Below are 57,671 nucleotides of genomic sequence, written 5' to 3' on the forward strand. Positions count from 1 at the left end.
ATCTTCGTCCTTTTTTTGGTAAAAAAAGGTATCCAATAATTGCAGATCATAATTATCAGGACTAAATATCTGCTCTGTACTTCCTACGAACAAAACACCGTTATTCGTTAAAGCTCTACTAAAATTACGATAAATCATTTCTTTCGCCTGGTCGGTAAAATAGATCAGTACGTTTCTACAAATAATTAAATCTACATTTGCTGGATACCTATCTGCTAATAAATTATGTTTTTCAAAAGTAATCGAATTTTTTAATTCATCTTTTACATAGTACAAGCCGTGTTCTTGCGTGAAATATTTATTTACAAGCCCTGATGGTAATTCTTTAAGTGCTTGTTCTTGATATACAGCTTGTTTTGCTTTTCCTAATACAGCATTGTCGATATCAGTAGCAATGATTCGATAGTTTATACTTGGAAAGTACTCCTTAAGCATGATGGCAACACTATATGGTTCTTCTCCTGTTGAACAAGCAGCACTCCAAATCGTGAGGGAATTCCTTTCCAAAAGCTGAGGAATAATGGAGGTTTTTAATACCTCCCACCTCTTTGGATTTCGATAGAACTCCGAAACATTAATCGTTATACGATCTAGTAGTTCCTCTAATAGATGTTCATCATTTCGCATCGCCGTAAAGTATTTTGAAAAGCTCGAATATCCTCGTTTATTTCTTAATGAGGTTAGCCTTCTCTTCATTTGTGTTTCTTTATATAAATTCAAGTCAATGCCTGCCATGTTTTTTACGTTGGCAATAAACTCCTTATAGTCTTGTTCCACCTTCTCCCGCCTCTTTCACCTAATTAAGAATCATATAATAAAACCTCCGTCTGTAACGGAGGTAATGGTGTGTCATTAGTATACCCAGTCACTATCCTGTTTTGTATAGGAAGTAAGCTCTTTCTTTTCAAAAAATAGTCCGAGTTCTCGTTCTGCACTTTCCGGAGAATCTGAACCGTGAATGACATTTTTACCTACTGTCATACCATAGTCACCACGAATCGTTCCAGGAGCTGCGTCCACAGGATTGGTTTTACCCATCATCTCACGAGCGATTGCGATTACATTTTCACCTTCCCAAGCCATGGCAAAGACTGGGCCGGAAGTAATGAAATCTACTAATTCTCCAAAAAATGGCCGCTCTTTGTGTTCACCATAATGTTGTTCAGCCAACTCATTTGGTATAACCATTAATTTTGCACCCACTAATTTAAACCCTTTTGATTCAAAGCGATTTACAATTTCTCCAACTAAATTACGTTGAACACCATCCGGTTTAACCATTAAAAATGTTTTTTCCATGCTACACACCTCATCAATTATGTATTTTGTATTTGTCTAACCGATAAAATTCTATCAAAATTATGTAAAAATTACAACGGGACAAGGTGATTATGATCGTCGCTTCCCAATATATTTTCCAATATCCATCAACGTATTTTTTGATCTGCTATTCGGAAGCTCGCTAAGTTTTTGCAAGGCTTTATTTAAATAACGGTTGCTTAATGCATAAGACTCCTCAATTGCATCTGAATTTCGGACATCTTGAACAATTTCTTGAATCTTTTCCTCATTAATCGCCTCTGAATGATTAAATAAATGCTCTATTTTTTCATGAAATGTTTTATTTTTCATCGCTAAAAACACTGGTAATGTTAGATTTCCTTGTAAAAGATCATTTCCAGCTGGTTTCCCTAGTTGTTTTGGTGATGCTGTAAAATCAAGAATATCATCAATGATTTGATAAGACATCCCAATATTATAACCATATTGATAGAGGCGATGTGCATCTCTCTCATTAACACCTGAAGCTATCGCTCCCATTTTACAGCTGGTAGCAATTAATAATGCCGTTTTCCTTTTAATCCTCCGTAAATAATTACGTAAGTCTTGATTCAAGTTAAACTTGTCTCGAATTTGTTCTATTTCTCCCCTGCACACCTCTACAATTGTCTTGGATAAAAGTTGGTGAATTTTTGGATCCCGTAGCATGGTTATCTCTTCTAGTGCTCGAGCTAGAATATAATCTCCCGTGTACATGGCAACACGATTACCATATAGCTGTCTAATCGTTGGTTTTCCACGACGAATTTCTGCATCATCAATAACATCATCATGGACTAACGTTGCCATATGAATGAGTTCTAAAGAAACTGCTACTGTCTTCAATTTTGTTAGATCATACGTACCTACTTGACCTGATAGTAAGACAAATACGGGGCGTATTCGTTTACCACCAGCTTTAAGCAATTCTGTTGATGCTTCGCGCAACACGGAGTGATCTGCTTGTATGACTTGATTTATGGTTGCTTCTATATCTTCTAAATCTTTTCTTAAATATCCATAAGCTTTAGCTAATTTCATGTATGTCACCTTTTTTACTTATTCAACAGTTATCATTTGAAAGCCATATGCATTGCCGCTACACCACCAGTATAACTTTTAACCTGTACTTCAGAAAATCCCGCAGCTAAGAACATTTGCTTTAATTTTTTCTTTCCAGGAAATTCCTTGGCAGACTCTTGTAGCCATGCATACTCCTTATAGCTTTTTGCAAATAGCTTACCAATCAATGGCATCATATAACTAAAATAAAAATAATATAATTGCCGATAAATAGGTATGGATGGTTGGGAGGTTTCTAAACATACTGCCATACCGCCAGGCTTTAATACACGATACATTTCTTGTAAGACAGTCATGTAATTCTCCACATTTCGAAGTCCAAAGCCAATGGTCACATATTCAAAAGAATTGTCTTCAAATGGTAAGTCCATTGCATTTCCTTGCATAAAACGCAGCTGACTTATTTGTGCTTGCTGTTTCTTCTCCTCGGCAACAGACAACATATTCTTACTAAAATCAAGTCCTAAAACTTCTCCAGTAGGACCAGTTTCTTGAGCAATAGCTAAGGACCAATCTCCCGTTCCACAACAAATGTCTAGAGCTTTAGATCCAGCTTCTACATTCATTCGCTTCATGACATCTTTTCGCCATGCTTTGTGACGTTGAAATGAAATAATCGAATTCATGGAATCATATTTGGAATAAACTTTTTCGAAAACGTGATGGACACGCTCTTCTTTTGATTGCTCTGACATACCTTTACCCCTTTTCCGCAATAGATGTCTTCGTATGAAACACCTCAGTCAATTGTTTTCTGATATGCACAGCTAGTTGCTGGTTACTTGTAAGATTTTTTACTTTCTGGTTAACATGACATATTTTCTTTTGCAAATACTTATCTAAATAACTTATAAGCAATGTTGAATCACTGTCACCATTAGCCCAATTTTTAATTAAAGAAGAAGACTTCCCGTTTTTTAACCGTTTTATATCTTCAACAATATTTCCTACAATTAACCAATCTTCCGCAAGTTGTTCCACTGTAGGAACCTGTAAATACGCTGCAATACGCACAATAAGTAAGGCGTCTATCCGTTTCGTTAATTTCATATATTCTTCGAACGATAAAGCTTCTTGGTAATATAGATCCATTTTATATTCATTGATTTCCTTAATTGCTGTTGCTAATTGATGGATTAAATCAAAATCATCGATTTCGGCTAAGAGCAAATAGTATAGTCCACTATAATAATCGCCAGCTAAAACACGTAATTGCTTTTGCAGTTTCACAGCTGGACTTTCATCCTGTTCTGTTATACTTGGAACAAGATCATGTGTATCTAAAGCTACTTGAACAAGCATTGTCGTTACAATATATCTTTCCTTCTGGTATTCGGATAGTGATGTAGCATTTATGATTTCGTTCAATAACCTTAATTTTTCTTCGTCGATGACGGGCTTGTTTATATATGTTTCTAAAAATGTGTGCTGTAACTCATCTTCTATGCGTGCTTTGAGTTTGTTTACGTCTAATCCAGATGTATTCAAAGAAATCACCTTAGCCCTTTCATCCATTCTCATCATGCTTTAGCTATTATAGCATAATTTATGTAGCATCGTTAATCAAGCATTCTGTTATAAAACGAACTATTCATTTTCAATTTGACCATGGCTTGTTTGAATTATTGCTTTACCGCGAACTTTTACAGCAGACGTATGTTCTGTAAATTGCGCAATCATTACCTCCCCTTTATCTAGCTTTTCAGAATGATGGAATCTTGTATCTGTACCACGTGTTAAACCAATCACATTAACACCGTCTTCTAATGCTTTTATTACAAAAAAATCTGATGTCACACTCGTTTTATCCATTATGCGTCCTCCTTAGTAATCTCTTAATAAATAATGAATTATATATGGGACAATGTCAATCAAGCAATTATCACTAAATAGACAAGAAAAAAAGGATACGCTAATGCGCATCCTTCGCCCTATGTAAAATATTATTTTACGCTATCTTTTAGGGCTTTTCCTGGTTTAAATGCAGGAACTTTACTTGCTGGAATTTCGATCTCTTCTCCTGTTTGAGGATTACGACCTTTACGAGCTGAACGCTCACGTACTTCAAAGTTACCAAATCCGATTAACTGTACTTTTTCACCTTTTTGTAGTGAATCCATGACAGAATCGAAAACTGCATCAACCGCTTTAGTTGCATCCTTTTTAGAAAGTTCGCTTTTTTCAGCTACAGCATTCACTAAGTCTGTTTTGTTCATGACATTCACCTCCTCCCATTAATCATCAATCGACATTGGAACAAAAATGAAACTATCATCATTTGTTCACCATTTTGCCAGTTTTTATACTTCATGTCACATGTTTCTTTAGTGACAAGGCTTATATTAACCGAGTTTGCAGCAAAATTCAACAGTTAGCACCCAATTTTTACTTATTTCTTTATGATTTAACTAGATTTTACAGTAAAATTGGTAATTAATACCAAAAAAATTAAAACTGTTCTATTCATTGCCAGCAATACATTTCGGCTTTAATAAAGATATACGACACCTAATAGAAATATCCTGCTGTTGGAAAAAATTTTTTTTAGAAATTGACGATTTTGCTAGAATAACTAATAACTAAGTGAAATAGAAGGTAGCATAAATTAGTCTATTTAAGTGAGATAATTATACCATCTGATGTAGCTTTGCTATTCTCATTAATCCAACCTATGAGGCAAAGAACACAAGCGCCAGATTAGAAACTTAGCGACTGGAGCGAGTCAACGGAGAAAAAGGAATCACGGTGTGCTTGCGGAGCCGATGATGAGATTCGTGAAGTCGCATCGTTTCTGGGCGCTGGAGCTGGAAACGGCTCAACATGCCCATATCTATCCATAGGTTCCAATTTCATAATTTCCTAGACAAATAAAAAAGCAGCCTTTGATCAGCTGCTACAGTATAATCGCTATAAGTCCACCTGAACCTTCGTTAATTATCCGTTCAAGTGTATCTTTTAATTTATATCTTGCATTTTCTGGCATTAGTGCTATTTTTGCTTGAATACCTTCCCTTACAATAGAGCTTAATGACCTTCCAAAAATATCTGATTCCCAAATGGATAAAGGGTCCTCCTCGAAATCCTGCATTAAATATCGAACGAGCTCTTCGCTTTGTTTCTCGGTCCCAATGATTGGGGAGAATTCCGATTCTACTTCTACTTTTATCATATGAATGGAGGGCGCTACTGCCTTTAGTCGCACTCCAAATCTAGACCCTTGTCTTATTATTTCCGGCTCATCCAGAATCATGTCTTCTAATGCAGGTGCAGCTATGCCATATCCAGTTTGCTTGACCATTTGTAAAGCTCCTGAAACCTGATCATATTCACGTTTGGCATGAGCGAAATCCTGCATCAGCTGCAAGAGGTGATCTTTTCCTCTAATTTCTTCACCAACAATTTCTTTTAATACTTCATCATACAAATGATCAGGAGCATGTAAGTCAATCTCTGCTACCCCTTCTCCCATTTCCATTCCAGCCAGACGAGCCTGATCAATATATTCGAATTCAGAAAATTCTCCAACAATATGATCTACATCTCGTAATCGTTTGATATTTTTAACTGTGTCTTGAATGGCGTCTTGATAATTTCTTCTTAACCAATGATCTTCATTAAGAACCATTACCCAGCTAGGTAAGTTAACATTAACTTCTAGGACCGGAAATTCATAAAGCGCCTCACGTAAAACATTGTTAACATCATGCTCTGTCATTGATTCAATACTCATAGAAAGTACAGGAATATCATATTTATCCGATAGCTCTTGCCGTAACAGCTCTGTCTCCTGACTACTTGGTCTTTGAGAATTTACAACCATGATGAACGGTTTTCCAACTTCCTTTAACTCATCAACTACTCTAGCTTCTGCATCAACATAATCATTTCGTTCTATTTCTCCAAATGATCCATCGGAGGTTACAACTACACCGATTGTTGAGTGCTCCTGAATAACCTTACGCGTGCCAATCTCCGCCGCATCATGAAAAGGAATAGGTTCTTCATACCAAGGTGTATGAATCATTCTCGGACCGTTCTCGTCCTCAAATCCTTTCGCTCCTTCAACCGCATATCCGACACAATCGACTAGGCGCACATTGACATCAAGCCCCTCATCCACATTGACTGATACTGCTTGATTGGGAACAAATTTTGGTTCTGTTGTCATGATGGTTTTCCCAGCTGCACTCTGCGGTAATTCATCATGCGCCCGAGCCCTTTCACTCTCTTCTTCAATGTTAGGCAGGACTACCAACTCCATAAATTTCTTAATAAAGGTGGATTTTCCTGTACGGACTGCTCCTACAATTCCAAGATAAATATCTCCATTCGTCCGTTTCGAAATATCTTTAAAAATATCAACTCTTTCCAAAAGATCCCCTCCCGATCTCCGTTCTTTTTCATTACGAACAAACTACGAATAATTGACATTACAAGTCTATGATGTTGTCCTATCAAAATATGCCTTAAATATGTGCAAAAGATTAAAAAACATAAACGTTCAACCTGTTCGTAAAAGAAAAGACAAATAAACCCTTGAAACAATATATGTTACAAGGGTTTTAATATGATATATTTTTATTTATTTTCAAGTTGAAATACTGGTTCACCATTTTTTATTGTATAAGGGAACGAATATACAGGTACAAACGGCGTGTTATCAGCTAGTATATACCTTATATCATCACCAGGTTTAAAACCATGCTCATACTTATTTAATGCATTATTTAAGTCTATTCGATAGTCAACATAGAGATTACCCTCTACATCCATGATGATTGGTATATGCTGATTAGAATATGGACTAACAACCGTTGGCGACTTATCTAAACCTAGTTTTTCATAATCAATAGAATACACGCCTTCTTCGATTTCTTCACCAAACGGCGGATAAATATGTTCATTTCGGTATATATCTAACTTAACATTTATACTTCGTATTGCTTCAGTAACTTGTAAATCAATTAACTTCACACGTGGGTTATTATCAGGTGTAATTAGTGTATACTGATATATCCCACCATTTTCATACGCATTACCAGGAATTTCAGTTAAAATATTTTCTTCCTTTAGCTTTGAAAAATCAACTAAGTATTTTTCGAAAATTGGTGTATCACTACCCTTTGTTCTTATTGGAACCAATCCCTGTGTCTTCTCCTTAAACTGATCGACCGCTGATTGAACCGTTTCCAATTGATCTTGATTTGGTGCTTGATTTTTGGATAGCTGATTCTGCGGGTATAAACACCCAGTAAGTAGGATGGTAACTACTAACACGATTAACATCTTTCCATATGTATACTTCACTATAAAGCCTCCTTGCCTTACACTGTAGGACCGCTAAAAACAATGTAAAAGATAATTAAGCCACCGGTAATTAATGATAAATAGGCAAAAATTGCAACTATTCCGGCCAAAACACCTTTTAGCTTATATCGAGATAACAGAATAAGACCAATTGCTACTAGCAGTAATACCATACCTGCAAATGAAATATACATTTTTAGCATTGATTCCGACATGACACCACTCCTATACAAACAAACTGAACAATATCATTGCAACACGTATTATAACACAAAGACATATACACTCGTCCAAAAAATACGTATTCAAAATATTTCGTCGATGCTACAGACATTTTCATTTGTACCATAAAAATCCGAGATGAAGGGGGCTTACTCCATCTCGGTTTGACTAAATAATTATCCACAGCAACTCTATCCATGAATGCTTGTGCGATTTATTTTATGCGAGTATACGGCTGAATGTATCCTCACTTGCCCAAGTACGCTTATTTTTTAAATAATTGGTTTAACGAATTCATATCCATTGGTACATCATTTTTGACAATAGACTGTACAATTTTATCTTCTTTTTCCTTTGATATAGGCTTATTAGCTAATTTACTTAAATGACGAACTAGCTTTCTAACTGTTTTCTCGTCTTTAAAATTAGCATGTTTAACCGAATCAGCAACTTTGTATACGTCATCAGGATTAATATTTGCCTTTTGCTGTATTTTGTCAAAAAGACCTTTTTGGAAATTATTCACGTACTCGCCTCCCTGCTAAGTTAACTCAACACATTATATGCAGGAAGGAGTTTACGTGTTATCAGGAATACCTCTCCATTAATAATTTAGCTAGATCGTCCATTTCCTCTCTTTTCGTTCGATTCATAAGCTGCTCTACAATGTCCTTCGGATCCTTCTCTTCAAATAAAACTTGATAAATTCCCTTCGTAATTGGCATCTCTACCTGTTGTTCTTCAGCAAATTGATATGCAGCTTTCACCGTACGAACTCCTTCAACTACCATGCCCATCTGTTCAAGCACATCATCTAATTTATGTCCTTTACCTAACAGGTTGCCTGCTCGCCAATTACGGCTATGAACACTAGTACAGGTAACAATTAAATCGCCAACCCCTGGTAATCCTAAAAAGCTTAACGGATTTGCTCCTAGTGAGGTCCCCAATCTCGCAATTTCTGCTAACCCTCTTGTAATTAATGCTGCCTTCGCGTTATCTCCATAGCCTAAACCATCAGAAATACCTGCACCAAGTGCAATAATATTTTTTAGAGCACCACCTAATTCAATCCCTAAAATATCTGGGCTGGTATAGACGCGAAATGATTCATTAATAAACAAATCTTGCGCAACCTTAGCATTATCCATCTGAACTGAAGAAACTGTAACAGTTGTTGGTTGACGTAAAGCAACCTCCTCAGCGTGGCTAGGGCCAGATAATACAACAATATCTTCTTCCTTATAATTTTCTAGCTCCTCAGCAATCATTTGTGATACACGTTTTAACGTCACCGGCTCAATTCCCTTTGACGCATGGATGATTGTTACATCATGATTAAGCACATCATTCAATGACTTACAAACTTCTCGAATTGCCTTGGTTGGTACTACTATAACAACCGCTGTAACGCCATCTATTGCTTCAGTTAATATATCATATGCCTTAATATTGCTTGGAATTTCAACATCTAAATATTTGTCATTTCTTCTTGTTTCATTGATTATAGCAGCTTGGTCTTTTCGATGCGTCCATAAGTTTACCTCATATCCATTATCAGCTAATACAATACTTAAAGCTGTTCCCCAGCTTCCAGCTCCCAATACAGCAATCTTCGTCACAAAATTCTCCTCCTCTATTGTCTTCTTCTCGCAAATAACTTAATTGGTGTTCCAACAAATCCAAATGCTTCTCTAATTTTATTTTCTAGAAATCGTTCATATGAGAAATGCATGAGTTCTGGATCATTCACAAATACAACAAAGCTAGGTGGTTTTACAGCCACCTGTGTAGTATATAAAACTTTTAATCGTTTCCCTTTTAAAGTTGGTGTAGGATTCATTGCAATTGCGTCCATAATCACATCGTTTAGCACATTTGTCGGGATCCGCTTCGCGTGATTCTCACTAGCCAATTTAATCGCAGGAATAAGCGTATGTAGACGTTTTTTTGTCATTGCGGATAAAAATACAATTGGTGCGTAATCCAAATATTGAAAATGAGCCCGTACGTTTGCTTCAAATTCTTTCATGGATTTTTCGTTTGCCTCAACCGTGTCCCATTTATTAACAACAATTACGATAGCACGTCCCGCCTCATGAGCATAGCCGGCAATTTTTTTGTCCTGTTCTCTGATCCCTGTTTCAGCATCAATTAAAACCAATACAACATCAGATCTTTCAATGGCTTTCAATGCCCGCAAAACACTGTACTTTTCTGTAGTTTCATAAACTTTCCCACGTTTTCGCATACCGGCAGTGTCAATAATTACAAAGTCTTGGTCATCCTTATGGAGCTTCGTATCAATGGCATCTCTCGTCGTACCTTCTATCTCACTAACAATAACCCTTTCTTCATTTACTAACGCGTTTACTAATGACGATTTTCCAACATTTGGTCTTCCAATCAAACTAAAATATATTGTGTCCTCGTCCTCATCGTTATCTTCCCTTTCAGGAAAGTAGTCAACAACTGCATCTAATAAATCACCTAATCCCAGACCATGTGAACCAGAGATAGGATAAGGCTCGCCAAATCCAAGCGAATAGTATTCATAAATTGATTCACGCATCTCAGGGTTATCAATTTTATTTACCGCAAGTACAACTGGTTTATTTGATTTATATAATAATTTAGCTACCTCTTCATCTGCACCAGTTATACCTTCTCGTCCATTTACAAGAAATATAATGACGTCTGCTTCATCAATTGCAATTTCAGCTTGCTGACGCATCTGAACAAGTAGCGGTTCATCTCCCATTTCAATACCACCGGTATCAATGATGTTAAAGGTAGTTGCTAACCATTCAACTTGTGCATAAATTCGATCTCTTGTTACTCCAGGAATATCTTCTACGATGGATATCCTTTCGCCAACTAATCTATTAAAAATAGTTGATTTTCCAACATTTGGTCTTCCTACAATTGCTACAACAGATTTCCTCATGAAAGGAACATCCTTTCTCTTTACGTTCAATTTTAATGTTATACCATTTTTTATTGTCCAAATAAGCGATATTGTCGTATCGATAATTATATATTGCAATCATTGAAATGTTATTTCTATATTTATCGTCACTGCTCTATGACCTTTGAACAATTTCTATAATAGCAAAAGTAGTACATATTAACAATGTAATTCAAAATCGTTAATGCCTGACGATAATAAATAACTCTTCACTTAGCTCATGGGCAATTCCATCGGTGATTGCTTCTAGATTAGCAGCTGTATCCTCAGCTTCCTTTCTATTCTTACAGATGAAAATAGGAGCACCACCATCAATAGCTGATCTATTCGTAGTAATAACAGCCAAAATCGCCTTTTCAATTTGCATTTATGAATTTCCTCCCTTTTTCACCGAACCTGATTCTGAAGGCATGCGAATTGCATTCTCTAATACTGGTACTGCTCCAATGACCTTAATTGCCTTATCAACCTCACGAATTTGTGGCAAAATGAATATGCCTATTCGACCATCATCTAAATCCCTTTTAATCAAAGGTGTAAGTGCTGGTGTACCGGAATCACGGAAAACGCCAAGGGTTACAGATACATCATGTAATATTGCTTGTCGTTGCCCTAGATTTGCAATTGTCGTAATGACATTCATATTCTTAGGGGTTAAAACAAACCCCATACCATACTTCAATATTTCTTCCTGTCTTTCTGGAAGCCCGATATTCATAATATAAATGTTATCGACATAGAGACCGGCCCCTTCAAAATGGAGTTGATGATGTTTTATGTCGACAATATCCTTTATCGTCGATCCACTCATTAATATTCTGCTTATTATTAAACAAGCAATTGCTGCAATCATTGCATAGTACACGTTCCATACAAGAAAAACAAGTGTGCTTATAAAGGAAGTGATAATAACTAAATAATTTCTACTTTCGAATGATATAGCTATCCCTTCAATATATGTTTTTCCTCTTGGTACTAATTCAAAACTATCTACTTCGGTTAAGGTATTCCGCTCCATATTTCTTACTTCTCTAAACTGGGTTGCTGCAACAGTCAAAAATGTAACTGCAGTAAATTCCAACTCCATGATTGCCGGAATAGCTACCGACCCTAATGCAGCTGCAATAAAGCCCAATGATACATGAATTACCTTTCCATGAAGATATGTAGGGTATTGACGATAATCGGTACGTAGCATTAGTATTCTTGCTACAGTTCCTATGATGACACCAAATAGAATTGGTAACGTATATTCATTCATTCTGACACCTCATGCATGCTTTGATTTATCCCGCATATAACTGGCAGTAATTACCCCTACTTCAAGCAATAGAGTGAAACCAATATTGGTAAAAGGGGATTGAACTGTGAGTAAATGTCCGATGGGTTTAAGGGCCTCTAGGTCATACCCTTGTGGTACTAACAATCAATGGGGATAAACAAAACCCTCACTGATTGAAGTTTTACTTTATGACGAAATAATTTACTTCTTCCTTTTTGTAGTATGTCTAAAATTGTTTTTATTACTATGACAAATAGGAGAATATCAAAAAATTGAATGTCGCCAATTTTTTCTAGAAAACCATATGTGGGATAAAATAATAAGCCGCTGTGCACAATTACCGCTTGCCATTAGCATCATAGCTATTTTCAAATAGTGGTATAGAACAAAAGAGCAAGCGTCCGATTAGAATCGTATCGACTGGAGCGAGCCAACGGATATAAAAGAATCACGATGAGCTTGCGGCCGATGATGACCTAGATTAGGGCGATTCGTGAAGTCGTATCGTTTCTATTTCCTAGACTACAAAAAAGGTTCTTTCTAAATTAAAGAAAGAACCTTTTTAAACAGCATCTCTATTTATTTGTATTTATTTAATTTATCACCAATAAAGTCTCCTAGTTGAAATCCAGACTGATCTTCATCCTTTTCATATTGCTTATATTCTTTTGCTTCTTGCTCTTGCTCAAGTTCTCTTATACTTAAAGAAATACGCTCTTCTTTTTCATTAACATCGAGTACTTTTACTTTCACGTTCTGACCAACTTCTAATACTTCCTGTGGTGTTCCGATATGACGGGTAGCAATTTGCGAAATGTGAACAAGCCCTTCTACACCAGATTCTATCTCTACAAATGCTCCAAAATTAACTAATCTTTTAACAACGCCTTCTACAATAGCTCCTCTTGAAATACGTTCCTCAATACCTGACCACGGACCTGGAAGTACCTTTTTACGAGATAGTGAAATACGTTCGCTATCTCTATCAACAGATAATACTTCTACTTTAATTTTATCTCCTTCTTTCACCACTTCCGAAGCATGATCAACATGCTCATGGGCAAGTTGAGATATATGAACAAGACCATCAACGCCACCAATATCAACAAATACACCAAAATTAGTTAAACGCTGTACCGTACCCTCGATTACTTGTCCAGATTCCAGTGATTGAAGTAATGATTTTTTCTTCTCTTCTAGCTCTGCTTCCTCGACAGCGCGATGAGATAAAATAACTCGATTTTGCTCTCGAACTAGATCAACAATTTTTACAGTAAGGGTCTTATCTTTATAATCACTAAAGTCTTCTACGTAGTGTGTTTCGACTAGGGAAGCAGGTATAAATCCACGTAACCCTACGTCTACAACTAAACCACCATTAACAATTTCTTTTACCTCTGTTTCAAAAACTTCATTATTTTCATATTTTTGTTGTAAGTCTTCCCATGCTTTATCTGCATCAATTGCTTTTTTAGATAAAATTACATCCTCTTCATCTATTTTTTTAACCTTTAGTGTTAGCGTGTCTCCTTCAGTTACAACATCGCTAGCTTTTTCAATATGAAGATTAGATAGTTCCCCAATTGGCAATATCCCTTCGGCTTTGTATCCGATATCAACAAGAACCTGTTTTTCATCTACTTTAACAACCGTTCCTGTTAGTGTATCTCCTACATTAACATTTGATACTTCATTTTTTGCTTCACTCATATCCATAGCCCTCCTAAATACAATTCGAAACTGAATAACTTATCTTTATTTTTGTTATTCACGTTTCCGTCATTCACCCTAAAACTAATAGAATAATACCAAAAAAAATCCCTTTTTTATAACTTCTAATAATTATAATTATTTGTCAAGTAAAGTAGTTTTAATTATTTTTTTCAATTAGTATGCTTATTTCTTCCATAATTGCATTGGCAGCTTCTTGTGCAGAAGCCTTTTTGATTCGTAATTCTTCCATTCGAACAGGCTCTCCGTATATAACCTGTAATTTGTGAAACGGTTTATATGTGCCCACAATCGCACAGGGAACAATAACTGCCTTAGATCGTAGGGCAAAAAAACCAGCCCCAGCCAGCGGTTCTCCTAGTTTACCCGTCTTACTTCTCGTCCCCTCTGGAAATAATCCAAGTGTACGCCCTTTAGAAAGTATTCCTAACCCTTTGCGAAGCGCATTGCGATCACTCATACCTCTTCGAACTGGAAAAGCTTGGATGCCTAATAATAATTTCCCTAAAAATGGTTTTTCAAACAATTCCTCTTTCGCCATAAAATGAATATCTCTAGGAGAAGTTATTCCAACAACAGGAGGATCTAGGTTGGAAATGTGATTAGAGCATATTATAACTGGACCTTCCTTTGGCACATTTTCTTTACCAGTAACCTTGATTCGATATAGAGGATAAAATATAAGCGCAACAACAAATTTAGCGAATTTATATAACATGAAAGTTTCCCTCTATTTCGTATGTTTTATTTTTTTGGCTTGCTCGAGTATTTGCTGTGCTACCTCGTTTATGGTAAGTGATGTTGTATCAATTTCAAGAGCATCCTCTGCTTTAACTAAAGGTGATGCTTCCCGTTTAGAATCAATTTGATCTCTTTGCTCAATTTCTTTTTTCAATTCTGCTAAATCAGAAGCTATTCCATTTTTTATATTTTCTTCATGCCTTCTTTTTGCTCTTTCTTCAACAGTAGCTACTAAAAATATTTTAACTTCAGCATCTGGAAGTACATGAGTCCCAATATCGCGACCATCCATAACCACATCTCTTTTAGCGGCCAAGGCTTGCTGACGATTAACCATTTCACTTCGGATCTTCGGATGTTTAGCAACATAAGAAACCGTATTAGTGACTTCAAGTGAACGAATTGCTCCTGTTACATCCTGATTGTCAATAAATACCTTTTGTCCCTCTATGGTTTGCTTTAATTCAATAGTTGTTTTTAGTAGTAGTGCCGTTAGAGCTTCTTCATCGTTTACATCTACTGAATGGTTCATTGCTTGTAATGTTAAAGCGCGATACATTGCTCCCGTGTCTATATAAATACAAGCAAGTTCCTTAGCTACCATTTTTGCTACCGTACTCTTTCCTGCTGCAGCAGGTCCATCAATTGCTATTGTTAATGTATCCTTTTTCATGAAATGACTGTCATTCCTCTCATAACGATAAGTTCTATTAAAATAGGTTGAAAAAACTTGGCTAATGCCAAGTTTAAGAAAACAAACCTATTTATTATAATAACATACCCCACAAATATAGGTCTATTTCAAAACGGGGTTAACATGCTGTTATTATTCTAACGACATTTCTTTTTTTCTAGCCTCTCGCTGTTTTTCAAAACAATAACGGATAATATTTTGTTGCTCACTCGTAGACAGTGTCAAAAATTTTAACGCTGCTATTTTTATACCATGTTTTTTTTCCTGTTGAAAAGAAATAAATTCTACAATCGATCGCACATAATAATACGTACCATTTGAGAAAGGGAGCGTAAGCCAAACCTCCGCCTGACATCCAACTATTTTTATATGTTTTGGAATAATAATAGAAATTCCCCCTGCACTTAAATCAGAAGTAATCGTCGTAAATGGTTGACTGTTACTATCGATCATATGCACCGCTACATCAATTGCTGTATTAACTCTAACAAAGGTTCGTCGTTGAATTCGCTTCATATTTTCGTCAGGTAACGCAATTGCCATAGCAGGCACATTAAGCTTTACTCTTGCTATAATTTCTGAATTAAAGTGATAGATAATATCTTCTTCATCACTATAAGTTACCGATAACAACGTACCTTTTACGAATAATGTCGACTTCTGCGTTTTCATATGAACTGGATAGTCAATAAACAAATAGTTTTCGTTTTTTTCAATTACTTTACATCGGTATTTTTCTTTTTCTGTATTCCCAGCTATGGCTATTTCAATATTCAATACCGTACCAATTTTCATATTAACTCACCCTATTTCACTATAATGAACCTTTATACCTATTATTACAGAAAAATCCGAAAAGAGGAAGACAATTTTGTCCTCCTCCTACATACTACTTGCATAGTTTATTTCCGAACCACTCAATTTCTCTACTCTTTCTTCTTTTCCATCCATAGCATTAATAAATATTCGGTACGTTTCGTTTCCTAATATACCAAGAAATTCATAGGTTAAGACTTCTTCACCAAGATCATTATCAATTACGGCTAGAAATTCTTCCTGGATATCGACATTAGGATTAACCATCTCTTTTGCTTCTTCTTCACTGAGCTCTGGCGTTGGTTTTTCTCTCTCTGTATGGTTCATAAAGTAATCATTTGCTGTTAATCCAAGAATATCACCGTTATCTAACGCCACTTTAACTTCCATCGCATCGGAATAATAACGGACCCCATCTTCACTGTATAGGAAAGAGAATGCACCAATATTATCAAATTGCGTACTTTGAAATACAGTCATATTTTCAAAGTCAAATTGCTCTAAATATTTTTGCGCTTTTTTCATGCCTTGATTCAAGCTAATTTGTTTATCATTTACCGGTCTATCTACCAACAGCGTAATTGGATGTCCGCCTTTTTGCGAGAGATCCATATAGGCATTTTTCTTATCATTACGGTAGGAGATGCTGTAAACTGGGACATCTGCGCCTTTTCCGCTCTTTGTTATATTTATTTTTTCATTATTTTTTACGTTAAATAATGATTTAGCTTTTGCCAATGCTTCATCTTCACTTATTTCTTCTCCAGTTAGAAACTTATACTCATGTTTTTTGACGGAGGTATTTGAGATAGAAGCATCACCATTACCCTCTGAAAATCCTTCTACCGTTTTTTCTACAGTCTTAAACCCATCAATAATCGTGTTATCCATCTGTTCATCTTCATTCGCCATTGCTAACTGAACATCCATCCAGCGTAAATTATTTTTTAAAGCTACATGTTGAACTTGCCTTAATTCGTCTTTAATCTCACCTGACTGCTTGTATAAACTTTCTAATGATTTGGTCTCCTTATCTGACAACGGATCAGTCTCTAAATTCCTAACCGCTGTACGATAGGTAAAGTCGCCAATCTCTGAAAGAAATTCTTCCGTTTTATTAAACGGTAGTAATCCTAGCGGTAATTGACCGACATCAGAGAGTGCCTCTGATGTTATACGCCATATTTCTACGAGCTGTGGCGATAATCGTTGATCTGAATTCATAGCTAATGCAGAGCCAATTTTATCATTCAGTAGATCTACGTGATAGGTGAGCTCATGAAAGGCTCGTTGATACGTATTTTCAGCTTGGATAAGAATTGCGTTTTTTTCCTGATGCTCTTGGTAGCCCCAGAAAGCTGTACCTGCAATCCCAATTGCTAAGACAGCGATTAGTATCCAGCGAAACATAATAAACACCCTTTCTATTTACAAAATATATGTTTTCCTATTTTCTTGATTTGTGGTCGTGACCATATCCACGCCGATGTTGCTGTATCTGGATTAAAATAATACTGTGCATTCCCTGATGGATCCCAGCCGTTTATCGCATCTAGCACTGCTTTCCTTGCAGTTTCATTTGGTGTTAACCAAATTTGTCCATCTGCAACAGCAGTAAAGGCTCGAGGCTCAAAAATTACACCAGAAACATTATTAGGGAAAGTAGGACTTTCAACCCTATTCAAAATTACTGCTGCCACTGCAACTTGTCCGACATATGGTTCCCCTCTTGCTTCACCATAAACAGCATTTGCCATTAATTGAATATCATTTTGTGAATATCCCTGCGGCACATTAACAGCTGTATTGCTATCGGCTTGATTACCACCAGTAGCACCTCCACCAGTATCCTGGTTTTTATCTGTTCCACCATAATGGGTAAAGTCTTTTCCTTGATTAATTTGTTGCTTGACATACGACTCATCATATTCACTGGCTTTTACTAGTTTTGCCTTTGTAGCAGCACCGGCAAGCCCATCAATTTCCATACCAAATTCATATTGAAAATTCCGTAAAGCCCAGTATGTTCCCCAGCCAAAAACACCATCAATTTTCCCATTATAAAAACCTAAATATTGTAACCTAGCTTGCAATTCTATAACGTCATCACCGACTGCACCGTGCTGAATTACTTGTGAACTGAAAGCATGGACAGGTTTATCTGGTTGTGATACTTGTATTCCAATAAATAAAAAACATATAATAAATAATGTAATCGGTCGTTTTTTATTCCTCATCTGTTATCCTCCTGCTATCTCATATTGTCTATCTATTTTTTGACTAAATCATGTTTTTATTCATGAATCGTTCACTTGGACTAATACCGGACTTTGAAGTGCATAAAATTAGGAGAAGCACAAGTAAACGTAGCATAACTGTACTTAAAACGCGTGACGTTTTATAAAGTAGCTGAGCCTTGTATTTAATACAAAGAAATACAGACACATCGAATTCTGATATAATTAGAACAAAAGCGCAAGCGCCCGATTCGAAACATAGCGACTAGAACGAGTCAATGGAGATAAAAGAATCAAGGTGCTCTTGCGAGCAGATGATGACTTATCGGTGCGATTCGTGAAGTCTCCTAATTTCTAGGAAACTGGAGCTGAACGCGCTCAGCACGCCCATATTTATCCACGTGGAATAATTTTATATTTTCCTAAACTAAAAAAATCCTCTTTACTTAACGTATAAGAGGATTCTTAGCCTTCTTTTCTATTTTGTACATCGACTGTAGATGCTTTATGATCTGTATCTATTAAAAGATAGTGATTCATTGGTTCATTAGCTAATTTTACTCTGCGTAATCCTATAATCCATAGAATAATCATAAATGGGGCAAGCAAAACTACCCAATTACTAGCGACTTCGACAAGAATATAATTATAGGTGCCGTGCAATAAAAAAGGAAACAAAAATGCGAGTAGTAAATTTTTTGGTTTTTGTAACGGGTAAAGCTTCGCCTTCCCAAAATAATAACCCATAATCACTCCAAATAATGCATGAGAGGAAACTGGAAATAAGGCTCTTGTAAATGCATAGCTTATTCCATTTGTAAACAAATATAATACATTTTCAAGCGTCGCAAAGCCAAGACTGATGGCTACTGCATATACAATTCCATCATAATGAGCATCGAATTCTGAATGATGAAATATAGCATACATGAAAATAAACCATTTAAAGAACTCTTCTAATAAAGAAACAAGAAAAAAAGACTGTAAAAAATTATTAGTAATCAACTCTTCAGATTGAAATACATATTGAATAAACATGATTGGAAACACAAGTAACATACCTAGAACAAAGGTACGAATAATTAATGGCAAGGGTTCGCTATAACGATCCTTTAAATAGAAAAATGACATTAAAGCTAATGCTGGTGCTATTCCAGCAGATAAAATTGAAAACATAGCTTTTAACCTCTTTCACTTCCAATACAATAATCGTATCATTAAGTATAGTGAATGAAAATAGAAAATTATAGCAGGTGATTAAAATGAAGAAAATACTTATCCTCCATACTGGCGGGACCATCTCAATGGTTGAAAATAAAGAGACAGGTGCAGTAAATACAACTAGCCAGCATCCACTAACAGATTTAACCTACCACTTAAAAGCATATGCAAATATCGATGAGCGTATTGAGCTTTCATTACCCTCACCACAAGTAACACCGAAGCATATGTTACAATTAGCCAAAATAACAGAAGAGATGCTACCGTTCTATGATGGTATTGTAATTACACATGGAACAGATACATTGGAGGAGACTGCCTATTTTATTGATCTTTTACTCGATACTGATAAACCAATAATAATAACTGGTGCAATGCGTTCAAGTAATGAAATTGGTTCAGATGCTCTATACAATCTAATTAGTTCAGTTAGAGTTGCTGTATCCGATCAGGCGTCTAACAAGGGCGTGTTAGTAGTTATGAATGATGAAATTCATACGGCTAAAAATGTGACGAAGACTTCAACTAGTAATGTAGCTACCTTCCAAAGCCCACAATATGGGCCGCTTGGAATAATTACTAAAGACTCTATTATTTTTCATCACACCGTCATTAAACGATATGCTTATCCAATTAACCAAATTGAGAAACAGGTTTTTTTATTAAAAGCTTATGCTGGTATGGACGCAACAATCCTTGAGGCTATTCATAAAATAAATCCAGACGGTATTGTAATCGAGGCATTAGGGCAAGGAAATCTTCCAAAAGAAACAATTGTACCAATACAGCAAATGGTCCAGCAACATATACCTGTAATTTTAGTATCTCGATGCTACCAAGGTGTTGTACAGGCTACATACGGATACGATGGCGGCGGAAGACAATTAAAGGATATGGGAGTTATCTTCGCGAATGGCTTGACTGGTCCAAAGGCTAGAATTAAATTACTCATTGCACTAGAAACAACTAAGAATATGGCTGAATTACAATATATCTTTGAAAATGAATTTTAGCTTTCTACAAGTCAGGAACCTACATTGTCGGAACAGAACATAATAACCCAAAGCCGAACGAAGAGGTAGTTACCCCAGAAGTTAGACTTTTCACACTAATTTCTGGGGGCGTACCAATCCATTCGGCTTTTTCTACTCAAAGCTATTTTATGGTAGTCTAGGAAATGATAAAATTTGCCCATGTGGATAAAAGGGGCGTGTTGAGCAGCGTCCTTCAACTTACACACAGTGCCATTATTTTATAATTTCTTTCCTGTTCTTGTTCGTCTATAGAGAGGCGAGCATTGATGTTGTTCCCATCCTCAACTTTTGCTGTGGATTGATTTTGCAATTGCTTCTCCATGGAAACGTCCATTTTCAATAAAGATTTTATTATTATTAAATCCTGCTGCAACTACGCCAGCTATATAAATACCGGGTATATTAGTTTCATAATTTCTTTCATTAAACCTCGGCATCCCTGAATCTTTATCTATTTCTACTCCCATAGAAGTAAGTAAAGAAATATCAGGTCGATATCCTGTCATTGCAAAAACATAATCATTCGGGATAGTTTTAGTTTCCCCATCCACTTCATATACAATCGCTTCCTCAGTTACGTTACAAACCTTACCATTAAAGATCATATTCACTTCTTCTTTTCGAACAAGTGAATCAAATTCTGGCAAAATCCAGGGCTTAATACTCTCCGAATAATTACTACCTCTATATATAACGGTTACTTCTGCACCTGCTTTATGCAATTCAAGTGCTGCATCTACGGCTGAGTTCTTTCCACCGATCACTACTACACGCTTTCTAAAATAAGGATGACCTTCCTTGAAATAATGCATCACCTTATCCAACTCTTCACCTGGAATGCCCATCATATTTGGTTGACCATAATAACCAGTAGCAATTACAACATTATCTGCTTCATACTCTTGTTTTTCGGTTCTCACATGAAATCCATTATTCGTTTTCTTAACGGAGGTTACCTCTTCAAATGTATTTATACGTAATTGCTTACGCTCCGCAACAGAGCGATAATAAGCTAATGCTTGATTGCGGACTGGTTTGTGCTTTTCGGTAATGAAAGCTACATCGCCTATTTCTAGCTTTTCACTTGAGCTAAAAAAGGTTTGATGCGTTGGGAAATTATAGATAGCATTGACGATATTTTCTTTTTCAATTACTAGTGGACGATATCCAAATTTTTGAAGTTCAATAGCACAGGACATACCACAAGGTCCAGCACCTACGATAATAACTTTTTCTTGTTGCATGAATAAAACACTTCCTTCTAACTAGAATTCCACGAGAATATTCACGAATAATGAGAAAAACTCTTACCTTACTTACTTGGATAAGAGTTTTCCGTCATTAATCATCTACTCATGGTTTTCTTTTTTATACCCAGCCGCGGAATCTCGAAGCCTCAGCCATTTTTCGAACACCAATCATATATGCAGCTAAACGCATATCTACTCGTCTCGTCTCAGCTGTATTATAGATAGAGTTAAAAGATTTAACCATAATTTCATGAAGTTTCTTATCAATTTCTTCTTCTGTCCAATAATAACCTTGATTATTTTGAACCCATTCAAAATAAGAAACAGTTACACCACCTGCAGAAGCTAATACATCGGGTACTAACAATATGCCTCGTTCACTCAGTATTCGTGTACCTTCCATTGTGGTAGGTCCATTTGCAGCTTCAACTACAATGCTTGCTTTGATCTTATCAGCATTCTCTCCAGTAATTTGATTTTCAACAGCAGCTGGTACTAGGATATCACAATCAAGCTCTAATAGATCTTTATTTGAAATTGTATTATTAAATAATTTGGTAACCGTTCCAAAACTGTCTCTTCTATCCAGCAGGTAATCAATATCAAGTCCTTCTGGATCATAAAGAGCTCCATATGCATCGGATATACCTACAACTTTCGCACCAGCATCATGCAAAAATTTAGAAAGAAAGCTTCCCGCATTCCCAAATCCTTGAACTACTACTCTTGCTCCCTTAACATCTATTCCTTTTTTCTTTGCAGCTTCGTTAATACAAATTGTAACACCTTTCGCAGTTGCAGATTCCCTACCGTGTGAACCTCCGAGAACAATTGGTTTACCAGTTATAAACCCAGGACTATTAAATTCATCAATACGGCTATATTCATCCATCATCCATGCCATAATCTGAGAATTTGTAAAAACATCTGGAGCAGGAATATCTTTTGTAGGACCTACAATTTGACTGATAGCTCGTACATATCCTCGACTTAATCCTTCTAACTCACGGAAGGACATTTCACGGGGATCACAAATAATTCCACCTTTTCCTCCTCCATATGGTAAGTCTACAATACCTGCTTTTAAACTCATCCATATAGATAATGCCTTCACTTCTTTTTCTGTTACATCCGGGTGGAATCTTACCCCGCCCTTTGTAGGGCCTACTGCATCATTATGCTGTGCACGATACCCAGTAAAAACCTTAATTGACCCATCATCCATACGAACTGGAATTCTTACTGTCATCATTCTGATCGGGTCTTTTAACAACTCAAAAACTTCATCAGGGTAACCCAATTTCTCCAATGCAGTTTTTACAACAGTTCGTGTTGAACTTAATACATCCATTTTCTTATTCGTGTCTTTGGTAGAGTCTGCTGCGTTATCGGCTACCATGAATTTACCTCCTAGAATATCTATAAATATTTAGTAATAGCTGTACTCAGAGATTAGTATACACCTTCACTACAAATATGCAATAAAATCACTTCATTTTTTATAATAATTATCCTCTTGTCGGAATTGACTGATTATTCTTATGCAAAATAAAAGAAAACGCTTTACTTTTTCAAAAAATAATTGCCGAAGCTCTCTATTTTAGCTGTAAATTACTGTAAAAGCTTCGGTATATATTTTTGATCTAATTAAGTAGCACATTAAAGATTAAAAGCACTTTTTTCTTCCACTTCTTTGTGGGTATATTTTCCTTCATATCAATTTATTTAAATTTAGCTCTAATTTGTTCGACCGCATGAGATGGAAAAATTATCTTACCATACTCTTTTAAGCGATGTGACGTTATAATACTTGGATAGGCATATTCTGACATGACAGCTATAATATCTTCACGGTTATGATTCTCTAAATCATCATCTTGAAGTAGCATATAATATGTGCTATCCATATGATAAACTTGGCCGCCTTCTATGGATAGTGCGGACAAATTATTAGAAACATGTATGACATCTTCGAAATCTAAAAATGAGAAAAGTAGCTCTTTACTTTCATCTAACGTAACTTTCATCTCAATGAAATCATCATCCCAATGCAGGGTTTCGATATTTTGAGTTACAATTACATGCATCCCTTGCGCCTGCATTAAATGCACTTGTACCAGTAGCATGCCTTCAAGTTCAAAACCCAGCTCCGAGCTTGCTTCATACATCATATCACTAAATAAATTTCGGACACCTGATGCATCATACCATAAATCCTCTTTCGTAAATCCTCGTTCAATTAAATCATCAAATGTCAAAAAAATTGTAAACTGATTATCGGACACTCGTTCAATACGCATATAGCATCCTCCTTTATGAGCTGTATTTTCATTTACAAACATAACTCCATGCTATTTATAACATACGTTACTAAGCTGCACAATACAATATAATCATTCTATTGTAGTTCTTTTATACACTATATGCTAATGGAGTTATTCTTGAACTTGACAACGTCACTTTTACGTTAATTTTTCAAATGTAATCACATGACATTGAGAATTGGTTCCTAATCGAAAAGGTAATGATGAATAACCATATCCTTCACTAATTAATATCTTCGTATTTTTATATTTATCTAAGCCTCCGCGTTCATATGGTCCAACTCCCATTATTCGAATTTGTCCTCCATGTGTATGCCCCGCTAACGCAATATCAATTGATTGTAACTCTTGATCAGATAAGAGGTAGAAGGCCTCAGGATCATGGGTGAGTAGAATCATAAAGCTTCCCTGCGCGCCCTGCATCGCCAAATCTAATCTCGGCTCTCCATATGTAAAACAATCTAGTCCAAGTATGCTAATTGTTCGATTACCCCGAATTATGGTATCATTCGAATTCGTTAAAATGATTACATTTTCTTGTCTAAGCATTCGTTCTAATCGATCTGGTTGTGCTTCATAATCGTTATTTCCCCAAATGAAATAAATAGGTTGTTGCCATTTTTTTAAACGCCTAATATTTTTTATTGTTCGCTGCAATGGTACAAATTTTTCTGTAATGTCTCCACCAATAATGATAATATCAATAGGTTCTTTTATTTTCTCAATCGTTTTTTTATTTATTCTTCGACGATGAATGTCAGATATAAAAAAGATACGAAAATTAGTGAATTGGTCTGGAATTTGCTTATCTGTTACATGGTGATACAGCAATCTATCGTGATGTGCTAAAAAGATCATTCTAAAAACAAGAACCAAACCCGCACAAATAATTATCCCAAGAATAGCCAATCTCTCATACCCCTTTACGTTTACCGTTAGCTAAAAAATCAACCTGTTTTATCCCGCATATAACTGGCAGTAAGCCCCCTCTTCAAACATTTAAGTGAAACCAAGGATGGGTTAGTGAGGGTTCAACTGCCAGTAAATGTCCGATTGGTTCTACTTACCATCCGTGGAAAATACAAAATCCCACGGATGGAAGTTTCACTTTACCCCGCATATAACTGGCTGTAAGCCCCTCTTCAAACATTTAAGTGAAACCAAGGATGGGTTAGTGAGGGGGCAACTGCCAGTAAATGTCCGATTGGTTCTACTTACCATCCGTGGAAAATACAAAATCCCACGGATGGAAGTTTCACTTTATCCCGCATATAACTGGCTGTAAGCCCCCTCTTCAAACATTTAAGTGAAACCAAGGATGGGTTATGAGGAGGCAACTGCCAGTAAATGTCCGATTGGTTCTACTTACCATCCGTAGGGAAAAATAAAACCCCACGGATGGAAGTTTCACTTTATCCCGCATATAACTGGCAGTAAGATCCCTCTTCAAACATTTAAGTGAAACCAAGGATGGGTTAGTGAGGGGGCAACTGCCAGTAAATGTCCGATTGGTTCTACTTACCATCCGTGGAAAATACAAAATCCCACGGATGGAAGTTTCACTTTCTTAGTTAATGGTGCTATCCATGACATTATTCATGAGCTGTGGTATATCTCCCCCAAATAGATAGTATACCCCAATTAGGATTATGATTAATAGGAATATAATTAAAATAAATCGTCTGAATGGTAAACTTATTTTTATATGTGTATGCTGCTTTTTATTTCCGTGAACTTCTTTGCGGGGAGGTAAATTAAGGATATCTACTTCCCTTTGTTCAAGCTGTACTTCTTCTGATTCTATAGATTTATTCATTTCAGGATCTTTAATACTTTCTACTTCATTTAATAATTTCCTTAATTCTTCCGCCTGATCTTCTTGTTTGCTTAATTGCTGGCTCATTGTTTCCACACCTCACTTTTAAAACGTATAAATAACCCCAGTAAACTATCTATTAGAAAATGAGTAACAATGGTTACTATTAAATTTTCGGTTACATAGAACAGATACCCAAGATAAAAGCTAACAATGACTACGGAGATAAGAAGTACAGGTTTTTTTAGGTATCTAATGTGAACGACTGCAAAAATAATGCTTGCACTTATGTAACCAAAGGTGGTTTGCAGCAAACCGCGAAAAAGCAATTCCTCCGCTATAGCTACTAGCAATGCTATAAAAAAAATAAAGAAAATGGGCTGCTTATGGAATAGTTTGTAATTAATACCACCATCATCATAATACGTTGTAGGAAGGATGACGATTAGTATAATTTCAATTCCAGCAATTAATAAACCAGATAATACCCCATAAAAAACGATTTCTGAAAAATCCCAGCTAAATAATTCACGCCATTGCTCTTCAATAGGATCGAATACGAAGACACTTCCAATAAAAGCAATAAGAAGTAATAGAAGCTGCGATATAACTAGGTGCTTCCGTAACGATTTATCTTCCATCTGTAATATCAATTGTTCACGTTGTTTCATGTATATCTCCATGTAAAAGCTTTTCCTGTAATTTTTCTCTCCATGTTTTTGGTTCTGTACGTTTGATTGTCGTCTGTACCGGATTCCATTCATCCCAAGAAAATCCACAATTGCTACAACATAGAGAAGTCGGGGTTGCATAAGATGTCTGGAACTCTTGGTATAAATGCTTGCGAAAACACGCTTTTTGCTGAATCCAATGAATCATTTTTGTTAGCTTCTGTTCTTTTAAATGTGTACGACTGTTACGATGTTCAATTATTTTGTGCAAAGCACGCTGCCAATTACGTTGATCATAAAAAATACGATTTTTTTTAATAATACCATGTTTTTCTAATTGATACTGCATAAATCGCCACTGTACTTCATTCATTTGAAAAATCCCCGCTCGTTCGTCCATCTGTTCTGGTAAGCTTTGATTTGATGAAAATAACGTGAATAGTCGTTTAAATACAGAAGTGATATCGGATTCCAATGGCAATTCTTTCTTTATTATATTCTTCGGCAAGTGAATGTCTTTTATGGAGAATAATAGTAAACTTATACTTTGCTCACCATCTCTCCCTGCTCTTCCCACCTCTTGAATGAATGCTTCCATTTGTGGAGGCATGTGGTAATGAATAACCAAACGTATGTTAGACTTGTTTATCCCCATTCCAAATGCACTAGTGCAGCAAACAATATCTAATTGATTGTTCATAAATTGCTGTTGAATGGTAACTCGATCATGCTGTTCCATTCCACCATGATAAACAGCTATTTGATAGGAAAGCTTATTAGATAGCTCATGTGCTACGTCTTCAGCCACTCTTCTACTGGAAAAGTAGATTAGTGTTGGAACTCGGTATCTCTTGAATAAACGAGCCATCGTATCTAGTTTTTCGCTATCATCATTTACATGCTGGATATAAAACGCAATATTGTCTCGATCCATGTCATGAACATGTTTAATCGTTCCTTTTCTACCTAATGCTTCAATAATATCTTCTTGCACTTTTGGTGTGGCGGTAGCACTCAAAGCTAATACTGGTGGATTTCCATAACTTTCTATACTCTGACTTAACTTTAAATAATCTGGTCTAAATTCATGTCCCCATTGCGATATACAATGCGCTTCATCGATAACAAATAAGCTGATTTGCAGCTGACGAAGCTTCCTTTGTAGCTTATCCTGTTGCAATAGTTCAGGAGATAGGTAAATTAATTTATATGTATGTAGTTGATTCCATACAGTATACCGTTCAGACCTATTCATAAAACTGTTAATAGCAACTACCTGCTTAAAATTCATAGCCTTTAGATGTTTTACTTGATCAATCATTAAAGATATGAGAGGTGACACTACAATTGTTACTCCATCCAGCAGTTTAGCTGGAAGCTGATAGCAGATCGATTTGCCAGAACCAGTTGGTAATATGCCTAATACATTCTCCCCCCGCATAACATCTTCAATTATTTCACGTTGTCCTTTACGAAAAGCATCATATCCAAAGTGCTTCTTCAACTCATGTCTTAAATTTAATTGATTTTCTACATTATTCACCTATTTTCACTCCATGGTTTAAAACTGCTAATACTAATCGAATTTGAAAATAATCGATACGATTAGGAACATGTTCTTTAATTACACTTAATTTATACGAATTAGTTTCAACATGAGCATTAATAATTTCTTGTTGATCTGCTTGGGATACGTACTTTTCTATAGGGAAATGAACGTCGTACAAGGCAATTTCCACAATATGATCCTGAATCGTATTTATTTTAAGATTTCTGATACGTGCTATCCTCTGCACCGGCATTCCGTTTTTCAGTAATTGATAAGTAGCTTGAGCTGTCTTTGTTAATGATGTATTCGCTGATAAATCATCTGCTATACTGGCCAGATAAGGGAAACAATCTTTTTCTCTTTCAACGGTTTCCAATATATAGTGTAAGTAAGCTGTAATTTGGAGCTGTATCTCATCTTTTTGTACACCATACTGCTGTGCTAATTGATAAACACTTTTGCCAAAGTTCTTATACCCTGTTAACCGATCAACAAACATTTCGGCAACAATATCAGGAAATCGGCTAAGCAACATTTCTAATTCCTCATAGAAATGTAGTAAGACCTTTGATCGTGTTGGCTTTATTTTTATATAGTACCACTTCACCCATACTTCCACTTCCTTATTTTCAATTACAGGGATAAAGTTAAAATTGCTCATCCTACTATTTATCAATGTTTGGAGTAATAATCGTAACCTATCGAAATAAATTTTTTCTAACCTGGCAAAGCGAAAACCGTTCAATAATTTTAACGTTGAGCTTTCTCCCACCTCGTTTAATCGCCTGCTTCCTACAGGAGTCAGTTTATATATTTGTTTTTCTTCATTACATATCCTTAAACAGTCTTCCTTTATTAAATAACGTATTTGTTTTTGGAAAACCGCTTTATCCAAACTGGGATAAACACCATAAAAACTTTTTAATTGGTACATGTGAATATCTTGTACAGTCTGAATCGATTTTTTACCTGTTATAATGTGAAAGATAGCTGATATGGATCGCTCTTTGTTTAAATATGAGGTGCTCGTCAAAATGATCCCATCTAGTATCATTTTTATCCCCCCTTTTTCAATCGATTCTTCGAACGATAACATTATAGGTAATGACACTATTTATTTTCCAGTTTACACTATTGCAGGAGAAAGATAGCATACTTCAAAGAGCTAGGAGATATAAATCATTGCAAAAGTAGATAGAGAAAATATACTGCTTGTGGTACAGTAGTCACCTGTGACTATGATTATGATAAGGTAAGTATCCCTTATGTTGGACATGGCGAGAATCGTGGCATTCTTCCATTACAAGCATCATCTATTAGATATTTACTAAGCTACATCTCACCTATCCAACCGTTTCGTAACTTCTGTTTACAGAAACTCTTTACAGTAGATAGACTATACATATAGTTTACAACAACCCAAACCATAGAAAAAGGGCTGTCCCAAAAGTCATGAAATAGGAGGTAATTCAAATAAATGCAAATAAAGAAGAAAACCGACCTGTTAAAATTATCACGATCGGTTTTTAAGATTTAAGACAGTGTCTTTATTTTTTTATTGGATTTGCGGCAACAGGTACCGGAATTGGCTTTGTTAAATCATATTCCCCTACACGTTCTATAGAAGCATTTTCAAATTGCACTTCCACATATCCATAGCTCTTGGCTGTCATTAATATTGATTCAATCATCGTTATTCCTTCTTCATTATTTGTCAAGCTAGAGTCATTTCTAAACTCCAACCGTAAAGACTGATCATTTGAATGGATCGAGAATTGCATATCTTTAGGAATCGTTCGCTCAACATGATACGATTCTTCACTTGTTTTTAGCTTATTAATCGCATCAATAATTGTTTCATGTTCCTCATTCGGTACTTGTATAAGCCTTTTTTGTGCTGCTTGATCGTATAATTTATAACTAAACGTTTTCGTTTCTTTTATCGACATTTCCTTCACTCGGCCCATCTCACCAAAGTCCACGTTATCTAAATTCCCAGTAAATTTAACCCTTTCTATTTGGTAGGGCTGAAACATTACAGCTAACATTCTCTGGAACATTCCAGCAGTAGCTGTACCATTACCAAGTGAAAAGCCATTCGGTAAATTTAAGCTAACTTGATTATTCTCCTCATCAAATTGGTACTTGATATCCCGGAATAAATAGATGTCGTTGTCTTGATTAGTGGTTGCTATCAACTGATCCAATTGATTATAAGCCTCATTTACACTTGAGTCAGGAACAATGAAGGTTAGAGGGATGATATACTGCATTTGTTTTTCTGCGACAGCTGCATATACGAGTTGATCTGAAGATTCCGTTTCATTAACAACTAACGAGCTATTCACAGTTGAACTATCTTGTTTCTCCAATATATTTCCTTGACCAGCCATGCCTTGCTCCTCTCCTTCTAAGCCTAAACCACTTTCCTCTTTGCTTTCCTGATTAAATTGCTTTACATCGTTAACAGATTTATCACTCATCTCTTGCTGGTTCCTATCCATGATCGACGGAGCTATCATGAAAAACAGGATAGCTACTGCTGTAACAAGGCCAAGTACTGGAAAAATTTTATGTGACTTTTTAGTATGTTGCGCAGAGGAAATACGTTGATAAATCTCTTCTTTAGATCGTTTATCTTCAATTTTAGGTAATTGGTTAAGTTGTTCAATTAAGTGTTTATCCCGATCATCATTGTGATTCATCTACGTTCTCCTCCTTCATCTTGATTTTCTATATATGTACGCAATGCCTTTAAAGCACGATGCTGGGTTGTTTTCACTTTACTTTCACTAAAATTTAATATTTCCGCCGTTTCCTTTATAGAAAATGACTGCATGTATCGTAAAATAATGACACTCTTTTGATCAATTGTACATTGATCTAAACAGTTGTAAATTTGTTTCAGTTCCTCACTCTGAATCGCTACTTCATCAGGCAATGGATGAACATCCTCGATTTTTTCTCCTTTTGTTGTCCAATCAAAAAACGTAAGTATTCGTTTTCTTTTTCTGTTTTGCGACCGAAAATAGTCAATGGTTACATGTCTCGCAATAGAAAATAACCAAGTTCTAACACTACTATCACCTTTAAAATGATGGTGTGATTTTAGTACTTTAATATATACTTCCTGAACGAGATCTTCAGTTGTCAACCTATCCTTTACCATATAAAAAACAAACTGATATAAATCTTTATGATACTTTTCATACAATTCCTCAAAAACGATCTCCATTAAGATCCCCCGTTCACCTTCAATAGTCGCTTAAACCAATAAAAAGGTTACATTCAATTATCTATAACTATAAATTGACAGGAGCATATGTGCAAGGATACACGACATAATTTTAAAGAGAACAAAAGCACAGGCGCCAGATGAGAAACGTAGCGACTGGAGCGAGTCAACGGAGATAAAGGAATCACGGTGTGCTGGCGAGTCGATGATGACTTAGATTAGGGTGATTCGTGAAGTCACCTAGCTTCTGGGCGCTGGAGCTGGACGCGGCTCAACACGCCCATCTTTATCCACTTGGGCTAATTTTATAATTTACGAGTCTATAAAAAAATACTGACTCAACGGTCAGCATTTTTCTTAGCAAATGTATCTGCTGCATATTTCTTTACTAAATAGCTAATAAAAGGATAAAAAAACATCATAAACACGGCATTACCAATTGCGTGGTTTGTATCAAATAAAAGACCACTAAAATAGTAAGCCCAAAACTCCCCACTTATCTGATAGTTTGTTAATGAAATAATCAAACCATAAAAATACCCACAAAAAATTGAAAAAAATACAATAAAAGGAAAAGATATGCGAGTGAAAACATTTCCGATAATTCCACTTATTAAACCGATAATCCCCCAAGCAACGGTTTGCCATATCACCCAAATCCCCATACCCAACAGCATATTAGAAACAAATGTTATAAGTAACGATAGTATTACAGCAGCACCCGGCCCCAAGATCAAACCAGTAATAATTATAATGGACGTAACGGGCTGTACATTTGGGATAAAAACGAAGGCGTATCTCCCAACAATAGCTAGTGCTGCTAAAATCGCTAATAAGGTTAATTTATATGGGTTCAATTACATCATTCCCAAGCTTGGAAATCAAAAACGACCTTATCATCAGGCTTTAGTTCATACTCAGCAGCACCTACCTTTGCCATTTCTCCATTAACTGTATAAATCCAGCCCTTCTTTTCTCCTTCTTTAGCAGCTACCCTTTCAATTGAAGTAATGAACGTACCATTCTGTTCTGTTTCAATGTAGAAGTTCTCCTCCATGACATCCATTAAGATATCACCTTCTTCAATGGGTACCTCCTTTTCGTGAATATATTCCTCACCATGATCTTTTGTAATGGTTATTAGGACTGTTTCTTCAGACTGCTCTGTGTTACTCCCTTGATTTTCTGTTGTATTATTTGCTTCTTTCTGTGTAGCTTGATCTGTTGAATCTTCAGTACCACATCCAGCTAATAATACAACAACCATAAACACAGCTATCAACCGAAACATCCATTGCTTCATTGTTATCCTCCCCATTCCTTCCATATTTGCAAACATATCATAACATAAATTTAACTTTCCTTGTTTTTCGGTATTTTAAAACTAAAGGCTGTACCTTGATTTATTTTACTATTCACATTAATGATTCCATTATGTGCATCAATAATATTCTTTGCAATGGCTAAGCCTAAGCCAGTACCTTTTTTCTTCTTATCTCTCGTTCTTGATTTATCGGCTTTATAAAAACGTTCAAAAACAAAAGGTAAATCTTCTTCAGGAATTCCGCTACCACTATCTTCAATCTCAACCTGAAGTCCATGTTCATCATTAGAAACTTTTACTTTAACAAATCCCTGTTCACTTGTATGACGAATTGCATTATCAATGAGATTTGTAAAAACTTGTTCAATTCTGTCTGGATCAATTTGTACATATGCTTCACTTAGCTGCTTATCTAGCGAGAGAGTAATTTGATTATCTAAAGCTAATCCATTAAATTTCTTTAGGATTCTCTCTACATATTTTTCTACTTCTACGGTTTCTAAATTTAAGTGAATATGACCTGCCTCCATTCGGGCAAGATCCAATAATTCATTGACTAGTCTTCCCATACGTAAAGACTCTTCATGAATGATTTGTGCGAGCTCATTCTTTTCTTCTTTTGATTCAGCTATATCATCTACAATGGCTTCACTATACCCCTGAAGCATCGAAATCGGCGTACGTAATTCATGTGAGACATTAGCAATAAAGTCCTCCCTAAGTTTATCCATTCTTCTTTCTTCTGTCATGTCACGAATCACGGCAACCGCTCCTCTTACATAGGATTGATCATATAATGGGGTCATTACCATTACCCAATTTCTACCTTGTAAACTAAGCTCGTGAATCGCTTCCTTTTCACCCTCTATAACTTCTTGTAAAATCTCATTTAATTCGCTAGGAAGCTTTCGTTCTTCTTGCTGATTTTGCATATTATTTTCATAATACCAATCTTCGATAAATCGTTCTGCAGGTGAATTTGTTACAATCATATCTCCACTACGGTTTAGTGTAATAACACCATCTGCCATAGAACTTACGATACTTGATAATTGTTCTTTCTCTTGCCGTAATGCATTTAAATGGAATTTCAATTGTCTGCCCATACGATTAAATGCTAACGCTAGTTCTCCAATTTCATCATGTGTTAGTATTGGGACCTTTGTATTAAATTCTCCTCTAGTTAAATCAAATGCTGCTTCACGCATCTTGATTAACGGGGAAGTTATTCTCGTCGATAAGAAAAAGGCAAAAATAGTAGTCAAAACAATTGCAATTCCTGCTGCAAGAAATATTCTTTTTGTCGTCTCTGCTTTCGTTTGATCAATTACATCTAACGATTGATATACAAAAACTGCACCCTCTTGGTTTTCTATAGGAATTCCAACAATCATAGCTTCCATTTGATTCCCTGGTAGAAAGAGTTGTTTTCTTACTTGCCTATTCGTGGTTAAAACTTCTGATAAGTCTTCTTCGCTTTCAATCCACTCTTTTTGTAATTTTAACAGATTTTTATCTTCACTATTCGACACCCATAGTTCCCCATCTTCAAAAACGATAGCAACTCTGCTTGCTGGGTCTTTTACACGTTCGGTCGTCTCCATAACATTGGACTTTTGTTGGGATTGAACAAGTACAGATACCTTCGTTGCTGTTTGGTGCATATCTTGCTCTGCTTCCTGAATATGAAAATCCTCAAAAAATTGTAATAGTAAAATAGTCAAAATAAACAATACAAAAGAAACTAGCAATAGGATGGTTATTGCTAGTTTACCAACAACACTTCGCCAAAACATTATTATTCATCCACCTCAAATTTATAGCCTACACCCCATACTGTCACGATCATTTTTGCTGCCTCTTTAGAAACATGATTCAGCTTCTCTCTTAATCGTTTAACATGGGTATCAACTGTCCGTAAATCTCCAAAGAATTCATATTGCCATACTTCCTTTAGCAAATGTTCACGATTAAATACTTTATCAGGAGATTTAGCTAAAAAACACAATAACTCATATTCTTTTGGAGTTAGACTTACTTCTTTTCCGTCAGCAGTTACTCGATGTGCATCATGATCAATCGTAATATGTGGGAAGACCATAATATTTTTTGTCGCAGATTCTGTTTCATTAAACGATGAACTGGTCACCCTACGAAGGATTGCTTTCACACGTAATACCACTTCACGTGGACTAAACGGTTTAACAATATAATCATCAACACCTATTTCAAATCCTTGGACACGATTAGCTTCTTCCCCTTTTGCCGTCAGCATAATAACAGGTGTGTCTTTTTCTTTCCTTAGCTCCTGGCAGACTTCGATTCCATCCATTTCTGGCATCATGATATCCAACAGAATAACATCATAGTCATTATTTAATGCGAGCTCTAATGCATCCGTTCCATTTTCTGCTTCTTCCACAGTAAAACCATCACGCTCCATATACATACGTAATAATCGTCGAATTCTTTCTTCATCATCTACTATCAAAACTTTAGCTTCTATATCCATGCTAGTTGATCCCCCTTAACGTTACCTATTCTATTATGAGTATAAACGAAGATGTTCAAAAAGTATAAGAAAAAACAAGGCATCACTAGAAGTATAATGATGCCTTGCTATCATTTCATGTTATGCATAAGAGTGTAGCCCTGCAAGTACAAGGTTTACAACAATTAAATTAAACATAATGATTGCAAACCCAACCGCTGCTAACCAAGCGGATTTTTCTCCATGCCATCCTCTTGATAATCGTAGATGTAAAAACGCTGCATAGAAGAACCAAGTAATGAGAGCCCAAACCTCTTTCGGATCCCAGCCCCAGAATCTACCCCAAGCTTCTTCTGCCCAGATTGCCGCAAAGATTAGTCCACCTAAAGTGAAAGCTGGGAAGCCAATTGCGACCGCTCGATAACATATCTCGTCAAGTAGATCTGGTCTTGCATTTTTAAGTAACGGTTGGATTACCGCACCAATCCTTTTTCTGAAAACAAGAAATAATAAAAGATAGAGACCTGTACCGAAGATGAATGACCAAATAAGCGTGTTTAATTTTCTACCTGCATCAGCTCCATGCATCCATTCCGGTGTCTCAAACCACGGGTTCATGACATCTTTTGTAATTAATGTACTATCATTCGGACTAGCTATCGCCGGCATATGATATTCTACTTCAACAACATTATTACCAGTAGTAGGTTGTTCAAATGAAACATTGTAATTCATCACACTAAATAGGGTCGAAGCTAGTATAAATCCTACAAAGAGTATTAATGAATAAAGAATAACTTCTAATGAAAATGATCTTCTTGTAAGTTTGGTTTGATCAATTTGTCTTATTAAATAAATTAATCCCGCAACAAAGCTGATCGTTAATATTCCCTGTGCAAGTGACACAGTTGTTACATGTATATATAACCAATGACTTTGCAGTGATGGAATAAGAGGCGATACCTCGGTTGGGAACATACTCGCATACGCGATGATAATTAGTGCTACTGGTAGAGCAAACAACCCCAGTACAGGAAGTTTGTAAATAAAATAAATAATGATAAATCCTAACACAATTGCCATACCAAAGAACGTCATGAATTCGAATAAGTTACTAACAGGAGCATGTCCACTCCCCATCCATCTTGTGATAAAGTATGACACCTGTGCTAAAAAGCCAATTATTGCTAAAGTAATTCCTATTTTTGCTGCCTTTCCATCTGATTTCCGTTTACTCCCAATTGTAAAAGAGAAAAACACCGTTGCTATTAAGTAAAGGAAAAAAGCAGTATAAAGCAGCGTACTGCTTAATTCAATGAAATTATTACTCATATAAACCCTCCTTATAGCTTATTAGCTATTCATCCAGTTCTTGCTGATCTGAAACCATTTTTACTTTCGTACCTGCAATTACCTTTTCTATATCTTTTTTTACTCCATGCCAATTTTTGTTCGTATGTGCAGCTAGTAATATTCCACCATCTTTAGGCCGAATCCAGATTCTCCGATGTTGCCAATACATTCCTTGTATAACTCCAATCATAAAAATTACTGCCCCAACCATGAAATACGGTAATGAGTAATCACGTCTAATCCGTAACCCACTCACATCATGCATTTCAAAATCAGTAATTCCTACGTTGTAATCATTTTCACCTGTTGCATCAATATTTTTACCAATCCCTAAGAAGCTAATTTCTGGCTCTTCCCCGTTTGGAGGATGTACTAGCATAACAAACGCTGGATTTCTAGGATAATTCGTTTCTGAGGCTGGTACACCATCATCATCCAAATAATAATCTGGATAGTATTTATTAATTTCTACTCGAAAGCCATTTTCTAGCTTGTATTCCGACTTAGGGGAAGTTAAATCAATAGTAAACGAGCCCAGAGCCTTTTCATCAGGATCATCTGTTTTATGCACCTTAAACGACATACTAGTAAATTCGTTTAATTGATAGCCTTGTTGATAAACAGCATAACCATCAAATTTAACAGGCTTATTCATGCGAATGTCGTCCTCGATAATTTTTTCTAATTCAGGTTCTGCCCCAGTTACTTCTGGTTGCTTTGCCTTATAAATAATGACGTCAGTTTGGTAATTACTAGGTACTTCTCCCCCCTCTTTGGAGATTGCCTCTTTAAAACGTGTATCATTCGGATCATGATTATCAATGATAAAATCTTTATTCTTTATATAATATTCCTGATCTGTCCCTGGCAGCACGAGCTGTTCGCCCTCACGTATCCATACATATTCATCCATATAAAAAAGCGGAGTTGTTCGTAGCAAGGCTGCAAGTAGAATAATGATTAAACCGATATGATTAACATACGGACCCCATCTCGAAAATCTCCCCTTTTCCGCGAGAAGATGTCCATCTTCTTCTGTCATTTTATAGCGTTGTTTCTTTAAGCCTTCTTTAAGGGCAGCCCAGTCTTCAGAAGATACAGTTTCTGTTTCACTAAATAGCCGTTGCCTGCTTAGAAAAGTCTCATGCCGTTTCGCCCGTTGTTTTCGAAGTGCTTTAAACAATGGCACGAACCGATCGAGACTACAGATTACGAGTGATACACCAATCAAAGCGATTAAAATCATATACCACCATGAGCTGTATAGATTATGAAAACCAAGTTGATAGAATATTAATCCAAAAATGCCATAGCGCTCTTCATAAAAAATAGCGGGATCACGTGAAACTGCATTTTGAGGTATGTACATTTCTTGCGGAAATATGGAGCCAATCGCCGATGCTACTAAAGCAATAACAATTAGCCAAACCCCTACCTTCACCGAAGAGAAAAAGCTCCATATCTTATCCACTATCGATTTATTGTATGTTTGTGATCTGCGCGCGGTACCATCATAACGCATGTTAAGTAATTTTTTCTTATCATTGCCGTCTATGTGTTGGTTTCCTTCTATTGGTTTACCACATGCCTCGCAAAGCACAGTACCTTCTGGATTTACATGACCGCATTCACATTTAATTTTTTTCATTTAAATCTCTCCATAATTATAGACTCTGTTGCTATTTCGGCTCTATTTCCTGAAGGTATCCTTCTAATCGATCTAATGTTAAAGCACCGTTCACTACTTCTTCAATCTTTCCTTCTGGATTAATGAATACAGTACTAGGAATCGGACCTACTTTATACAAGTCCCTTACTTGTCCACTTTTATCAAAAGGAATAGGGAAAGTTAAATCATACTCTTCTATAAATCGATCGACAACCAATTTTGTCGAATCTAGACTGACTGCTACAATCTCTACTCCCTTCTCTTTGTATTTAGGGTACAATTTCTGCATATAGGGCATTTCGGCTTTACAAGGTTCACACCACGTACCCCAAAAATTAAGCATTACACCTTTTCCTTCTAGGTCACTTAACCGAATCGTTTCAGTCTCGTTGTTTTTATTAATTTGCTGCAACTGGAAATCAGGTGCATCGTCCCCTACTTTATAGATAATCTTATCCTCTTTTAGATTTGATATCACAGCAAAAACAACAGCAGCTACTAATATTGCTAAAATAACAGACCTAAAAATTAAGCGGTTTCGCTTTTTGCTCTTCTTCTTTTTTTTCATTTCTTCAAGACTCAAACGAATCAACTCCCAGAGTCATTATATCATTTTGCTTGCTATTATTTTTTGACTATTCTTCAACATTTTTTGTTGCCAAATTACGCATTTGCTTTACTTCCTTAGGGGTTAATGGGCGATATTCCCCTGGTTTTAATCCATCCAAGGTTAAAAGCCCATAATTTTCCCTCTTTAGCTTTAATACAGGGTATCCTAACCCATCCATCATTCTGCGTACATGTCTATTTTTGCCTTCACGTAAGGTTAGTTGCAAAATCATATGATTATTTTTCCTGTCGGTAGATAGTACGCGATACTGGATTGCCTTCAATAGATCACCATCTGAGCGTACTCCTTTTCTTAATTGAGCTAATTCCGATTTCTCTGGAGTACCTTTGACTTTTGCTATATATACTTTGTCAACCTCATAACGTGGGTGCATTAGAAGATTAGCAAATTCACCATCATTCGTTAGTATCAGTATTCCAGATGTATCATAATCTAATCTTCCAATTGGAAAAACACGCTCGTCTACTTCACCAAGTAAATCGGTTACCACTTTTCTTCCTTTATCATCTTGTAAGCTGGATATTACTCCTCTTGGCTTGTATAACATAAAATAAACTGGAGCTTCTTTTTCCAACGGCATACCATCTACCTCTATTTCATCATTTGCAGTCACTTTTGTTCCAAGCTTCGTCACTACTTTTTGATTCACCTTAACTTTTCCTTCTTGTATTAACTGTTCAGCTTTACGCCTTGAGGTTATACCGCTTTGTGCAATTACTTTTTGTAAACGTTCTTTGGAATTTGACATTTTATCACCATTACCTATATATTTTCAACCATTATAATAGCGTTAACAAGAAGTTAACGTAATATCTGTTATATCAATAGTTTCATGGGTTTTTTGTCTATTACACGTATATTACCCAAGAGAAGCTAGAGATATTTAAACTTGATCGACATGTGTTATTATATCACTTTGAGTCACATTTACCACAATAAAAGAAGGGTTTTACGCCCTTCTTTAATCTCTTAAATTGATATCTGAAATAATAAATCCTTCTTTCAGATCGTCTCCATCCTCAACAACGCTTTCTTCGACAGTTATTTCAGCTTTCTTATATATTTTTTCACCAAGTTCATTTGCTATTTCAACATTATATAAAAGTTCATATACTTTTTTATAAGTTTCTCCATCCCAATATTCCAATACTTCTCCATTATCTTTAATTATTTCATAATCTTTTCCAGCGGCTTCCATTGGTTCTATATAACTCTTTTTATATTCCTCAAATGTTGGATAAAGCGGATCTGATTCCTCACCATATACACTTTCCCAGATACTAAATTTTAATGTCTTTATTTCTTTCTCTTCGTATTCGTCAATTGTTTTTAAATACTCATAATCGAATACATCAATAAACTCTTCTTCAGCAATTATCTCCTCAAATTCATCACCATTTTTTACTGAATCCATGTATTCTTCTGCTGTATTCTTAGCTTTACTTTCTTCGCTGCATCCCATTAAAGTAAAAGCTAAAATCACAAATACCAATAACTTCTTCACAAAAATCCCCCTATTCCCCTTTTTTCTACATATTACCATAAAATAAGTACATATTAACTACCTAGTTGCAAAATGATTCTTTATAATCTAAAATAAGAACAAACGTTCTTTAATTAAGGAGGATGGATTGAACATGATAGACATAACCGCTGAATGTAAACAAGAAATAGATATTATTAAACGGGAATTACCCAACGAAACTAAAGTAAAAATCTACATAATGGACTATACAAAATTCATCTATTGCTACAGCGAAAATCATAAATCTTTAACCATCTTGTCTAGAAGTGGAAAAGTTGAAACAGGTGGCTGGATTCATGGCGTAACTAAAATAATGAACATGAAATTAATTGATGTTCTCATGAAGTCTTACTCTAATGGAACAATAATAGTAACTGAGAAACCTGATAATTACCCTAAAGTTGCTAATTGCACTTATTAATTCATTTTACTTTTAAGGATTGATTAGATGAATACTGAATTAAAACAGCTAATACAAGATTTTATTACCCTTCCTATGGCCATCAAAGTTTATGAACAAGACAAGAAACTTGTTGAGGATTTTTATATGGCGAATATCTACATCAGTATGATTGATGCGAATATAGAACAATTAAAGAATGAGTTTATAGAAACTAAAAAGAAAATGTACACGAAGTATCATGTCGATGTAAAAAGAATTGGTAAAACAAGTTATAAGTGGCTCAGTCGTGGTCAATCTGGAATTATTGAATATACACCAGATGAATTAAGGGAAATGACTAAAAATATTATGGGTAGGTATATTTACAGTACAGAATTTAAGGTGAAAGACGGATTTATAGATCAGTTGAGAAGATTGGAGAATGAAAGCCCCCGCTAAGGAGGGCTTATTATTTTATCTATATTTAATTTTCACATAGGTGCTATTAGCTGAAGGAACATTTTCATAGTAAGTCCTGATTAAAGTCCCACCGCCATTGTACTCTCTTACTTTATATCTAGTAACTTTATAAACTCCATATACTGCCGGTCTGCTCCAACGGCTATAGTCTGCATTGACAAAGTAACCTGAACCTCCAGCTTGATTAATAGCTACAGATACATAACCATAACTTACTGATACACCAAACGATGTTTTAGAAGTACTAAACCAATATCCAGATGCTCTATTATAACCTGAAAAGTCAGGATGCCAGCCAAAATTATAATTAGAGTTAACAACGCGTGAAGAAATCTTAGTATATTCCCTACGATTACATGATGCACAATTGGTCCCAATATCTGATTGCTTAGAACTAACGTTTGAACTTGGTACAGTGAATTTGTCTGGAAGTTCCTCATATGTAGAAATCACATTACCATCCACCACATTAGTTTCTACTAGTTCCCTTTCTAGTTGAAAATCTTTCAAACTATTAGCTGTTTTTTCTAAGGAGTTAGCTATGTCTGACGCTGAAGAATTACTTGAAGTTGAAGCAAAAGATGGGGTTGCAAAGATGAAGAGAGTGGCCAAAACGAAACTCGTAAAAGATAAAATTTTCAAAAACTTCATTAAAATTCCTCCTTTTTTTAAATATTTGTAATAACTTTATAATAAACTTGAATAATTGTCAAATATTTCATATAATGATTTTAATTCTTAAAATAGAAGGGGGATGGATAAATGAAAGGTATTCTTTTTAGTATAATGTCATTGTTGATTATAACAGGTTGTTCCAGTGAAACCATATTAAAGACAGGTGAACAAATAGATGAGAGTACAGTTAAATTTAATAATGAAATAACAAACAAAGAAGAAATTGAAAAAGTAAAAAAAATACTTGATCAAATGGAAAAAACAAATATTAAGGATATACCAGAAGATTATCCTGATACAGTATTATTGATTCAAAATAGCGATGAGAACTACAACGAATTAAATATATCAATTTGGTATAATGATAATAACACCTTAATCCATACAGGTATGGTAGATTATAAAGAGGAAAATTTTTATAAATTGGAAAATAATCAATCAGATAAATTAAAAGAAATACTAAAAAATAATTAGAAATTGTCCACTTTTATTTTTGCGATGTTAAACAAGTACCGTACCTCCCCCTTAAATTTTTAAGGGGATTTTTACATAGCTCTCTTCCATACTGATCCTGCCGAAAGGATATTATCTAACTTAAATGTTCTCACTTTTTTACGGTAGTAACAATAAGCCAGAATACTATTCTCATTCACTTCAAGCACACGTATATAACGCTCCGTAACGTTGTTATTGCTATCTATATAAAAGGTAATAATTTTTTGTTTATTTTCTGCAGAACGATTAAGTAACCCTTTCATAATAAGACCACTTTTAGAACGTTTGTTCTTATTATATAAGAACTTTTGTTCTGTTTCAAGGTAAAAAAAGAACCCCTTCACATAATGAAAGGGGATATAAAATAAATAAAATGTAACATTTTACCTTCTTGAAAAATAAGCTTATTAATGAGATTATATAATTAGATCAAGAAGGGATGGGAGGAAAATGATTAAATACATTCAGATTGTTTATGGTTATTCTTTTACGCTTTCCATAATTTTTCTTTTTGTTAAATTTCTCTCCTTTTTCCTACCTGTCGATCTAACAATTTACTTATTTATGATATTGTTATTTCTTGTTATTTTTAGAGTTCGTCCACATTCGGATTCTCCGAATTATCCGTTTGCGTTCGATCTTCGATTATTCTTCCAGCATCGAAATTAGAGATTTGAAGTTGTTGGCGCAACTGTTCAGCTTCGGTCTCTTTTTTTATTTGCCAAATTTCTTTTTCTTTACTTAACTCGAATTCAGTTCTATCATTTTCTAATTGTTTGGTTCTTTTATCTTCCTCCATTAACTCTATTTCTTTATCCGTTTTCTTCATCTCTTGATTTTGTTTTTTATGTGATTGAATGTAAGGTATAATCCCCTTAAATTTAAACCCAATAAAATTGACATCCCCTATAAGAGTTCCGCTCAAAATCACCGTTATTGCTATCACTGTTCCGGTATTGTTAGACACAAATTCTAAAAGTCCAGGGCTTTGTACATTGGATTTTATAATAACTTCTTCTGAATTTTGATCAGTATATTTTTTAATCGCTGAGTACAAAGCATACCACTCGTCCTGATTTATTCCTTCTTTTTTTGAGATTTTTAACGTTCCATGACACACTCCATTTTGAAAAAATATCGGAGATAATAGTTGGTTCACGTAATTCTTTTCTCTTTGCAAATCAAAAATAGTTTGATGAGCAGACAAGATCCAATAAAGTTTTTCGGAAACCTCAGCACGTGAAACCTCTTTTAACCAGTGTACATTTCTTCTTTTCAAATAGGGGTTTATTGCATAATGAACTTTTTCCCCAGAGGTCACTTCCTCCTCAGATATTTCATAAACTTCACTAACAATAATCCCTATTAAAAAATGGGTTGATCTCTTGGCAGGTACTAATAAAAGATCGCCTATCTTCATTTCATCACAAAATTTTTCTGTCCTGCTAGCTGCGTGAGCAATTTGCTGGTTAGACCATTTTGAATATTTTCCCCTGTATAGCTCTTTATAATGGTCAATAGTTATCCCAGCAATACTATTATCCTGACATTCTTGTAACATTTCTAGTGTGATTTTATTATCTGAAATCGCTACAAAATTATTCAGAAAAAAATCATCATAATATTTCCCACCATCAGCGCGTAGAAGCCAATAACCAGTATTATCTGGTATCTTGAGTATATTGACCTTCTCTTCTATCTCTTCAATCATTGAAGCCCCTCCTGAAACTTGTAAAATCTTCGTTAATATAAATATAACATTTTTCACCCTATTTTGAAGCTACATCTTTAATTATATGGAAATAAGTGGGTTTGGTGGTTGTACCTTTTTAGAAATGATTTATCAGAGCCTGTTAATATTTGTATAACAACCAAAAGGAAGAAATAACATGATTAACCTATGCTAAGAGGATATAGAGGTGTTTATTTTTTTTACTCCAATTTCACATATTTTTTGCTAGCTGTTACGTAATATTATACTAAATAAAAAATAGCCCCACCAAAAGGCAGGGCATGATGTTTACTTAATCACAGCACTAGTACCAGAACCAACATAAATATTACGCTTACCTCTGCCTGTTTTAATTGTTACTACATCTGGATATGGCTTATCTAATATTTTATAAGTTAATCCACCATACCGAGCAGGGGTAAGACTCCAATCACTATTTTTCTTTACCGGTTTAACATTAAGCTTGTATGTCCTCCAGGTCTTTGCAGATGCAGGTAAATGAACGGTACCCTTGGCTTGGCTAGGTTTAGACTTACTATTTGATTTATTATCTTTTAAGGATCCATAAACCTCTTTACCAGCCAATCCATCTCGTTTCAACCCATAGTAAGATTGATAACGTTCTACTGCATCTTCTGTGTCGTCTCCATAATATTCATCAATACCGTTGTTTTTAGCTCCTTTGTTTGGATAGAATGGAGGAGCGTTTTTAGATAGCATCGTTTGTAATTGTTTAACAGGCTTCCCATATTGACCATTTCTAAGCGTCTGTCCTTTCCAATCACCAGTAACCTTGGTCCAGTTTGTTACTGTTTCGGACTCTACTTTTTGATCTGGTGCCGTAATGGTATCGTCTACTTTACTTGTAAGTTTAGGACGTTTACCAGCTTGTAGTTGTGATAAAGTAAGACCACCAGTCATTTGTAAATGAGGATAATCCTTAAAGCTAGACCAATCCCCACCCCATTCAAATCCTAATGATTTACCGATTGTTGCAACTCTTTTCCACTTTTCATTAACTGTCCATATAGCCTTTTGACCATCATCGCTAACAATGAAATAATCTACAGCTAGTCCATAATTATGCAATGATTGCCCAGGTTTAGCATTTGTTACGATATTACCGCTAGTTGTGCGCCCTTGATTATATAGTTTTTGTTGTTCTTCGTGTGAACGGTACCCATCAGATAATTGGACGTATATCCCTTCTTTATACGCCCGTTTAATCACTTCTAGTGCTGTTTCCTTAACAACTTGGTTCATACCACTACCCATATTACGAATAGAACGTTCTAATAATGTATTTAAAGACACCGCCATCTTACTTCATCCCCCTATCACGTAAGAATTTATCATTATTCTTACCTTTTTTGGTAACTGGATTGTCTTTAAACCATGCCCATACAGCTATGCCAATTGTAGCTACTGTGGATACTCCTTCATATATTTGTTCTTCGCTAAATGGCAGTGGGTTCCACCCATATAGCATTAATGCCTGATTTGCTAGTAAAATCCCTAATACGACAAGTCTTACAATTGCTTGTTTCATGTTAATTCCTCCTTAAATTTTGGTAATCAATAAAACAACTAGTGTTACTAACGCAAAAAGCCACCCGCCCCATAGGCGGATAGCTTCTGCAACTGACTTTCTTCCTTCTGTTTTAGCCTCAATACGCTCTACCTTTTCTTTCACAACACCTAATTCTTCACGCAAGCCATTGTACTTTTTGATTACATTTCTAGTTTCTTGCATTTCAGAGCGTAGACCATTAATTAGTTCGAATAAGTCTTTGTTTGTATACCATTGTTCACTCATACTCAACCCCCTGTTTTAAGACATAAAAAAAGCACCTCTAAAAGATGCTTTACCACTCAATTTGTTTTATTTATAAATTTTATAAAATTATCTCCTACTTCAGTAAGTAACTGTTTTGTTTCTGGATTCCTACTCTTAGTCCCATCATTACCCATAGTTATAGGTACATTTATCAAACCTAAATTCTCAAGTTTTAAATCTAATCCTTGTGTAAAAGCCATCCGTTGTATATCGTCTAATTCACCAGTTGGAGGATAGATATCGTCTAGATCTGCATGAAAAAACAACCTTCTAATGTCTCCATATCTAAGTCCTCTAAGTATATCGAAGTATAAATACACAAGACTTTCATGTTGTAGCTCTTCAATAAAAACATTCTGATAACCATTTAATAGATATACTATTTTCGCATTTTCATGTTCGTTTATAAAATCTTCAATGAAAATAGGACCAATTTTTTCTTTATAGTATTCGCTAGATAATCTTGTAATCCCCATTAATTGCTGAATTTTTTGTAGTTCTTTGGAGTACTGCTCAATATGAATTGTAGCTCTGTTAATTTTTCTAGTTTGATTCAATTGACCAATGTAAGGCAATAAATCTAAAGCAGTATCTAACATTGAAAAAAATCCTTCGCCAACATTTTCCATAGAAGTATTTCTAAGTTCAGAAATCGCATTAGTATCATTTTTTAAAGAACCCACTTTTTACCTCCTCCCTCATCTACTAATTTCGACAAAGAAGAACATTTTTCCTGCATAAAAAATAACGCCTACTAAGCGTTTATTAAATCCTCTCTACCTTCTGCGATTAACAAAACTCTTACATCTTCTTTCCAAAGACTTGGCACTCGTGCATATGTCCAGTTACCTTCAATAATTTGAGTAGTAAACAATATAGCCAACATTTAATTCCCCCCTTTCATTTCTGCTACAGTCTCAGCTAATTCTAGTGTAGCTATTGCATTAACTTTATCAGGAGAAGGTTTATTATCTATTTCCTGTTGTTGTTTAAGTAATTGTTGTTGGTACTCCACATCTTTTACTAGCTCTCCATTTTCATATTTAAATACTTCTGCATTAGTCAATACTTCGTGGTCTTCTGCCACATGTAAGACAATCTCATTTTGATTTCTGGTTGATGTGGACGACCATCCATCCCTTATTCGATTATTCTCATCAATATTAAAATGTATCTTTACCATTCGTACACCGCCCTTAATGCAGCTCGTTCTGAACTACCTGCGTCATTATCAGCATGTCCTTTAATTCGGTTATTGTAAATATACAGATACTTGTGTATGGTTGTTGCTGCTGATTGCGGAACCAAAATAGAATAAGATTCACCAGCATGTAATAAACCCATCTGTTTAGGGATATATGTGTGATGAAATTGTATATCCCTTAAGCCTTCCCCTGGATAGTACCTTGACCACTCTAATACCCAACCATTTACACATTGATCCAATGTTTTTTGAGGATAGATAGTTTGATTATCTAATGGATAAACGTAACCATTCCACAGATAATCCATTTTTTGCACTGGCCGATAATTACCTTTAGCAATTTCCCAAATACTGTCCTCTGGTTGATAAACTGATGAAATAGATCCTTCCACCATTTGAACACCATCGCATTGAACCCATTTGTCATTACCGCCACTAATAATCACCTCTAATGAATCACCAGACACAAAAGATGATGGTACAGAGAATGTAGTCGCATGACGAGAAATAGAATAATCATTATTTACTGAATCAAAAGTTGAATTAACTATCTTAGATACTCGGTTTCCTGCTGCATTGACATGCCAAATTTCTATTCTTGGAATTCCTCCACCAACAACTTGCCATTGGCGTTTAAAAAATGCGCTAACTGTATAAATAGACCCCGCGCCAACTCCCTCGTATACGTACTGCCTAACATAGTTAGCATTACGAACGATTATCGCTTTTTCTCCAAACATCGCTAGTGCTTCTTTGGAATCCGGCGCAAATTGAATAGCTACTTTTGGCGATCCCCTTCTTTCCCAATGTGAATCTTCTAAAGGAAATTTGTTTGGTAATATTTCTAACCAGTTATATTTTAGGCTGTCAGAATTTAATGAATCAGGGTCTTGTCTGATTAATTCAAATGAATGATCTTTAATGAGGTTTCGCTTTGGTGTAGCACTGTATGGCGTACTTGTTACATCATCTTCTAGTGTGAAATCTCCATTTTTGACCGTTACATTTCCGAACGTTCCACTTGCACCACTAACATCACCACTAAAATGACCTGTTTGTGCCTGTATTTCCCCCTCAAAATAGCCATTTTTAAAATAGGAGGTTCCATCCAAACTCATCCTACCAACAACATTTCCTTCCATGTCATACTGGATTAATCCATTTACACCATCCCACGCTATTCTTGCACCAGTCACAGATGTCCGTAATGGTACAGAGTCAACATCAATGATTCCCTCTGTTAGCCTTGAGGCATCTTTAGATATATCATCTACTTCACTTTTGTTATATGCTCCCACTTCATATGATTCTGTAGGTGTCATCTTTTGCCATTCGCCGAAATTGTGTACTTTGGGTACATATGGTTCTAGAGATGTGTCTACCCAAATGACGTTTTCGTTTTGTTCAGGTGGTGTATCTGACATTACTTTCTTTGGTTCTGCGTATTTCATCATCGTTTCTAAACCAATTTTTCGGTTAATTTCATCTTGTAAGGAACGCCATATATCGAGTACCTCTTCTTCGGTATATTCAATAAAATCGCCTAATTTAACTTTCTTTTTTCCACGTCTTTTTATACTTCCAGATACTTCAAAAACTCTCGCTTCGACATAGAGAGGAGGATTAAATTTTGTATCTTTAATCTTTAAGGTATCTCCAAAACGTATTTTTTCGTTTTCCATACCTGGTACGTGCTCTAAGTCAGCTAATCCTACTTCATATTCAATAACCTCTTTAACACGCTTTTCCAACTCATTTTCCGTCAATTCGTGTAATCTACTTTGATTCATATTTTGATCTGTCGACTGCGGTTCATATGTGCCAATTATATGTTGTAAATTTCCTGTTACTGGGTCAGGTCTTCCCCATCGTTGTAAGGCTTCCTTATCTTCAACAAAAACTTCTAATCGAGTACCATCTTCTTTTTCAGGTCCAAGCCCAACTAGAGCAGTGTAAATGTTGTCCGTAGCTTCCCTTCGCCTTATACTTAGTAAGTCCTTTCCGAACTCAATCTCTCTTCCTCTCCACTGTCCAATTTGTTCAACTAAATCAACATATCTACCTGTTATTTTATTTCCACTTATTTCTATGCGAAAATTCAATTCAAGACTATATTCAGTTGCAATCCGTTTCAATAGCGCATAAGGATTTGTATGCTTTTCTATATGAATTGTTCTTGTAGCTTCGCTTTCTACAACGCCGACACGCCACTCTGTATTGTTTAATGCAATTCCTGCAGCCGCACTTGCTTTTTGGCTTTCTAATGTTTTTGGCTTGATTACCTGCGCTGTATTAAGCGTATTATAACTGGCCTTTGTGAACACAAGCATTTCTTTACTTTCTGCATGTAGTTTCTCAGCCTGCCAAATGATCATCTCACGAAATCCACTATCTTCATCCGTAATAATTATTTTATTTCTTCCAGTCAAGTATTCCGAGTACGGTTTGTTGGCGAATGTCGTATATTCAAATGTTTCTACCATTGTTTCTAATGATCGTGTATAATCGTCATCCCAAAACTCATCCGTTGGGATGATTGCAACTATCTCATCTGATTGCGAATCAATAACATGTATCACTTCATCACCTCTTACCTAAATCTATCACGATATTTTATACGTGTATTAAAACTATCAGACGGCTGTACAACCAATTGATTAGGTCCTTTGTCTAAATCAAAAAAAGAACCTCCAAAGTCTTTGAGCTCCTTTACATCTTCACCGTTTATAAGTAATTCCTTATTATAGTGATCAAAGGTTATAGTATCACCCGGATAGGCGATATAAGGTGTTTGATCAACCTTTATTTTTGATATTTTTCTTACTTTCAAATGTTCGATTCTAACCTCATTTGGAGTTCTTGTATCACCATAATTTGCTATATCGAAGCGTATATACTTCAACCTACCTGCATATTCCTTGTTTACATCCATATACACTTGTTTAACAGATGACACATGTCTACCGCCTTGCGTAACTCTAGCTGCATAAAAAGTGAGTTTATTTCCTTCTTTACGTAATCTTACAATACCGCCCCACACTCGTTGTCCTTGTATATTATAGTTTCGATGAGATATTAAATAATTGATATCATCTCCAACATAAGGTCCAACTCTTGCTTCAACAACTTTTCTAACTTGATTCGTTGTTTTATCCCACAACCTTAGCATACCTAGTTGATTCATATTTTCATCGTAATAGTTGGTGCTGACTCTAAAAGTTTGATCCTCTCTCTCTGTTCTTGTATATACATATAATTCAATCTCGTAGTCATCTAACGGATCTATTTCTTTCATTAAAGCTGGACCATGCCATTCTTCACCAGCCCCCCAATTATCTACAACAATAGCCGTTCCAGTTGAAGCGAAATTCCCTGACCAATTCCCTGATGGCGTGTACCACTCATTGAGAGTTTGACCATATTCATAAATTATTTGAGTTGTTTTATCTACAACTTCAGTATCAACTTCTACAGGAATGCCTATCATTTGATAATCCTCATTATCATTTTGAACCATTGCAAAAGTTACAGGAGCCAAAACGTCTAATTCAAATATTGGTTGAGCTTCGATGGTTCCTTCGTTTTCTATAGTAAATACATCAGAAGTGAATTCGAGTGATTGTTCCTCGCCGTATTTATAAGGGTCTGGGCAAATAAATTCTATGGTTCCATGACCGTAACGTACCATTTCATCAAGGTCTAACTCATCATTCACTACAGCGTAATAGGTTCTATCTTCTTCATCATCAAATATTAAGGGCTCTTCTTTGTCGGTTATTAACCAATCTGCCAGATCTTCTTTTAGCTTTTGTAGATCAGGGAAGTTTTTCTTTTTTAAAAGTACAGGTACAGATATAACCCTAGGTTTTACTTTAGAATTAGATAGATACCCCCCAGCTAAACCAGGTATCTCTAAAATACTCCTTTCTATAGGAGCCCATGGGGGACGTTTTCTGCCTCTAAGCACCTTTACATAGTCTTTGGTTATCCCCCTAAAACTCATACTTGGCAACTATATTACCTCCCCTCAAAATCACGATTTATTCGTTGTTGTCGTTCATTCATCTCATTTATTGGATCACGAACAGCTCTAGCAATCTCTCGATCATTTATATTTAAAATAACCGGTTGTTGGCTAGTTACTGCTAGTTGTCTAGATTGCACTTGTAACAATTGTCTAAGATACTCCGATAGTACCTTTACTTCATCTTTTAAATTGTCAATTTCTTTAAAACCAGTGTTAACTACTTCATGCCTAACCACTAATTCATCCCTGCGTGCACGAATTTCTCCTGCTGCGGCATCAATCAGCAGTGCAGTATCATCTAAATTACTTTTATCCATGCTCTTTTTGAATGCGGTTAGTGATTCTTTCCCCACCGCTTTTGCGCTCTTAACAGCTTTTTTCTTATTTCTATCCATGGATAAAGCAAAACCATCAATGAAGTTAATACCTTCTTTAGCTGTTTCCTTAGAAGGTGAACGTGAATTAATTGACCTTTTCAATGCTCCAAGTGCAGATTTACCTAAAGACCAAGCCGCAGACCAAACAGAGTCACCGCCGTTATTAATAGAACCTCTAAATCCACTAACAAAATCGCTACCCGCACCACTTGTGCTTACACTTTTCAGACCCGCAAGACCTCTACCGGCAACCTTATTACCAGCATTAAAGGTATTATTTTTCCAATTAAGCAATCCTTGTCTAAAAAGTGATCCAGCTCTACTGCCTCCACCACCATCATCTGTTTTACCTAGTACAGAGGAAACAATAGAACTCAAAGAAAAACCAGCAGATCGGTTCCCTTTCTTCGTACTTTCTAATCCTTCTTTATGGGAAGTTCCTTTGTTTTTACCAGCTTGTTTTGATTCTGGATTACCTTGCTTTATTTGATTTATCAAGGAAGTTGTAATATCTTTAGCAGTTATTTCATTTAAGCTCTTTGTGCTTCCTAATCCTTCATTATGGAACAAGCCTTTATTTTTACCTGCGTTCTTGGCTTTGTCGTTGTCCTTATTTAACTCTGTGAGAACGTCGTTTACTGTTTCTCTAGCTTGTTTTGCTGCTTCTTCTTTTGTTTTTCCACTTGACTCAAGAAATGCCTGTAAATCTTTTGCATACTCTTCTTGTGCTTTTTCGGAAAAATCACCAGTTGTTTTTAGTACTTCTGCTGTATGGTCTTTCCATCGTTCAAGGTAATCATTTTGATTCTCATCCATCTCATGCATATAGCCTGTTGCTGTAGCGATGTATTCTTTTTTACGTTTAAACTCTTTACCAGTTGCTATATCAATTAATTTTCCGCGTTCATCTAAATGTTTTGCTATTGCTTGTTTGGAGTTTTCGTATTCTTTTGCTGCTATAGCCATCATTTCATTTGTTCTTGATTCAACACCAAGCATTAGATGATCATAATCTTCTTGAGTGATTTTCCCCTGCGTTAAGGCTTGTTCGAAAATCTTTTGTTTTTCTGAATACCATTTATTAGCCGATTTTACAGATTTCTTGTATGATTCATTTGTTTTTTGGATGTACTTCTGAGCATCATCATCAAGTATTTTCCCTTGCTTTTCCGATATATTTTTTTGTATTGCTAACAACTCATCTTGGCTTTTAGCAAATTCAGCTGCGCCGCCTTCTAATACATCAATTGCAGCTAAATACTTATCTGCAAACTCCGCAGGCATTTTGGATATATCTTTATTATATTTGTCATGCGCTTCTTTAACGGTATCTAATGCATTTTTATATTCAGCAATATCTTTATCAAATTTTTTAAGAACTTCATTTGTTAATTCTTTTGCAGAATCCTTACCAGCATCACCAGCGATAGCGTACACTTCATTAATTGCATTTGATAACTTACTTTTTTGTGTCTCTAATTCAGTGATTACTTGATCAGCCATTTCAGAAAAAGCCTTAACTACTTCTGCGGATGTTTTTTCCGCTTCTTCTCCTGACATGTTTCGTAACTCAAGCATTTTTATTTTTGCGCCTTCGTAAAGATCTGTATAACCTTTAACACCTTTTAATGTGCCTTCGCTTAAGTTATCACCATACCTCAAAGCTTCCGTTTGTGCCTTTTCCTGCTCTTCTTTAAGATTTTTTGTATGTTCTTTAGCTGCAAACAAGGCAACTCCTAATCCACCTAAAAGAGCAGTACCAGCAGTTATCGCAAGTCCAACAGGTCCAGCAAAGGATAGAAAAGCTCCAACTGCTGCAGTAAGTCCAGCTACAACAGTAGTTACACCTAAAACTGCTACAGATAATGCAGCTGTGGCAGCTATCGTCTTTTGAGTGCTTTCATCCATATCAGTAAAACCACGTATTAAGTCTGTACCTTTTTCCACAATATCAGTAAATGCTGGCATTAAATGACGAGTTAAACTAATTTGTAGGCCTTCAACAGCGGATTGAAATTCAATAACTTTCCCTCTAGCATTATCTTGCATTGTTTTAGCCATTTCAGCCGCAGCACCGTCAGCATTTTTCAGCTCTTTTGTTGTTGTTTCCAAGCTTTCTGAACCTGCATCTAATAAAATAGACCAGTTTTTATAAGCTTGTGCACCAAATAAAGTGGTTAAAGTGGCGGATTTTTGCTCTTTTGTCATACCCTTTGTACCTTTTTCAATCTCTTTCATAACATCAGGTAAAGGTTTCATGCTACCTTCTGCATCAAAAAATTCCATGTTTAGCTTTTTCATTTCTTTTTTCATGGCAGAAGTAGGTTTGGCTAATCTTGCAAGTGAAGTAGAAAACGCTTGTCCAGCCTTTCCACCCTTTAATCCAGCATCGGCTAATTTCATCGCTGCAGCTGCGGATTCTTCCAAATTCCACCCTAAACTGTTCGCTACAGGAGCCACATATTCCATATATTCGCCCATTTGCTCCACATTTGTATTGGCATTAGCCTGTGCATGAGCAAATACATCCGCAGCATGTCCTGCGTTTTTAGCTTCTAATCCAAATGCCTGCATCGTGTCACTGGTTATGTCTGCAGCACGCGCAAGATCGAGATTACCAGATGCAGCAAGGTCCAACATACCTGGCATACCTGCCATAATTTCTTGTGTATTCCATCCAGCTAGAGCTAGTTTTTGCATCCCTTCAGTAGCTTGGGTAGCACTATATCTAGTAGATTTCCCGAGGTCTCTTGCTTGCTTATCTAGTAGCTTCATATCTTCAGCTGTAGCACCACTTACTGCCTGTACACCAGATAAACCTTGTTCAAATTCTGCGGTTGCATCATAAGCACCTTTGAGCGATCTAGTTAAACCAAAAAAAGCAGATCCCGAAACTATCCCAATAGACATTCCCATACCACGCATTTTATTTCCAGCACGGTTCATTCGATCTCCAAATTGCTTCATGCTCATTCCGGATCGTTTTGTTGCTGCTTCCATTTGCTTTATTTTGGCAGTGGTTTGATTAATCTGGTTTTTGGTTTTATTCATTGCTGCATTCGCATTATTTAAACGAACGGCTAAATTTTGCGTTTCTTTGGCATCTTTACTTTTATTTTTAGCTGAGTCATTGTAAGCCTTCCGCAACTCATTAACTCGTTGTTTCTGCAAAGAAAGGTTTTTGTTTAAATATTGAAGTTTTGCTTCAGACTGCTTTAATTGATTTCCCCAATTATCAACACTCGTTTTACTTGCTTCAAATTCCGATTTAGCGATTTTCATCTGCCTAGATATCGATGACATTTCACTATTAAATTGCTTGGAATTGGAATATAATCTTACTTTTATGTCTTTAGCCATTATTCACCCACCTTTCCAGACCACTTAGTTAGCCAAGTACTTGATCGATGTATACAACTTCATCTTTGTCTTTTTCTTTTTTACGTTGAGCGAGAAGTTTTAAGTGATAGACAATGTCCATTTCGTCTATTTGATTCTGAGTGAAACCCACATCAATTAACGCATTGTACATATCCTGTACAGCTTCACTCAATCGGACTTTCCCTTATCCTCTTCTTTTACTTCGCCACCAAGTAATTCACTTGCAGCTGCAACATTTCCCATTACATAATTAACAACTGCATAAATGGTTTTAATAATTACTCGAGCATCGAGACCTTCCTCGAATTCCTCAATGGTGAATTTATGATCAAAAACTTCACATGCAAAAGCGATTAATGCATCCAAATCCTGATTTGTAATATCGCCTTGCTCTATCATTTCTGCGCACTCAGCTGCTTTTCGGAATAAAACGCCTGGGATAGAGTTAGGTGTAACAAACTTTTTCTGTTTCCCATCCAGCTTTAATGTAATTGATAAATTATCCATATTTTAGTCCTCCAATTTATTTAAAATAAAAAGGAGAGGGATTAACCCTCTCGTATATTTTGAACCCCCAAATAAAAGAAACTAATCCCACGCTATATTCACAGAAGTAGACGTAGTATTAGTTGCTCTTATGTTTTGGGGTACATTAGGGAGTTGTTAGAACATCACCGTTATATATTACTTGTTTAAACCAAGTATCCTTGAAATTCGTATCTGCTGTATCTTCAGCTTGTGCCTTCCAACGTTTGTTAAATTGTAATGGCATAAATTTTAGTGTTAACTTTGCGGTTTGTGGCGTAACATTTCCCTCATCAGTTTGATATTCATTTGGTAATAGTTGAGCTTTTCCTTTTAAGAACCAATAATAACGATATCCTCCGGTTGATACTTTTGCACGAAAAGCAAGTGCTAGCTCAGCTGTTATATCTTCAATACTAGCGAATTGGACTCCGCCTTCTTCTTGATGGCCATATATTTTCTTTTGAAGTTCTAAAGGGAGATCTGCAGCTTCCATACTTACATCAATATCTCCTAAGCTATTAAAAATTTCATAAGCCCCATTATCAGCATAGAATGTATTAGATTCTGTATTTGGTGTAACTGATACGTTAACAGCACCTAACACTGCTTCAGGAGGTTCATATGTTGCTCCGCTTTTATCATCTTTCGTAAGTAAGGCTAAATGAAACATATCCAAGCCATGTAATACTTTTCCCATGTTACTACCTCCTAGTTTTTCTTATTAAAAAACACCTTTTTAGGTGTTAAAATACTTTTTTGCTATATCTCATCGGTTTATGATGAATGTCTGTATCCTCTTCATAGAGGTCTTGCGAGTCATAACGGCTATATCCAATCGATTTCATTACTTTATCTACTTCTTTAGCAATCGGTGTCTGTTTTGATACTGTCAAAGCGTCGCAATATACACTTACTTGGAAACTAACATTCGCTGAATGAGGTTTATTATCAGCAAAATCATCATCATCATTTCTAATTTCTTGATAGACAATTCTAGGAAATGGTATTGGTTCATTGTTAGGGTGTTTAGCTATGAGGTTATGAAATCCTCCTACCACTTCATCGATTAAGAATTGGCTAGATTTAAATGCAGTGAGTAATTCTTTCTTAGAATCAAAAGCTTCCACAGTCATTCTTCTATTGCTCCTAAAAACACCTTTTCCATCGCTGAAAGTGCTTCGTTTTCTCCCTGTTCACAACTTTTATCGATAAATGGATAGGCTGGCATTTTAGATGTACCATATTCTAACCAGATAGCCCGGTGCTTAACTTTGTTGTTAGGTCCTACATTAATGAACTTTCCCTCATCTGTTTCGTTTGGTCTACCAACAGTAATGTTATCCTCCATATGAGGATGTGATTTTTTACTCCGATTTACATTACTAATCTGGTGCTTTTTTATGACTTCACCGCCTGCTTTTAACGCCTTATTTTCTACTTTCTCAGCATTTTCACCGAGCTGATCAAAAGAAACTATAGCATCATCTAGACCAGAAACTTCAAAGTTAGCCATTTGGCTTCACCTCATTTGCTAATATCTCATATTCAATATTTCTTTGTTCCAGATTATTTAAAAATGTGATATCAAATATTCTTGCTCCGTACTTAATTCGCATATCCTCACTTAAGCCTTCACGATAGCGAATATAAATACGCGTTGTAATTTTTACGGAGTTTGCACCAGCTTCAATCATTTCTTTACCGCGTAAGTCCTTGATAGCAGCCCAAACAGTAATGTCCGTATCGACCCATCCTGGAACCCAATTGCCTTCTTCATCTTGTACGTTTTCTTTTCTTTGAAAAGTAATACGACACCTATACCTCGCTGGATTGGTCAACTAAGTCACCTGCTTTCAACTGAAGGATGATTGTTTGCAATCCCATTTCAATGGCACTAGATATCTTCCCAAATTCATTTTGCTGTCTATTCTCATACCAATGAGTAACCAGCATCATGATTGCTAACTGGTACAGTTCATCTTCCTTTTCTTTAACACCAGCATTAGACATATAATTTTTAGCGGAATTAATAAGGAGATCAAGCAATTTGTTGTCCTGA

64 protein-coding genes (1 of these 64 running past the window's edge) are annotated in these 57,671 nt (G+C 35.7%); 4 read left to right on the forward strand and 60 right to left on the reverse strand.

Annotated elements, in window-relative coordinates; genetic code table 11:
- From JUJ52_RS03460 to prsW, 22 genes are all read right to left on the reverse strand, one after another.
- Positions 1-777, reverse strand: a 777-nt coding sequence (locus JUJ52_RS03460) for a CheR family methyltransferase (protein ID WP_228088789.1), incomplete at its 3' end; no start/stop codon positions are given.
- Between the two features lie 75 nt (positions 778-852).
- Positions 853-1,299, reverse strand: coding sequence for a nucleoside-diphosphate kinase (ndk, locus tag JUJ52_RS03465; RefSeq protein WP_026681016.1), 447 nt, complete (start codon positions 1,297-1,299; stop codon positions 853-855).
- 90 nt (positions 1,300-1,389) lie between these two features.
- The gene (gene hepT / locus JUJ52_RS03470; RefSeq protein ID WP_205388528.1) at positions 1,390-2,361 is read right to left on the reverse strand and encodes a heptaprenyl diphosphate synthase component II; all 972 of its coding nucleotides are present in this window, start codon (positions 2,359-2,361) and stop codon (positions 1,390-1,392) included.
- A gap of 32 nt (positions 2,362-2,393) precedes the next feature.
- Positions 2,394-3,098, reverse strand: coding sequence for a demethylmenaquinone methyltransferase (locus JUJ52_RS03475; protein WP_205388527.1), 705 nt, complete (start codon positions 3,096-3,098; stop codon positions 2,394-2,396).
- Between the two features lie 4 nt (positions 3,099-3,102).
- Positions 3,103-3,891 (reverse strand): heptaprenyl diphosphate synthase component 1, encoded by a 789-nt coding sequence (locus JUJ52_RS03480; RefSeq protein ID WP_205388526.1) that lies wholly within the window; start codon positions 3,889-3,891, stop codon positions 3,103-3,105.
- Between the two features lie 99 nt (positions 3,892-3,990).
- Complete coding sequence (gene mtrB / locus JUJ52_RS03485; protein ID WP_026681019.1) at positions 3,991-4,215, reverse strand: trp RNA-binding attenuation protein MtrB; 225 nt, start codon at positions 4,213-4,215, stop codon at positions 3,991-3,993.
- 131 nt (positions 4,216-4,346) lie between these two features.
- Positions 4,347-4,619 carry an HU family DNA-binding protein gene (locus JUJ52_RS03490; RefSeq protein WP_021291258.1) on the reverse strand — a complete coding sequence of 91 codons (273 nt, stop codon included), beginning with the start codon at positions 4,617-4,619 and terminating at the stop codon, positions 4,347-4,349.
- A 677-nt stretch (positions 4,620-5,296) separates the two neighbouring features.
- Positions 5,297-6,775, reverse strand: coding sequence for a stage IV sporulation protein A (gene spoIVA, locus JUJ52_RS03495; protein ID WP_026681021.1), 1,479 nt, complete (start codon positions 6,773-6,775; stop codon positions 5,297-5,299).
- Between the two features lie 206 nt (positions 6,776-6,981).
- Positions 6,982-7,710 (reverse strand): hypothetical protein, encoded by a 729-nt coding sequence (locus JUJ52_RS03500; protein ID WP_026681022.1) that lies wholly within the window; start codon positions 7,708-7,710, stop codon positions 6,982-6,984.
- A 17-nt stretch (positions 7,711-7,727) separates the two neighbouring features.
- Positions 7,728-7,925 carry a DUF2768 domain-containing protein gene (locus tag JUJ52_RS03505; protein ID WP_026681023.1) on the reverse strand — a complete coding sequence of 66 codons (198 nt, stop codon included), beginning with the start codon at positions 7,923-7,925 and terminating at the stop codon, positions 7,728-7,730.
- A gap of 272 nt (positions 7,926-8,197) precedes the next feature.
- A complete protein-coding gene (locus JUJ52_RS03510; protein WP_026681024.1) occupies positions 8,198-8,458 on the reverse strand; it encodes a stage VI sporulation protein F in 261 nt (86 codons plus the stop codon).
- Positions 8,459-8,519: 61 nt separating this feature from the next.
- Positions 8,520-9,554, reverse strand: coding sequence for an NAD(P)H-dependent glycerol-3-phosphate dehydrogenase (locus JUJ52_RS03515; protein ID WP_205388525.1), 1,035 nt, complete (start codon positions 9,552-9,554; stop codon positions 8,520-8,522).
- Between the two features lie 14 nt (positions 9,555-9,568).
- Positions 9,569-10,879: a ribosome biogenesis GTPase Der gene (der, locus tag JUJ52_RS03520; RefSeq protein ID WP_205388524.1), complete on the reverse strand. Its 1,311-nt coding sequence runs from the start codon at positions 10,877-10,879 to the stop codon at positions 9,569-9,571.
- A gap of 202 nt (positions 10,880-11,081) precedes the next feature.
- Positions 11,082-11,267 (reverse strand): capping complex subunit for YIEGIA, encoded by a 186-nt coding sequence (locus JUJ52_RS03525; RefSeq protein WP_026681027.1) that lies wholly within the window; start codon positions 11,265-11,267, stop codon positions 11,082-11,084.
- Positions 11,268-12,161, reverse strand: coding sequence for a YIEGIA family protein (locus JUJ52_RS03530; protein WP_205388523.1), 894 nt, complete (start codon positions 12,159-12,161; stop codon positions 11,268-11,270).
- A 600-nt stretch (positions 12,162-12,761) separates the two neighbouring features.
- Positions 12,762-13,892 (reverse strand): 30S ribosomal protein S1, encoded by a 1,131-nt coding sequence (rpsA, locus tag JUJ52_RS03535; protein WP_026681029.1) that lies wholly within the window; start codon positions 13,890-13,892, stop codon positions 12,762-12,764.
- A 160-nt stretch (positions 13,893-14,052) separates the two neighbouring features.
- The gene (locus JUJ52_RS03540; protein WP_026681030.1) at positions 14,053-14,631 is read right to left on the reverse strand and encodes a lysophospholipid acyltransferase family protein; all 579 of its coding nucleotides are present in this window, start codon (positions 14,629-14,631) and stop codon (positions 14,053-14,055) included.
- Between the two features lie 12 nt (positions 14,632-14,643).
- Positions 14,644-15,327, reverse strand: coding sequence for a (d)CMP kinase (gene cmk, locus JUJ52_RS03545; protein ID WP_121605086.1), 684 nt, complete (start codon positions 15,325-15,327; stop codon positions 14,644-14,646).
- 153 nt (positions 15,328-15,480) lie between these two features.
- Complete coding sequence (locus tag JUJ52_RS03550) at positions 15,481-16,143, reverse strand: flagellar brake protein (protein WP_026681032.1); 663 nt, start codon at positions 16,141-16,143, stop codon at positions 15,481-15,483.
- Between the two features lie 87 nt (positions 16,144-16,230).
- Positions 16,231-17,574, reverse strand: coding sequence for a germination protein YpeB (gene ypeB, locus JUJ52_RS03555; RefSeq protein WP_026681033.1), 1,344 nt, complete (start codon positions 17,572-17,574; stop codon positions 16,231-16,233).
- A gap of 14 nt (positions 17,575-17,588) precedes the next feature.
- Positions 17,589-18,401, reverse strand: coding sequence for a spore cortex-lytic enzyme (sleB, locus tag JUJ52_RS03560; RefSeq protein ID WP_026681034.1), 813 nt, complete (start codon positions 18,399-18,401; stop codon positions 17,589-17,591).
- Positions 18,402-18,866: 465 nt separating this feature from the next.
- Positions 18,867-19,577, reverse strand: coding sequence for a glutamic-type intramembrane protease PrsW (gene prsW / locus JUJ52_RS03565; protein WP_051388308.1), 711 nt, complete (start codon positions 19,575-19,577; stop codon positions 18,867-18,869).
- 86 nt (positions 19,578-19,663) lie between these two features.
- Between prsW and JUJ52_RS03570 the strand changes: the two genes are divergently transcribed.
- Positions 19,664-20,635: an asparaginase gene (locus tag JUJ52_RS03570; RefSeq protein ID WP_205388521.1), complete on the forward strand. Its 972-nt coding sequence runs from the start codon at positions 19,664-19,666 to the stop codon at positions 20,633-20,635.
- Positions 20,636-20,937: 302 nt separating this feature from the next.
- Here the strand turns inward: JUJ52_RS03570 and JUJ52_RS03575 are convergent, their stop codons facing one another.
- The 19 genes from JUJ52_RS03575 to JUJ52_RS03665 form a co-directional block, all read right to left on the reverse strand.
- Positions 20,938-21,900 carry a YpdA family putative bacillithiol disulfide reductase gene (locus tag JUJ52_RS03575; RefSeq protein ID WP_026681036.1) on the reverse strand — a complete coding sequence of 321 codons (963 nt, stop codon included), beginning with the start codon at positions 21,898-21,900 and terminating at the stop codon, positions 20,938-20,940.
- A 124-nt stretch (positions 21,901-22,024) separates the two neighbouring features.
- Positions 22,025-23,257 carry a Glu/Leu/Phe/Val family dehydrogenase gene (locus JUJ52_RS03580; protein WP_371414014.1) on the reverse strand — a complete coding sequence of 411 codons (1,233 nt, stop codon included), beginning with the start codon at positions 23,255-23,257 and terminating at the stop codon, positions 22,025-22,027.
- Between the two features lie 370 nt (positions 23,258-23,627).
- Positions 23,628-24,206: a genetic competence negative regulator gene (locus tag JUJ52_RS03585; protein WP_026681038.1), complete on the reverse strand. Its 579-nt coding sequence runs from the start codon at positions 24,204-24,206 to the stop codon at positions 23,628-23,630.
- Positions 24,207-24,368: 162 nt separating this feature from the next.
- Positions 24,369-25,139 (reverse strand): metallophosphoesterase, encoded by a 771-nt coding sequence (locus JUJ52_RS03590; protein WP_034678942.1) that lies wholly within the window; start codon positions 25,137-25,139, stop codon positions 24,369-24,371.
- A 658-nt stretch (positions 25,140-25,797) separates the two neighbouring features.
- The gene (locus JUJ52_RS03595) at positions 25,798-26,133 is read right to left on the reverse strand and encodes a hypothetical protein (RefSeq protein ID WP_026681040.1); all 336 of its coding nucleotides are present in this window, start codon (positions 26,131-26,133) and stop codon (positions 25,798-25,800) included.
- Entirely contained in the window at positions 26,130-26,717 is a 588-nt protein-coding gene (locus JUJ52_RS03600) for a CPBP family intramembrane glutamic endopeptidase (protein ID WP_026681041.1), read from the reverse strand. Before JUJ52_RS03600 ends, JUJ52_RS03595 begins: the two co-directional genes overlap by 4 nt.
- Positions 26,704-28,260, reverse strand: a complete 1,557-nt coding sequence (locus tag JUJ52_RS03605; RefSeq protein ID WP_026681042.1) for a RecQ family ATP-dependent DNA helicase — start codon at positions 28,258-28,260, stop codon at positions 26,704-26,706. The genes JUJ52_RS03600 and JUJ52_RS03605 overlap by 14 nt, the downstream gene beginning before the upstream one ends.
- Positions 28,253-29,320, reverse strand: a complete 1,068-nt coding sequence (locus JUJ52_RS03610) for a YpbB family protein (RefSeq protein ID WP_205388519.1) — start codon at positions 29,318-29,320, stop codon at positions 28,253-28,255. Before JUJ52_RS03610 ends, JUJ52_RS03605 begins: the two co-directional genes overlap by 8 nt.
- 493 nt (positions 29,321-29,813) lie before the next feature.
- Positions 29,814-30,971: a hypothetical protein gene (locus JUJ52_RS03615; protein WP_121605083.1), complete on the reverse strand. Its 1,158-nt coding sequence runs from the start codon at positions 30,969-30,971 to the stop codon at positions 29,814-29,816.
- Positions 30,968-31,501: an RNA polymerase sigma factor SigX gene (gene sigX / locus JUJ52_RS03620; RefSeq protein WP_026681045.1), complete on the reverse strand. Its 534-nt coding sequence runs from the start codon at positions 31,499-31,501 to the stop codon at positions 30,968-30,970. Before sigX ends, JUJ52_RS03615 begins: the two co-directional genes overlap by 4 nt.
- Before the next feature lie 338 nt (positions 31,502-31,839).
- A complete protein-coding gene (locus JUJ52_RS03625; protein WP_121605082.1) occupies positions 31,840-32,358 on the reverse strand; it encodes an ECF transporter S component in 519 nt (172 codons plus the stop codon).
- A gap of 5 nt (positions 32,359-32,363) precedes the next feature.
- Positions 32,364-32,804: a DUF4430 domain-containing protein gene (locus JUJ52_RS03630; RefSeq protein ID WP_121605081.1), complete on the reverse strand. Its 441-nt coding sequence runs from the start codon at positions 32,802-32,804 to the stop codon at positions 32,364-32,366.
- 50 nt (positions 32,805-32,854) lie between these two features.
- Entirely contained in the window at positions 32,855-34,621 is a 1,767-nt protein-coding gene (locus JUJ52_RS03635; RefSeq protein ID WP_026681048.1) for an ATP-binding protein, read from the reverse strand.
- A 2-nt stretch (positions 34,622-34,623) separates the two neighbouring features.
- The gene (locus tag JUJ52_RS03640) at positions 34,624-35,337 is read right to left on the reverse strand and encodes a response regulator transcription factor (RefSeq protein ID WP_026681049.1); all 714 of its coding nucleotides are present in this window, start codon (positions 35,335-35,337) and stop codon (positions 34,624-34,626) included.
- Positions 35,338-35,457: 120 nt separating this feature from the next.
- Positions 35,458-36,648: a c-type cytochrome biogenesis protein CcsB gene (ccsB, locus tag JUJ52_RS03645; protein ID WP_026681050.1), complete on the reverse strand. Its 1,191-nt coding sequence runs from the start codon at positions 36,646-36,648 to the stop codon at positions 35,458-35,460.
- A gap of 25 nt (positions 36,649-36,673) precedes the next feature.
- Positions 36,674-38,317 carry a cytochrome c biogenesis ResB family protein gene (gene resB, locus JUJ52_RS03650; RefSeq protein WP_026681051.1) on the reverse strand — a complete coding sequence of 548 codons (1,644 nt, stop codon included), beginning with the start codon at positions 38,315-38,317 and terminating at the stop codon, positions 36,674-36,676.
- 31 nt (positions 38,318-38,348) lie between these two features.
- Complete coding sequence (resA, locus tag JUJ52_RS03655) at positions 38,349-38,906, reverse strand: thiol-disulfide oxidoreductase ResA (protein ID WP_371414013.1); 558 nt, start codon at positions 38,904-38,906, stop codon at positions 38,349-38,351.
- Positions 38,907-38,973: 67 nt separating this feature from the next.
- The gene (locus JUJ52_RS03660; RefSeq protein WP_026681053.1) at positions 38,974-39,717 is read right to left on the reverse strand and encodes a pseudouridine synthase; all 744 of its coding nucleotides are present in this window, start codon (positions 39,715-39,717) and stop codon (positions 38,974-38,976) included.
- Between the two features lie 213 nt (positions 39,718-39,930).
- Positions 39,931-40,473, reverse strand: coding sequence for a hypothetical protein (locus JUJ52_RS03665; protein WP_228088790.1), 543 nt, complete (start codon positions 40,471-40,473; stop codon positions 39,931-39,933).
- A 133-nt stretch (positions 40,474-40,606) separates the two neighbouring features.
- On the opposite strand from JUJ52_RS03665, the gene JUJ52_RS03670 reads away from it, so the two are divergent.
- Positions 40,607-40,915, forward strand: a complete 309-nt coding sequence (locus tag JUJ52_RS03670) for a hypothetical protein (RefSeq protein WP_205388773.1) — start codon at positions 40,607-40,609, stop codon at positions 40,913-40,915.
- Positions 40,916-40,942: 27 nt separating this feature from the next.
- On the forward strand, positions 40,943-41,335 hold the full coding sequence (locus tag JUJ52_RS03675) for a YhjD family protein (RefSeq protein ID WP_205388774.1): 393 nt from the start codon (positions 40,943-40,945) through the stop codon (positions 41,333-41,335).
- A 15-nt stretch (positions 41,336-41,350) separates the two neighbouring features.
- On the opposite strand, the gene JUJ52_RS03680 is transcribed toward JUJ52_RS03675, so the two are convergent.
- Positions 41,351-42,007 (reverse strand): hypothetical protein, encoded by a 657-nt coding sequence (locus JUJ52_RS03680; RefSeq protein ID WP_228088791.1) that lies wholly within the window; start codon positions 42,005-42,007, stop codon positions 41,351-41,353.
- Between the two features lie 111 nt (positions 42,008-42,118).
- Here JUJ52_RS03680 and JUJ52_RS03685 point away from each other — a divergent pair, with 111 nt between their 5' ends.
- Positions 42,119-42,505 carry a hypothetical protein gene (locus JUJ52_RS03685; RefSeq protein WP_228088792.1) on the forward strand — a complete coding sequence of 129 codons (387 nt, stop codon included), beginning with the start codon at positions 42,119-42,121 and terminating at the stop codon, positions 42,503-42,505.
- 71 nt (positions 42,506-42,576) lie between these two features.
- Here JUJ52_RS03685 and JUJ52_RS03690 read toward each other — a convergent pair whose 3' ends face one another.
- The 18 genes from JUJ52_RS03690 to JUJ52_RS03770 all read right to left on the reverse strand — a co-directional run.
- Positions 42,577-42,789 carry a hypothetical protein gene (locus JUJ52_RS03690; protein ID WP_205388663.1) on the reverse strand — a complete coding sequence of 71 codons (213 nt, stop codon included), beginning with the start codon at positions 42,787-42,789 and terminating at the stop codon, positions 42,577-42,579.
- Positions 42,790-43,115: 326 nt separating this feature from the next.
- Positions 43,116-44,237: a hypothetical protein gene (locus JUJ52_RS03695; RefSeq protein WP_228088793.1), complete on the reverse strand. Its 1,122-nt coding sequence runs from the start codon at positions 44,235-44,237 to the stop codon at positions 43,116-43,118.
- A gap of 309 nt (positions 44,238-44,546) precedes the next feature.
- Positions 44,547-45,578 carry a M15 family metallopeptidase gene (locus JUJ52_RS03700; protein ID WP_228088794.1) on the reverse strand — a complete coding sequence of 344 codons (1,032 nt, stop codon included), beginning with the start codon at positions 45,576-45,578 and terminating at the stop codon, positions 44,547-44,549.
- A gap of 1 nt (position 45,579) precedes the next feature.
- Positions 45,580-45,807, reverse strand: coding sequence for a phage holin (locus JUJ52_RS03705; protein WP_228088795.1), 228 nt, complete (start codon positions 45,805-45,807; stop codon positions 45,580-45,582).
- A 12-nt stretch (positions 45,808-45,819) separates the two neighbouring features.
- On the reverse strand, positions 45,820-46,074 hold the full coding sequence (locus JUJ52_RS03710) for a hypothetical protein (RefSeq protein WP_205388899.1): 255 nt from the start codon (positions 46,072-46,074) through the stop codon (positions 45,820-45,822).
- Positions 46,075-46,130: 56 nt separating this feature from the next.
- A complete protein-coding gene (locus tag JUJ52_RS03715; protein WP_228088796.1) occupies positions 46,131-46,778 on the reverse strand; it encodes a hypothetical protein in 648 nt (215 codons plus the stop codon).
- Positions 46,779-46,849: 71 nt separating this feature from the next.
- Complete coding sequence (locus JUJ52_RS23305; RefSeq protein ID WP_255637429.1) at positions 46,850-46,981, reverse strand: hypothetical protein; 132 nt, start codon at positions 46,979-46,981, stop codon at positions 46,850-46,852.
- Positions 46,982-47,278: a hypothetical protein gene (locus tag JUJ52_RS03720; RefSeq protein ID WP_121605385.1), complete on the reverse strand. Its 297-nt coding sequence runs from the start codon at positions 47,276-47,278 to the stop codon at positions 46,982-46,984. It lies immediately after the preceding gene.
- Entirely contained in the window at positions 47,272-49,878 is a 2,607-nt protein-coding gene (locus tag JUJ52_RS03725) for a phage tail spike protein (protein WP_205388666.1), read from the reverse strand. Before JUJ52_RS03725 ends, JUJ52_RS03720 begins: the two co-directional genes overlap by 7 nt.
- Before the next feature lie 11 nt (positions 49,879-49,889).
- Positions 49,890-51,302, reverse strand: coding sequence for a distal tail protein Dit (locus JUJ52_RS03730; RefSeq protein WP_228088836.1), 1,413 nt, complete (start codon positions 51,300-51,302; stop codon positions 49,890-49,892).
- A 14-nt stretch (positions 51,303-51,316) separates the two neighbouring features.
- A complete protein-coding gene (locus tag JUJ52_RS03735) occupies positions 51,317-55,063 on the reverse strand; it encodes a phage tail tape measure protein (RefSeq protein WP_228088797.1) in 3,747 nt (1,248 codons plus the stop codon).
- Positions 55,064-55,091: 28 nt separating this feature from the next.
- Positions 55,092-55,256, reverse strand: a complete 165-nt coding sequence (locus JUJ52_RS03740) for a hypothetical protein (RefSeq protein ID WP_228088798.1) — start codon at positions 55,254-55,256, stop codon at positions 55,092-55,094.
- Entirely contained in the window at positions 55,253-55,591 is a 339-nt protein-coding gene (gene gpG / locus JUJ52_RS03745) for a phage tail assembly chaperone G (protein ID WP_026681333.1), read from the reverse strand. The genes JUJ52_RS03740 and gpG overlap by 4 nt, the downstream gene beginning before the upstream one ends.
- A gap of 145 nt (positions 55,592-55,736) precedes the next feature.
- On the reverse strand, positions 55,737-56,309 hold the full coding sequence (locus JUJ52_RS03750; RefSeq protein WP_026681334.1) for a major tail protein: 573 nt from the start codon (positions 56,307-56,309) through the stop codon (positions 55,737-55,739).
- Between the two features lie 46 nt (positions 56,310-56,355).
- Entirely contained in the window at positions 56,356-56,745 is a 390-nt protein-coding gene (locus JUJ52_RS03755; RefSeq protein ID WP_228088799.1) for a hypothetical protein, read from the reverse strand.
- A complete protein-coding gene (locus JUJ52_RS03760; protein ID WP_228088800.1) occupies positions 56,742-57,125 on the reverse strand; it encodes an HK97-gp10 family putative phage morphogenesis protein in 384 nt (127 codons plus the stop codon). Before JUJ52_RS03760 ends, JUJ52_RS03755 begins: the two co-directional genes overlap by 4 nt.
- Positions 57,118-57,450 carry a phage head closure protein gene (locus JUJ52_RS03765; RefSeq protein WP_228088801.1) on the reverse strand — a complete coding sequence of 111 codons (333 nt, stop codon included), beginning with the start codon at positions 57,448-57,450 and terminating at the stop codon, positions 57,118-57,120. Before JUJ52_RS03765 ends, JUJ52_RS03760 begins: the two co-directional genes overlap by 8 nt.
- Positions 57,428-57,671, reverse strand: the 3' portion of a protein-coding gene (locus JUJ52_RS03770) for a head-tail connector protein (RefSeq protein WP_228088802.1). 53 nt of this gene lie beyond the right edge of the window; 244 of the gene's 297 nt are visible here — the last part of the coding sequence; its start codon lies beyond the right edge, outside the window; its stop codon occupies positions 57,428-57,430. The genes JUJ52_RS03765 and JUJ52_RS03770 overlap by 23 nt, the downstream gene beginning before the upstream one ends.

Source organism: Virgibacillus sp. AGTR (genome assembly GCF_016919725.2).
Classification (GTDB): Bacteria; Bacillota; Bacilli; order Bacillales; family Amphibacillaceae; genus Virgibacillus; species Virgibacillus salarius.

What these genes read in the sequence shown, in the direction of transcription:
- JUJ52_RS03680 (WP_228088791.1), bottom strand. Translation starts at nt 42,007, where the DNA reads ATGAAGTTTTTGAAAATTTTATCTTTTACGAGTTTCGTTTTGGCCACT.
- JUJ52_RS03755 (WP_228088799.1), bottom strand. Translation starts at nt 56,745, where the DNA reads ATGACTGTGGAAGCTTTTGATTCTAAGAAAGAATTACTCACTGCATTT.
- prsW (WP_051388308.1), bottom strand. Translation starts at nt 19,577, where the DNA reads ATGTTTTCAATTTTATCTGCTGGAATAGCACCAGCATTAGCTTTAATG.
- JUJ52_RS03735 (WP_228088797.1), bottom strand. Translation starts at nt 55,063, where the DNA reads ATGGCTAAAGACATAAAAGTAAGATTATATTCCAATTCCAAGCAATTT.
- sleB (WP_026681034.1), bottom strand. Translation starts at nt 18,401, where the DNA reads ATGAGGAATAAAAAACGACCGATTACATTATTTATTATATGTTTTTTA.
- JUJ52_RS03675 (WP_205388774.1), top strand. Translation starts at nt 40,943, where the DNA reads ATGAATACTGAATTAAAACAGCTAATACAAGATTTTATTACCCTTCCT.
- resB (WP_026681051.1), bottom strand. Translation starts at nt 38,317, where the DNA reads ATGAAAAAAATTAAATGTGAATGCGGTCATGTAAATCCAGAAGGTACT.
- rpsA (WP_026681029.1), bottom strand. Translation starts at nt 13,892, where the DNA reads ATGAGTGAAGCAAAAAATGAAGTATCAAATGTTAATGTAGGAGATACA.
- JUJ52_RS03635 (WP_026681048.1), bottom strand. Translation starts at nt 34,621, where the DNA reads ATGTTTTGGCGAAGTGTTGTTGGTAAACTAGCAATAACCATCCTATTG.
- JUJ52_RS03585 (WP_026681038.1), bottom strand. Translation starts at nt 24,206, where the DNA reads ATGCGTATTGAACGAGTGTCCGATAATCAGTTTACAATTTTTTTGACA.
- JUJ52_RS03595 (WP_026681040.1), bottom strand. Translation starts at nt 26,133, where the DNA reads ATGAGCCAGCAATTAAGCAAACAAGAAGATCAGGCGGAAGAATTAAGG.
- JUJ52_RS03610 (WP_205388519.1), bottom strand. Translation starts at nt 29,320, where the DNA reads ATGATACTAGATGGGATCATTTTGACGAGCACCTCATATTTAAACAAA.
- resA (WP_371414013.1), bottom strand. Translation starts at nt 38,906, where the DNA reads ATGAAAAAAAAGAAGAAGAGCAAAAAGCGAAACCGCTTAATTTTTAGG.
- JUJ52_RS03550 (WP_026681032.1), bottom strand. Translation starts at nt 16,143, where the DNA reads ATGAAAATTGGTACGGTATTGAATATTGAAATAGCCATAGCTGGGAAT.
- JUJ52_RS03640 (WP_026681049.1), bottom strand. Translation starts at nt 35,337, where the DNA reads ATGGATATAGAAGCTAAAGTTTTGATAGTAGATGATGAAGAAAGAATT.
- ndk (WP_026681016.1), bottom strand. Translation starts at nt 1,299, where the DNA reads ATGGAAAAAACATTTTTAATGGTTAAACCGGATGGTGTTCAACGTAAT.
- JUJ52_RS03670 (WP_205388773.1), top strand. Translation starts at nt 40,607, where the DNA reads ATGATAGACATAACCGCTGAATGTAAACAAGAAATAGATATTATTAAA.
- ypeB (WP_026681033.1), bottom strand. Translation starts at nt 17,574, where the DNA reads ATGTTTCGCTGGATACTAATCGCTGTCTTAGCAATTGGGATTGCAGGT.
- JUJ52_RS03750 (WP_026681334.1), bottom strand. Translation starts at nt 56,309, where the DNA reads ATGGGAAAAGTATTACATGGCTTGGATATGTTTCATTTAGCCTTACTT.
- JUJ52_RS23305 (WP_255637429.1), bottom strand. Translation starts at nt 46,981, where the DNA reads ATGTTGGCTATATTGTTTACTACTCAAATTATTGAAGGTAACTGGACA.
- JUJ52_RS03710 (WP_205388899.1), bottom strand. Translation starts at nt 46,074, where the DNA reads ATGAGTGAACAATGGTATACAAACAAAGACTTATTCGAACTAATTAAT.
- JUJ52_RS03700 (WP_228088794.1), bottom strand. Translation starts at nt 45,578, where the DNA reads ATGGCGGTGTCTTTAAATACATTATTAGAACGTTCTATTCGTAATATG.
- JUJ52_RS03580 (WP_371414014.1), bottom strand. Translation starts at nt 23,257, where the DNA reads ATGGATGTATTAAGTTCAACACGAACTGTTGTAAAAACTGCATTGGAG.
- JUJ52_RS03630 (WP_121605081.1), bottom strand. Translation starts at nt 32,804, where the DNA reads ATGAAGCAATGGATGTTTCGGTTGATAGCTGTGTTTATGGTTGTTGTA.
- JUJ52_RS03615 (WP_121605083.1), bottom strand. Translation starts at nt 30,971, where the DNA reads ATGAATCACAATGATGATCGGGATAAACACTTAATTGAACAACTTAAC.
- JUJ52_RS03730 (WP_228088836.1), bottom strand. Translation starts at nt 51,302, where the DNA reads ATGAGTTTTAGGGGGATAACCAAAGACTATGTAAAGGTGCTTAGAGGC.
- JUJ52_RS03760 (WP_228088800.1), bottom strand. Translation starts at nt 57,125, where the DNA reads ATGGCTAACTTTGAAGTTTCTGGTCTAGATGATGCTATAGTTTCTTTT.
- JUJ52_RS03685 (WP_228088792.1), top strand. Translation starts at nt 42,119, where the DNA reads ATGAAAGGTATTCTTTTTAGTATAATGTCATTGTTGATTATAACAGGT.
- JUJ52_RS03705 (WP_228088795.1), bottom strand. Translation starts at nt 45,807, where the DNA reads ATGAAACAAGCAATTGTAAGACTTGTCGTATTAGGGATTTTACTAGCA.
- ccsB (WP_026681050.1), bottom strand. Translation starts at nt 36,648, where the DNA reads ATGAGTAATAATTTCATTGAATTAAGCAGTACGCTGCTTTATACTGCT.
- mtrB (WP_026681019.1), bottom strand. Translation starts at nt 4,215, where the DNA reads ATGGATAAAACGAGTGTGACATCAGATTTTTTTGTAATAAAAGCATTA.
- hepT (WP_205388528.1), bottom strand. Translation starts at nt 2,361, where the DNA reads ATGAAATTAGCTAAAGCTTATGGATATTTAAGAAAAGATTTAGAAGAT.
- cmk (WP_121605086.1), bottom strand. Translation starts at nt 15,327, where the DNA reads ATGAAAAAGGATACATTAACAATAGCAATTGATGGACCTGCTGCAGCA.
- JUJ52_RS03490 (WP_021291258.1), bottom strand. Translation starts at nt 4,619, where the DNA reads ATGAACAAAACAGACTTAGTGAATGCTGTAGCTGAAAAAAGCGAACTT.
- JUJ52_RS03690 (WP_205388663.1), bottom strand. Translation starts at nt 42,789, where the DNA reads ATGAAAGGGTTACTTAATCGTTCTGCAGAAAATAAACAAAAAATTATT.
- JUJ52_RS03505 (WP_026681023.1), bottom strand. Translation starts at nt 7,925, where the DNA reads ATGTCGGAATCAATGCTAAAAATGTATATTTCATTTGCAGGTATGGTA.
- JUJ52_RS03570 (WP_205388521.1), top strand. Translation starts at nt 19,664, where the DNA reads ATGAAGAAAATACTTATCCTCCATACTGGCGGGACCATCTCAATGGTT.
- sigX (WP_026681045.1), bottom strand. Translation starts at nt 31,501, where the DNA reads ATGGAGATCGTTTTTGAGGAATTGTATGAAAAGTATCATAAAGATTTA.
- JUJ52_RS03660 (WP_026681053.1), bottom strand. Translation starts at nt 39,717, where the DNA reads ATGTCAAATTCCAAAGAACGTTTACAAAAAGTAATTGCACAAAGCGGT.
- der (WP_205388524.1), bottom strand. Translation starts at nt 10,879, where the DNA reads ATGAGGAAATCTGTTGTAGCAATTGTAGGAAGACCAAATGTTGGAAAA.
- JUJ52_RS03540 (WP_026681030.1), bottom strand. Translation starts at nt 14,631, where the DNA reads ATGTTATATAAATTCGCTAAATTTGTTGTTGCGCTTATATTTTATCCT.
- JUJ52_RS03530 (WP_205388523.1), bottom strand. Translation starts at nt 12,161, where the DNA reads ATGAATGAATATACGTTACCAATTCTATTTGGTGTCATCATAGGAACT.
- JUJ52_RS03575 (WP_026681036.1), bottom strand. Translation starts at nt 21,900, where the DNA reads ATGCAACAAGAAAAAGTTATTATCGTAGGTGCTGGACCTTGTGGTATG.
- JUJ52_RS03720 (WP_121605385.1), bottom strand. Translation starts at nt 47,278, where the DNA reads ATGGTAAAGATACATTTTAATATTGATGAGAATAATCGAATAAGGGAT.
- JUJ52_RS03525 (WP_026681027.1), bottom strand. Translation starts at nt 11,267, where the DNA reads ATGCAAATTGAAAAGGCGATTTTGGCTGTTATTACTACGAATAGATCA.
- JUJ52_RS03695 (WP_228088793.1), bottom strand. Translation starts at nt 44,237, where the DNA reads ATGATTGAAGAGATAGAAGAGAAGGTCAATATACTCAAGATACCAGAT.
- gpG (WP_026681333.1), bottom strand. Translation starts at nt 55,591, where the DNA reads ATGGATAATTTATCAATTACATTAAAGCTGGATGGGAAACAGAAAAAG.
- JUJ52_RS03600 (WP_026681041.1), bottom strand. Translation starts at nt 26,717, where the DNA reads ATGAAACAACGTGAACAATTGATATTACAGATGGAAGATAAATCGTTA.
- JUJ52_RS03475 (WP_205388527.1), bottom strand. Translation starts at nt 3,098, where the DNA reads ATGTCAGAGCAATCAAAAGAAGAGCGTGTCCATCACGTTTTCGAAAAA.